This is a genomic window from Vibrio sp. VGrn 2 (genome assembly GCF_009361695.1).
Classification (GTDB): Bacteria; Pseudomonadota; Gammaproteobacteria; order Enterobacterales; family Vibrionaceae; genus Vibrio; species Vibrio diabolicus.
In genome coordinates this window covers 1-57,671 of the sequence record NZ_RBWD01000003.1, presented here as the reverse complement: position 1 = coordinate 57,671, position 57,671 = coordinate 1, and the positions used below count along the sequence as shown (strand labels likewise).

The window sequence follows — 57,671 nt, the reverse complement described above, 5'->3', positions numbered from 1 at the left end:
GAAATGCCATCAACTTCGTTGATAATACGGTTAGATACCTTACCTAGGAAGTCGTATGGTAGATGCGCCCAGTGTGCCGTCATAAAGTCGATGGTTTCTACTGCACGCAGTGATACAACCCAGTCGTATTTACGGCCATCACCCATTACACCTACAGAGCGAACAGGTAGGAATACCGTGAACGCTTGAGATACTTTGTCATAAAGGTCTGCAGCGTGAAGCTCTTCAATGAATATAGCATCAGCACGACGTAGCAAGTCACAGTATTCTTTCTTGATTTCACCAAGAACACGAACACCTAGACCTGGACCTGGGAATGGGTGGCGGTAAAGCATGTTATAAGGCAGGCCTAGCTCTAGACCAATCTTACGTACTTCATCTTTGAACAGCTCACGTAGTGGCTCAACAAGACCCATTTCCATTTCATCTGGTAGACCGCCCACATTGTGGTGTGATTTGATCACGTGCGCTTTACCAGTCTTAGATGCCGCAGACTCGATTACGTCTGGGTAGATGGTACCTTGCGCTAGCCATTTTGCATTTTTTAGCTTTTTCGACTCTTCATCGAATACATCTACGAATACGTGGCCGATTATCTTACGCTTCTCTTCTGGGTCAGACTTGCCTTTCAGTGCTTCAAGGAAACGATCTTCTGCATCAACTTTGATGATGTTTAGGCCGAACTTATCGCCAAACATATCCATCACTTGTTGACCTTCGTTTAAACGAAGTAGACCGTTATCGACAAATACACACGTTAGCTTGTCGCCAATTGCGCGGTGCACCAGCATCGCAACAACAGATGAATCCACACCACCAGATAAGCCTAGGATAACTTCGTCGTCACCCACTTGCTCTTTAATGCGAGCAACCGCGTCTTCGATGATAGATTCCGATGTCCATAGACGCTCACAGCCACATACGCCAAGAACAAAGTTCTCAAGCATTTGTAGGCCACCTTTTGTGTGTGTCACTTCTGGGTGGAACTGAACGCCGTAGTATTTCTTCTCTTCGTTCGCCATCGCAGCGTAAGGACAAGTGTCTGTCTCACCAACTTTTACGAAATCGGCTGGGATCTCTACTACTTTGTCGCCGTGGCTCATCCAAACGTCTTGAGTTGCTTCAAGATCTTTAAATAAGGCACATTCACCAGAAACTTTAACCTGAGCGTAGCCAAACTCACGTTCGTTAGAGCCTGCTACTTTGCCACCTAGTTGTTCCGCCATAGTTTGCATGCCGTAACATACGCCAAGTAAAGGAACACCAGAATCAAACACATATTGAGGCGCGCGTGGAGAGTTCTCTTCCGTTACGCTTTCTGGACCGCCAGATAGGATAATGCCATCTGGGTTGAATTCGCGAATATCCGCTTCTTCTACATCCCAGCTCCATAGTTCACAGTAAACGCCGATTTCACGTACGCGGCGTGCTACTAATTGAGTGTACTGAGAACCGAAGTCCAAGATCAGAATACGTTGGTCATGGATATTTTTAGTCATTTTGAGCAGTCTTTTTAAGGCTAAGTGATTAAAACCGAGGCGAGTGTACTCGCCTCTTCTTAATGCTTCAAGGAAAAAGCAAACGTTTCCGTTAGGTAATTAGTTCCCTAGACGGTAGTTCGGTGCTTCCTTAGTAATTTGAACATCGTGTACATGAGACTCTTGCATACCAGCACCAGAGATACGTACAAATTCAGCTTTCGTACGCATATCTTCGATAGTTGCAGAACCAGTTAGACCCATGCTTGAACGTAGACCACCCATTTGTTGGTGTACGATCTCTTTTAGACGGCCTTTGTATGCGATACGACCTTCGATACCTTCTGGTACTAGCTTGTCCGCTGCGTTGTCAGACTGGAAGTAACGGTCAGAAGAACCTTGAGACATTGCACCAAGAGAACCCATGCCACGGTAAGACTTGTAAGAACGGCCGTTGTATAGAATCACTTCACCCGGCGCTTCTTCAGTACCTGCAAACATAGAACCAACCATCACACATGATGCGCCCGCTACGATTGCTTTACAGATGTCACCTGAGAAACGGATACCACCGTCAGCGATAACTGGAATACCATAATCATTAGCCACTTCTGCCGCATCTGCGATTGCAGTGATTTGTGGAACCCCCACACCCGTTACAATACGAGTTGTACAGATAGAACCAGGGCCGATACCAACTTTCACTGCGCTTACGCCAGCTTCGATTAGTGCTTTAGCACCAGCACCTGTTGCTACGTTACCACCGATGATGTCTAGATCTGGGTAAGCTGCACGTGTTTCACGAATGCGGCTTAGAACACCTTCAGAATGACCGTGTGAAGAGTCGATAAGTAGAACGTCAACGCCAGCTTCAACTAGTGCAGCAACTCGCTCTTCGTTACCAGCACCAGCACCAACTGCTGCGCCAACACGTAGGCGACCACGCTCATCTTTACATGCGTTTGGTTTACGTTCTGCTTTGTGGAAGTCTTTCGCAGTAATCATACCGGTTAGTTGGAACTCATCATTCACAACCAATACTTTCTCTACGCGAGCTTCGTGCATTTTCTCTTGCACTTCTTCTCGTGTTGCACCTTCTTTAACTGCTGCCAACTTCTCTTTTGGCGTCATTACTGAAGATACTTTCTTAGAAAGGTCCGTCACAAAACGAACGTCACGACCAGTGATAATACCAACAAGCTCATTGCTCTCAGTGACAACAGGGAAACCTGCAAAACCATGCTTTTCAGTGAGCGCAACAACATCAGCGATGGTCGCGTCAGGGTTTACAGTAACCGCGTCAGTTACCATACCAGCTTCGAACTTCTTAACTTTACGAACTTCGGCTGCCTGCTGCTCAATAGACATGTTCTTGTGGATAAAGCCAATGCCACCCTCTTGCGCTAGCGCGATCGCTAGACGAGCTTCAGTAACAGTGTCCATAGACGCTGAAATCATTGGGATGTTTAGGGTGATGTTCTTAGTTAGCTGAGTGCGAAGATCAGCTGTGTTTGGGAGAACGGTGGAGTGTGCTGGCACAAGTAGTACGTCATCGAATGTCAGCGCTTCTTTGGCAATTCTTAGCATTTGCAATATCTCACAATTAGAGGAGTAAAAAGAACAATCCAATCTCATCGTTTCGCATAATGAGGGTAACCTGTGTTAGCAACAAGCTACATTTGGATTAGATATTGCGGAGGGATTATACGGTTAACGCAATCGCTTGACCACAAATTTTTTAATTTTTTTCTTGCAATTACCCCCTTGCTATGTATTATATTGCCGCTAATTTCCATACTCACGTCTAAGAGATTAGCTGTGCTCTCCAAGACCAATCAAAACATCTTTACTGTTTCTCGTCTCAACGCAGAAGTTCGTTTACTCCTTGAAAACGAAATGGGGATCGTTTGGCTCGTCGGAGAGATATCCAACTTTTCAGCTCCAGTCTCTGGTCACTGGTACCTCACTCTTAAAGACTCTCGCGCTCAAGTTAAATGTGCCATGTTTCGTGGTAACAATCGCCGCGTTACTTTCAAGCCCGCTAACGGTAATCAAGTCCTAGTAAAAGCTCGTCTTTCTCTTTATGAGCCTCGCGGTGACTACCAATTGATCATCGAAAGCATGCAACCGGAAGGTGACGGCCGTCTTCAGCAAGAGTTTGAAGAGCTGAAAATGAAGCTTGCCGCAGAAGGGTTGTTCGCTCAAACCAATAAGCAACCTTTGCCTGAACACCCAAAACGTGTTGGCGTCATCACATCGAAAACTGGTGCCGCGCTTTACGATATCTTAGACGTATTGAAACGTCGTGATCCTTCCCTACCCGTTGTGATTTATCCGACAGTGGTACAAGGTGAAGATGCAGCCATTCAAATCGCACAAGCCATTGGTCGCGCTAACAGCCGTGATGAATGTGATGTGCTAATTGTGGGCCGAGGTGGTGGTTCATTAGAAGACTTATGGTGCTTTAACAACGAGATATTAGCTCGCACGATTGCAGCAAGCCAAATTCCTATTATTAGCGCCGTTGGACATGAAGTCGACGTGACAATAGCAGATTTTGTCGCCGACGTACGCGCACCTACTCCATCAGCGGCCGCTGAGCTAGTAAGTCGTGATAACAGCCACAAAGATCAAGCTTTAGTTACCCGCCAGCATAAGTTAGCGAGCGCGATGCGTTACTACCTAGCACAGCAAAAGCAGCAATCTGCGCAATTAATGCACCGTCTAGAGAGACAGCACCCAAGCTATCGCTTGCAACGCCAGACTCAACAGTTAGATGATTTGGACATGCGCTTACAGCGAGCGATGAGTCGTTTTATTGCCTTGCGTCAACAGCGAATCGAGCGTCAACATTATCGGCTGCAATTGAACTCTCCTGTAACACGCCTTAGCGAGCAGAAGTCGAAGCTAGAACGTGTTGAGCAAAAGCTCATGGATGCAATGGATCGCAAGTTACTGACTATGCGCCATCAACTCGCGATTGCTGCAGAGAAGTTAGACACCGTCAGCCCGCTAGCGACATTGAAACGAGGTTACTCAATTACTCAAACTGAGCAAGGTAAAGTGATTACTCAATCTTCAGATGTAAAATCGGGAGATGTATTGATTACTCGATTAGCCGAAGGCGACGTTCGTTCTACCGTTAACTGAATACAAACTCTGGTTAAGTGACTTTCTGGAACTCAAATCGGACACGTGATTTTGATTTGAGTTCATTACACACATTACAAAAGTAACTCGCAGCACCGCATGCTTGCAGCTTCTCTAGCTCCGCCTCACAATCAGGGCAAAAACCTACTTTTTTAAAATCCGATTCACACTGTGCACAATGGTATTGTCCTGTCCATTCCAGTTCGACATTGCAAGTCGGGCAAATGTTCTGCTGCATATCCCGTTCCTCTCTCTAAACTAAGCAATTTCGATTAACGCATGCTACTCAAAATAACGAACAAGTATGTTGATCTTCATCACCGCCCCAACAAGTTTCACGAGGCGCTAACCATACTTGATAAGTAGGATCTTATACTGATCGTCTGATATTTACTCCTTGATCAGCGATCACCCCTTAAAAGAATATTTATATAACCACACACCGAAAGCATAAGTTACATATTCTGCATTCCGATTTAATACAGAATAAAAATCCTTAAGTTAATTTAATTAAACACAAAATCAGAATTTAATAAAAAGATCTTATTCAGAAAGCAGCATTTACATTGGTGTGCATTTCGATAGTTTGAGCGTCAAGCTCAACGAGTTTAACTTGGATAAAAGCAAACTCATTTAAATGGCTCGCATGCGTTCCACCACAAGGGATTACCGCTAATTGACCTTCCCCTAAATCGCACTTCCAATAGCGAGAATCAGTTAATCTATCGCCGTGGCATTCCATGGTGATCATCGCATCTCTTTGAAGCCATTCAACCAGTTGGCCATTCACTTTTTCTGCAATCGCCTGGAGGTCATTCAGCATATCTGCACTGTTTAATCCTCTTTTACGGAGTGTTTTGCCTAAACGGTACGTATCGAGGCACTTGTCTGGAGTAACATAACTCGTAACTTGTGCATAGCTATTAAAGTCATAATAACCATGTGGGTCTTTGCGGTCTGCGTCTTTTCGCCAATAGTCTTCCGCTAGTACTTTATTCAACGCCAAATACGCTAAGTGTCCTGCACTATGGCCTCGGCTCAAAGCGTGTTGGTAATCCTTATCTACCGCCAATATCACCAAATCATCAGTAACAAGTGATTCCGTACGCGCTAAAAAATGCACGACGACAAACACCCAACCTTCAGCATCACGCTTTACAGGGATGTCACTACCCACATACAGCGCACCACTTTTCTGCTCCACTGCTCCAACTTGGCAATCTACCACGTCATGCTCAGCCCCATTCACCTTCAACGTTCCTTTGTCTGCAGGGTGATCCGGCCATATGTGACTAACGGGATGGAACGGCGTGACATCTGTAATAACGTAGGTCACTTCTTCCGTAGATTGAACGAGCTGTATTTGTGCTTCTAATTGCCATGTTTGATGACAAAAACGAGTCTTTGTTGCTGTGATAGTCATTTTTACGATTACTTTTGATAAAAAAATACCCAAGTAGAAACTTGGGTATTCGAATTTCATTATTTATTGCGGTTTTTCACCATCGACATCATACGCTTACGTTTACGCTCTTGTGATAGCGTAAGCTTATTCGTACGGTTCTCGTATGGGTTATCACTGTTGTGGAAGTTAATGCGAATCGGTGTTCCCATAATTTCCAGAGACTTACGGAAGTAGTTCATTAGATAACGTTTATACGAATCTGGCAATTCACGAACCATGTTACCGTGGATAACAACGATCGGTGGGTTGTAACCACCTGCGTGTGCGTATTTGAGTTTGATACGACGACCACGAACCATTGGCGGTTGGTGATCATCCACTGCCATCTTCATGATACGCGTCAGTACTGACGTACCCACACGCGTTGTCGCCGAGTTATATGCTTCTTGGATAGATTCAAACAAGTGACCAACGCCAGTACCGTGCAGCGCAGAGATAAAGTGGATACGCGCGAAATCGACGAATCCTAGACGGCGGTCCAGTTCTTTCTTCACGCTTTCTTTCACGTCACTGTCTAGGCCATCCCACTTGTTAACGGCGATGACAATTGAGCGGCCAGCATTCAGTGCAAAACCAAGCAAGCTTAGGTCTTGGTCTGAAATATTTTCACGTGCATCAATCACCAGTAGAACGACGTTTGCATCTTCTACCGCTTTCAGCGTCTTAACAACAGAGAACTTTTCAACCGTTTCATTGATACGACCACGGCGACGAACACCTGCGGTATCAATTAGTACGTATTCGCGTCCATCACGCTCCATCGGGATGTAGATAGAATCACGCGTCGTACCAGGCATATCGTATACAACCACACGTTCTTCACCCAGAATACGGTTAGTCAGTGTCGATTTACCTACGTTAGGACGACCGATGATCGCCAACTTAATCGGCTGCTCTTGAAGGCGCTTGAATTCAGCTTCTGCGTCTTCTTCAGTGTAATCTTCAACAAGAGGCTCTTCGTCTTCGAATCCAGTCAGGTCTTCAATCTCACCTTCTTCAGATTCACTTGTTAGTAGATCATCAAAGAATGGAGATAAAGCACGCTCAAGCAGAGCGGTCACACCACGGCCATGAGCGGCCGCAATCTGGTACATATCATCCACGCCGAGCTGCCAAAAATCAGCACACGCCGCATCGGCATCAATACCATCTATTTTGTTTACCACCAGCATCGCTGGCTTTTCAATTTTACGCAGATGCGCAGCAATTGCTGCATCTGAAGGTGTCAGACCAGCACGACCGTCAACAAGGAACAATACAACATCAGCCTCATCAATCGCGGCTAATGACTGTTCTGCCATCTTTGTTTCCACGCCTTCTTCTGTGCCATCAATACCGCCGGTATCAATCACAATGAATTCGTGCTCTTCACCAAGTCTCGCCTGGCCATACTTACGGTCTCGCGTTAGGCCTGGAAAGTCCGCAACCAACGCGTCACGAGTGCGAGTCAATCGGTTAAATAGTGTAGATTTACCTACGTTCGGACGCCCTACTAGAGCTACAACAGGTACCATAACAACCTCTACAATAATCTTTCTTCTGTAGTTATAGGTAACGACTTGCTCGATGCCAAATCAAACCAGCTTTTTACCTATAACCACGTCAGGGTTAATAAATTCAAACAACAAAACGGCTCCTAGCTGTCACCAGCCAGGAGCCGAATGTGAATTATATCACGATATTATTCGTTAATGGTTAGTTTCTTTACATCGCCGTTGCGAGTTGTAATCACATAACCATCCGACAATAACGTCGGGCCAACGGCCAAGCCGCTATCATCGATAAACTGCTGCGCAACAAATTCGCCCGTTGAACGATCCATCCAGTGAAGGTAACCAAGCGTGTCACCGACAACGAGATAATTGCCGACAATAACTGGCGCTGTAAGTTGTCGGTGCTCAAGCAAGCTGTTTTCCCACAACTCAGTCCCACTTCGTGAATCAACGGCAACAACATGATCTTTTTCCGTTATCACAAAGATGCGGCTACCATCTGTAGAAATGTCTGTTGCAGATGAGTAATTGCGCTTCCAAATCGGGTTCGCTGAACGCAAATCAATGGCGATAAGTTGACCATTGTATCCAATGGTGAAAAGAGTACCGCCTAGCACAATTGGCGATGAATCAACATCAACCAAACGATCAATTTCTGTCGCGCCTTTTGGCGTACCAACAGGCTGTTGCCAAATCAGCTGACCACGCTCAACGATAGCAGCTGCGAGTCGGCCATTTGCCGTTCCCCAAAATACACCGCCGCCAATTGCAGTCGGAGTACTGTCACCACGTAAAGTTAGGTTCGGCACTTCTGTACTCAATGCCCAGCGTTGCTCACCTGTACTCTCATTAAGGGCAATCAACATGCCTCGGCTCGTATTGATGATAATAAGGCCTGAATCTGCAACTGGCTTCGCCAGTACCTCACCACCAACTTTTACACGCCAAACAATTTCACCTGTTTCTTGGTCAAGAGAGATGACTTCACCATTCTCAGAGCCAATGTAAAGGTTTCCGTATGCTGCTGTGATACCACCAGAGAGACGAGCAATGACATCTTCTTCTAGGTCCGTTTGCCAACGTTGTTTACCGTTTTCAGGATCCAGCGCTTTTACTAAGCCATCGCGACTTGCCACGAACAATGTATCATTCGCAAATACAGGGGATAGCTTTGAAAAGTAATGACCAACACCATCGCCAACCGATGTACTCCACTCACTACTGGTTGTAAACTCACTGTCTACCTGAGGTAGCGGCGCCATTACAATGGTATCTTTCTCACCAGCACAACCGGCAAGCACTCCCATTGTTAACACCCCTAACAAGGCTTTGTTAAAGACTCTTTTCATCCAATGCGGTCCTTATTTCGCCAGATCGTCCAATTTCATTTGTAGCGTCGGGCTTGCGTCTGCCGCTTGCTGAGCTTCAGTATACGCAGCGTATGCGGCATCTTTGTCACCTTGGCGAATCGCAATATCGCCACGAAGTTCAGCAATACGACCTGTCCATGCTGCATCAGTGACGTTACTTAGCTCTGCCGTTGCAGCGTCGAAGTTACCCATTTCCGTTTCAATGCGCGCAATGCGGTAACTAATCAATGGTAACAGCGCAGCATCTTGAGTGTTGCTTTGCGCCCACTTCAATTGCTCTAATGCAGCAGAAAGATCTTGAGCTTCAACTTGCGCTTTAGCAAGTTGAAGCGCAGCCAATACTGAATATTCTTTTACTTCATTTGACTCAATGAAAGCTTTCACGTCAGCTTGAGCATCAGTACCTTTATCTTGCAATGCATTCATTGCTGTCGTGTAGCTTTGAGAAGCTGCTTCACTCGCCTGAATCACAGAATCCTGGTAGTAACGCCAGCCAAATAGACCACCTAAGCCAACAACCGCACCGATGATGACGGCTTTGCCGTTTTCCTTCCACCAGTCTTTAATGGCTTCAACTTGTTGTTCTTCAGTATCGTAAAGTTCCACTTCCTGTCCTCTTAAAACATGTAAATGGCAGCTTAGCTGCCATTGTTCCTATTTCGTTTAAAGGCTCCACATTTGGGAGCCTTAGCTTACGAACTAGGATGTAATTTTGTTAGATTACTAAAAGACTTAAATCAGTGCTGCGATCTTTTCTGCAACTTCTGCTTGGTTGTAAGTCTCTTGCTCACCACCGGCCAAGTCTTTCAGCACTACGGTATTATCCGCAACTTCGTTTTCACCCAGAACTAATGCTATAACAGCACCAACTTTGTCTGCACGTTTAAACTGTTTCTTGAAGTTACTGCCACCGAAGTGATTCATCACACGAACGCCAGGGATAGATTCACGAAGCTGCTCTGCTAGCTTCATTCCTGCCATCATAGTGCCTTCGCCTGCTGTTACTACGTAAACATCCACACTGCGACGAACGTCTGTTAGTTCTAGTGTTTCTAGCATCAGAACAAGACGCTCTAGGCCCATTGCAAAGCCAACTGCTGGTGTTGGTTTACCACCTAATTGCTCTACAAGACCATCGTAACGACCACCGCCACAAACGGTGCCTTGAGCACCTAGGCTTTCAGTGATCCATTCAAATACCGTGCGGTTATAGTAATCCAGACCACGAACTAGACGTTCGTTAACTGTGTATTCGATACCTGCGGCGTCTAAAAGTTCACATAGACCTGCGAAGTGTGCTTTAGATTCTTCACCTAAGTAATCTGAAAGTCGAGGTGCATCACCTAAAATAGCTTGAACATCAGGGTTCTTCGTATCCAGAACACGCAGTGGGTTCGTGTGCATGCGACGCTTACAATCTTCGTCTAGCACATCAATATGTTGCTCAAGGAATGCAACCAGTGCAGTGCGGTAGTCTGCGCGATCTTCTTGAGAACCGATAGAGTTCAGCTCAAGACGAACATGTTCATTGATACCTAGCTCACGCCATAGTCGCGCCGTCATCATGATAAGCTCTGCATCAACATCTGGACCATTTAGACCAAACACCTCAACACCACACTGGTGGAATTGACGGTAACGACCTTTCTGCGGACGTTCATGGCGGAACATAGGCCCCATGTACCACAGACGCTGTTCATCACGGTTGATCAGGCTGTTTTGAATACATGAACGTACACAACCCGCCGTACCTTCTGGTCGAAGTGTTAGGCTGTCTCCGTTACGGTCATCAAAGGTGTACATTTCTTTTGAAACGACGTCTGTCTCTTCACCAACAGCGCGGCTGAATAGGTTTGTTTCTTCAACGATTGGCATGCGCACTTCGTTATAACCGTATGCGCTAATTACATTTTTCACTGTGTTTTCTAGTTTTTGCCACAGTGGCGACTGAGTTGGGAGGCAATCGTTCATGCCTCGAATTGCTTGAATTGTTTTTGCCACAATACTTACCGTAATTCTCGTTGAGATTAATCTTGTACTTTAACTTCGATGCGGTTTTCGCCATTCATCATGGCGGCTTTCGCACGGATCTTAGCTTCTAGCTGATTCACAAGGTCATCGTTATCAAAGCGTTCTTTCTGGCGTTTACCATCTTCGTAGAATGCGCTCTTCTTGTTACTGCCAGCTAGACCTAAGTGAGAAACTTCTGCTTCACCAGGGCCGTTTACCACACAACCGATGATAGACACATCCATTGGCGTGATGATGTCTTCTAAACGCTGCTCAAGTGCGTTCACTGTGCCAATCACATCAAACTCTTGACGCGAGCAACTTGGGCAAGCAATAAAGTTGATGCCTCGAGAGCGAATACGCAGAGATTTAAGAATGTCGAAACCGACTTTGATTTCTTCAACTGGATCGGCAGCCAAAGAGATACGCAGCGTATCGCCGATCCCTTCAGACAACAGCATACCTAAGCCAACAGATGACTTAACAGCGCCAGCGCGAGCACCGCCCGCTTCTGTAATCCCCAAGTGAAGAGGCTGATCGATTTTCTTCGCTAGCAGACGGTATGAATCCACCGCAAGGAATACGTCTGAAGCTTTCACGCTAACTTTAAATTGGTCAAAGTTAAGACGATCGAGATGATCTACGTGACGCATCGCCGATTCAACCAAAGCTTCTGGCGTTGGTTCACCGTATTTCATCTGTAAATCTTTTTCCAAAGATCCACCGTTGACACCAATACGGATTGGGATGTTTTTATCGCGAGCACAGTCAACAACAGCGCGAATGCGCTCTTCATTGCCAATGTTACCTGGGTTGATGCGTAAACAGTCAACACCGTACTCCGCTACTTTCAGCGCGATACGATAGTCGAAATGAATATCAGCCACTAATGGTACAGAAACTTGCTGTTTAATCAGTTTGAAAGCTTCTGCTGCGTCCATGGTAGGTACAGAAACTCGAACGATATCTGCACCGACTTTTTCTAGTGCTCGGATTTGAGCGACTGTCGCTTCTACGTCAGTCGTGCGAGTGTTAGTCATTGACTGTACGGCAATTGGCGCACCATCACCAATTGGCACATCACCCACATAAATACGCGTCGATTTACGACGAATAATTGGAGATTCGTGTTGCATAATTTTTTATAACGGTAGAGTGAATCTAGCTACTTTGCCTGAAGTATACCCAGAAAGGTCGACAGGTTCACTTGCAAATGTCATTGTAACCCCTTCCGGTGCGCCTAATATCACTTTAAACGGCGCTTTTCCGGTAAGTTCTACATCTTGTCCTGGTTTATGAGTACCACTTACCAGCGTTTTACCATTGGTGTCTTTTACTTGAATCCAACAGTCCGCTTTAAACTTCATAGTAAGAAGTGTCATGCCTTCAGGTACGACTGGCGCAGGCTGTTCCTCTTCCGCAGTTTCAATCACGGCAACAGGTTCTTCAGAATCTACGCTTGTTGTATTTTCAGTTTCAGCAAGCAGAGGATCGCTACCCTGCTCGACTGGTACTTCACTCGTTTCAACAACATCATTACTTGTTGAAACAACTTCTTCAGGAGTACTTGCGATTAACTCCTCAGCCGTCATTAAATCGATATCAGCTAACTCTTGCGCTGTGGGCTTCGGCGCTTCAACACTTGAATCCGTAACTTCCTTCGTTAGGCTATTCTCTTGCTGGTTTTGCCACCACCAAGCTGCAGAAATACCAATAATGACCAACCCGATAACCCAAGTCAGAAGCATAATACGGCTATTGTGCTTCTCATCTTTTGTTTTGCGAGAGAAGCTCTGCATTTCAATTTCTTGCTCTTGCGGCTGCACATCTGCTGTCTGCTCTAACGCAGTCAAAACCATCTTTTCATCAAGGCCCACGAACTTCGCGTAAGAACGCAAGTAACCACGCGTAAATGTCGCAACTTGTTGAGACTCAAATCGGTTATTTTCAATATCTTCAATAACAGAAACGCGAAGCCTCAGGCGATCAGCAACTTGCTTTTGACTCATCCCAAGAGATTCGCGTTTGTTTTTCAGTAATGTGCCAGCTTCAATAGAAAGTGGCACTTCATTCGTATTTTCGTGTTCTGTCATAATGGTGGTATTTAATCTGTTTTAGTGGCTAACGTGGTTATGTATTTTCGTTATTGTTCTTAAGCCTCTTTAAAAGATAGCTAGCCTAAACGCGTTAACCAAAATAATAATTTTAAGAAACTCTCAGCGATTTGAGTGTGAATACCCGTTTTGCAAAAATCAGCAAAGCGTATGTGAGAAAATGCTGAGAATTATCGGTGTCATCGTTAATGTCACATATCATGATAAGCGAATGTGTAACGAAGACAAAAACTCTTTACACTCAAACTAACAGATAGCTCAAGCTTTTGTCCAAACTTTGACAAAGGAATTCGAAATTATACCCAAATAACCTCGAGTTGGAGAGTTGTCGTCATAAATCTTGGCAGAAATGCTCTTATCGCTAAACAAAATAGCCAGAGCAAATGGCTCTGGCTATTTTTGAATTCCGGTCGTTTATACCGCTTTTACTTCAATGGTATCAGCACCGCGCGACGCTTTTAACATTGCAGTACGTTTAGTTCGGTCAATCACATCACCGACTAACTGACCACACGCTGCATCAATGTCATCGCCACGAGTCTTACGAACCGTTACTGTATGCTCATATTGCATCAATGTTTTTTGGAAGCGATCGATACGTGAGTTACTTGGTTTCTTGTAAGGTGAACCAGGATACGGGTTAAACGGAATCAAGTTAATCTTACATGGTGTGTCTTTCATCAGCTCAGCCAGTTCACGAGCATGGTCCATGTCATCATTCACATGATCAAGAAGTACGTACTCAACCGTTACCTTACCGCGGTTTGCATTCGATGAAGCGATGTAACGACGAACTGATGCTAGGAAATCTTGAATATCCCAACGATCGTTAATTGGCATGATTTCACTACGCAACTTATCGTTTGGCGCATGAAGGGAAATTGCCAACGCGACATCGATTTTGCCTGTCATCTGATCAAGACCAGAAACCACACCTGATGTAGATACAGTCACACGACGTTTTGACAAACCAAAGCCAAGATCGTCCAGCATTAGTTCTAATGCCGGGATCAAGTTCTTCATGTTTAGAAGCGGTTCACCCATCCCCATCATCACGACGTTAGTAATTGGGCGGCGACCTGTTTCTTTCTCAAGACCAATTTCACGTGCAGCACGCCACACCTGACCGATGATCTCTGAAACTTTCAAGTTACGGTTAAAGCCTTGCTGTGCGGTTGAGCAGAACTTACATTCCAACGCACAACCTACTTGAGAAGACACACAAAGCGTTGCACGATCATCTTCTGGAATGTAAACCGTCTCTACATCCTGATCACCAACGTTCATCGCCCACTTGATCGTACCATCAGAAGAGTGCTGAGCTTCTGCGACTGTTGGTGCCTTGATTTCGCACTTGTGTAAAAGCTTTTCGCGCAGCTTCTTGTTAATATTTGTCATTTTTTCGAAGTCATCTACACCGAAATGGTAGATCCACTTCATAACCTGATCGGCACGAAACGCTTTCTCGCCGAGTTCTTCTGCGAAAAACTGACGCATGCCTTTGCGATCAAAGTCGAGTAGATTGATTTTTTCAGTGGTCATGTTGCCTCTCAATGACTGAAACAAGAATAAGGGCGCGAATTGTACAGCCTTTATGCAGCTACAACAAGGGGTGTAAAACCCTGAGTTTGCTAAGGCATTAAAATCAAAATGATTAAATTTTAAGCACCTCTTGCGCTATAAGTGGCTATTACACTATCAAAAGTAAAAGCGTAGAAATCGTAAAGGGAAAAGACTAAAAATAACTCACGTTACTGGGCTTTAAAGCCCATTATATAGTCAGACTAGTTCGCATATAAGAGATCACTTATGCAGTCAACATTGCCACTCAACTTAGGTATATGAAATGAAAAAGCCTCGGAAAGTTCCGAGGCTTTTCTGTATCAGACCATCACTAACAAGTGAAGTATCACCCCCTAATTAGCGAGAGAAAACCTCTGACTCAGGGAAGAAAAACTCAATTTCACGCGCTGCAGATTCAGGGCTATCGGAACCATGAACTGAATTGTGACGCATGCTAAGTGCGTAATCGGCACGAAGCGTACCGCATGCCGCTTCCTCTGGGTTAGTTTTACCCATCAGTTCACGGTAACGTGCAATCGCATTTTCACCTTCCAGTACCTGAACCATAATAGGACCAGATGTCATGAACTCTTTTAGTGGAGGGAAAAACTCTTTGCCTTCATGCTCTGCATAAAAACCGCTTGCCTGATCTTCAGTCAGGAGAACCATTTTAGCAGCGACAATACGTAGGCCTGCCTTTTCAATACGGTTATAGATTTCACCAATTAGGTTTCGCTCTACCGCATCCGGCTTAATGATTGAAAATGTTCTTTCTAGAGCCATAAAATTTCCTTTCTGTACTTGTAATAATAGTTGTGTTTTTAAAGTGACTTACTGGGTAAGAGCAGCACTCAAACAAGGAGTGCTGCAATCAATCTTATTTACCAGCTTGCTCATTGAGGAAACGAGCAAGTGTACGAACGCCCATACCCGTAGCTCCCGCAGCCCATTTATCAGACGCGGCTTTACGGTATGTACCCGCACAGTCGAAGTGCAACCAGCCTTTTTTGTAGTCTTCTACGAAGTAAGACAAGAATGCTGCTGCTGTGCTTGCACCCGGAGAGTAGTCGCCAGAACTGATATTCGATAGGTCAGCAAAGTTTGACGGCAGCATTCCACGGTGGAAGTCAGCAAGTGGTAGCGGCCATAAACCTTCTTTTTCTTGGTTTGCCGCAGTGAGCGCTTGATGCGATAACTCGTCATCGAAACTCATTAGTGCGTGGTAATCATTACCCAACGCATTCTTCGCCGCACCTGTTAGTGTTGCACAATCAATGATTAACTCAGGTTTTTGTTCACTGGCGTAGATAAGGCCATCAGCAAGCACTAAACGACCTTCTGCATCGGTGTTCATGATTTCAACGGTTTTACCGTTTTTGTAGGTGATGATGTCGCCAAGCTTGAGTGCGCGACCAGAAACCATGTTCTCTGCACAACAAAGGATCAGTTTTACACGCTTGTTCAAACCACGAAGAATCGCCAGTGCAAGACCACCGGTGATGGTGCCTGAGCCACCCATGTCTGCTTTCATTGCGCTCATGAAGTTAGAAGGCTTCAAGCTGTAACCCCCCGAATCAAAGGTGATACCTTTACCGACAAGACACGCGAATATTGGTGCGTTCTCGTCACCTGTCGGGTTGTAGTCTAGCTGGAGCATCGCAGAAGTACGCTCCGAACCACGGCCTACGGCGTAAATGCCTTCCCAACCTTCTGCCAACAAGTCTTTGTCTTTGACGATACGAGCTGTCACTGTGCCTTTAGGCGCAACAGATTTGATGAATTCAGCGGCCATTGTCGCTAGCTGACGAGGGGCAACTTCTTCTGCGGTTTTATTGATGATATCGCGGGTAAAATCAGTCGCAGTAATACGCGCTTGAAGCTCTGCTTGATCTTCTTCAGACAATGCAGACCACTCAACCGAGCCATGTTTTTTTGGGTTACGATAACCTTGGTGGAAAGCCCAAACGCTCTCTAAATCCCAGTTATCACCGGAAAGAAAAATAGAACGAATTCCTTGGCCATCTAGCTGACGAGCTGCACGTTGAATTGCACCAAGATCGTGACCTTCACCTAAATGAATGGTTGCGCCGTTTTCAGCGAATGAAAGCAGTGCTTTTTCACCCCAATGTGGTGCTGCCGACTCTTGACTTAAAAATACAGACATCTGTGTAGACATGGTTTCTCCTTGTCTTATAGCAGCGTTGCCTACGCTGCTTCTTTTTAATAACTCACGGATGTTAGCATTATGTAGGGCAAAAATGTCAATTGGATAAAAAAACGGACCTAAAGGTCCGCTTTTTTTAGTAAGAATTGTTAACTAGGCTGTGTTTTACAGACTTAGTCTGCTTCATCCATCCAGCACATAATAACGGCTTCCAGAATCTTTTCGTTACAATGGTTTGGGTCATCTTCAAACTCATCTAACTCCATGATCCATTGATGAAGATCGGTAAAACGCACCGTTTGCGGATCAACATCTGGAAACTTGTCACAAAGTTCAATCGCGATATCGCGAGAATCTGTCCATTTCATTGCTCATCTTCCTTTTGCTTCTTCCCTATATTGGGAAGATAGTTTTAGTGATCTTCTGAAGCGTGGTTTAGCGTGTACTTAGGAATTTCTACCACTAAGTCTTCATCAGCAATTTTCGCCTGACACCCTAGACGTGATTCAGGCTCTAGACCCCACGCTTTATCCAGCATGTCGTCTTCCAGCTCTTCACTTTCTTCTAGCGAATCAAAACCTTCACGGATGATCACGTGGCAGGTGGTACAAGCACATGATTTTTCACACGCATGTTCAATACCGATACCATTTTTTAGCGCTACGTCCAGAACGGTTTCACCAGTGTTTGCTTCCAACACTGCGCCTTCTGGGCACAAATCGTCGTGTGGTAATACAATAATCTTAGGCATAACTACTTATCTCTTATATATCGTCTACTGATTGACCTGACAGCGCAGCTCGAATCGATTTATCCATACGGCGCGATGCGAAATCTTGGCTCGCTTTATCGGTATCTTTAATGCCTTGCTCAATCGCATCTGCATCATCACCATTACGCAGCTCAATCAAGGCTTCGATGGCTTTTATCAGGTCTTGTTTCTCTTGTTCTGATAGTAGTTCGTCACCATCAGCTTGCATGGCTGCAATCAAGCCTTCTATCACACGGTCGGCCTCAACACGCTGCTCAGCTAGCGCACGAGCTTGCATGTCTTCTTTAGCGTGAGTCATTGAATCACGCAGCATAGCCGCCACTTCATTATCGCTTAACCCGTAAGAAGGTTTTACTTGAATCTCTGACTGAACACCGGTGCTCTTTTCCATTGCCGTAACAGAAAGAAGACCGTCAGCGTCAACTTGGTAAGTCACACGAATATGTGCCGCACCCGCCGCCATCGGTGGAATGCCTTTCAATGAGAAACGAGCCAGTGAACGACAATCATCAACCATTTCACGCTCACCTTGTACCACATGGACACTCATGGCCGTTTGGCCATCTTTGAATGTGGTAAATTCTTGCGCACGCGCAACAGGAATTGTGGTATTGCGAGGAATGATCTTCTCAACCAAACCACCCATGGTTTCAATACCAAGCGACAGTGGGATCACGTCAAGAAGTAACATTTCTGAATCAGGCTTGTTACCCGCTAGAATGTCGGCTTGGATACCCGCGCCGATTGCGACAACTTCATCAGGATTAATGCTTGTTAGCGGTGTGCGGCCAAAAAACTCGCCTACCATTTCACGAACCAGCAATGTGCGTGTTGAACCACCAACCATGACAACTTCGAGTACTTCGTCTGCGTTAACATCAGCATCTTTTAATGCACGACGACAAGACATTAGTGTTTTCTTCACTAATGGGCGAATCAGATCTTCGAACTGCTCACGAGTAACGGTGCCCTTCCAGCCAAACACGTCAACGTCAACGCTGTCTTGCTCAGAGAAAGCAATCTTAGTCGCAGTAGCAATGTTCAGTAGCGTACGGTTTTTTTCAGCAGAAAGTGGGGCTTCGAGACCCGCTTGCTCCATTAGGTAATCCGCTAACAGATGGTCAAAGTCATCACCGCCTAACGCAGAGTCACCACCTGTTGCTAATACTTCAAATACGCCTTTCGACAAACGTAGGATAGAGATATCAAATGTACCGCCACCTAGGTCATAAACCGCAATCACCCCTTCTTGGCCTGAGTCTAGACCATAAGCAATTGCCGCGGCAGTTGGTTCGTTCAGAAGACGGAGCACATGAAGGCCAGCTAATTTCGCGGCATCTTTCGTACCTGCACGCTGAGCATCATCAAAGTAAGCAGGAACAGTGATCACAACACCCGCTAACTCACCACCTAACGTTTCTTCTGCTCGCTTACCTAGCGCTTTTAGAATGTCCGCAGATACTTCAATCGGGTTTTTGTCACCTTGAGGCGTTTGCAGGATCGGAAGACCATTTTCACTCTCTCTAAAACGATAAGGAAGTGAAGAGTAACGGGACTGAATGTCCTTTAATGAACGACCGATCAAACGTTTTACAGAGATAATAGTGTTCTCTGGTTCAAGCTCTGCTTTGGCTTTGGCTTCGTGGCCAACCGTTAACGTTTCCTCAGTGTAATTAACGACTGAAGGTAAAATAGTACGGCCCTGCTCGTCCGCAAGTGGAGTTGCATCGCCGCTACGTACAGAAGCAACCAAAGAGTTGGTAGTACCTAAGTCGATACCCGCTGCTAACTTATGCTCATGAGGTGCCGAGCTTTGGCCCGGTTCTGCGATTTGAAGTAGTGCCATGATAGGTCCTTGTCACGCTAACTAGCCGAGGAGTTTGTCTTCGACTAGTTCAATTTCGTTCTTTAGTTTGGCAATGAATTTTAGCTTACGAACTCGGTCTGCGGCTTCAGCCCAAAGACCATCATCAAGCTCTTGCTCGACGCTTGCCAGATGCTGTTTGTACATTTTGCTGACCTTAGAATCGAAGTCAAAAAGCGCCGATTCAGGATCGGTGCTGTCAGCAATTTCTTCCAGTTCTTCGCGCAGCTCCATTTGCTCCATTAAGAACATTGGATCTTGCATTGTCTGCTGTTCACCTCGGATCTCAACTCCCTGCTCTGCGAGAATGTACTCGGCACGGGAGATAGGATTTTTCAGAACTTGATAGGCATCGTTGATTTGCGCTGCCTTTTGCACCGCCATCAAACGGTCACGTTCAGATCCCGTTGCAAAGTTATCCGGGTGGAAGCGTTTTTGTAGTTCTCGGAACTGAGAAGAAAGAAGGCTACCATCCAGCTTAAACTGACTTGGTAGCCCAAATAATTCAAAGTGATTCATTAAGTTCGGGTCCTAGTAAAGCCTTCCGGACTCGCTTGCCCAGAAGGACAATCAATTAGACGTTGAAGCTTTCACCACAACCACATTCACTTTTCGCGTTAGGGTTGTTGAATTCAAAACCTTCATTCAACCCTTCTTTCACGTAATCCAATTCGGTACCGTCTAGGTACACTAAGCTTTTTTTGTCGATGATGATTTTCACTCCAGAGAGTTCAAAAACTTCATCTTCTTCGTTAAGCTCATCAACAAACTCAAGTACATATGCCATGCCTGAACAACCAGTCGTCTTCACTCCAAGACGTAAACCGATACCTTTGCCTCGGTTATCTAGGAATGCTCTTACGCGACTTGCCGCTGATTCTGTCATTGTGATGGCCATACTGCACCTTAGTCTGTCTAAATTTCGATTGGAATGGGAGCGTCAAAGCTCCCATTATATTACGGAATAATTATTCTTGGTGTTTTTTCTTGTAGTCTGCAACCGCTGCTTTGATTGCATCTTCAGCAAGAATTGAACAGTGAACTTTCACTGGTGGAAGCTCTAGCTCTTCAGCAATTTCAGAGTTTTTAATTGCTGCTGCTTCATCAACTGACTTGCCTTTTACCCACTCAGTTACTAGTGAGCTTGATGCGATTGCACTACCACAACCGTATGTTTTGAACTTCGCATCTTCGATGATACCTTCAGGTGTCACTTTGATTTGAAGCTTCATTACGTCACCACAAGCTGGAGCGCCAACCATGCCGCTACCTACTGATGGGTCTTCTTTATCGAATGAACCAACGTTACGTGGGTTCTCGTAGTGATCAATTACTTTTTCGCTGTATGCCATGATAAATTACCTCGAATCCTCTATTTCAATCCCTGAGATTAATGGTGAGCCCATTCAACAGTGCTCAAATCAATCCCTTCTTTGTACATATCCCATAGAGGAGACATGTCGCGTAGCTTAGTCACTGCAACGCGGATTTGTTCAATTGCGTAATCAATTTCTTCTTCAGTCGTGAAACGACCAAACGAGAAACGAACCGAGCTGTGAGCCAATTCATCATCCATGCCTAGGGCACGAAGAACGTAAGAAGGCTCAAGACTTGCAGACGTACAAGCACTACCAGAAGATACCGCTAGATCTTTAAGCGACATTAGTAGTGATTCACCTTCTACGAATGCGAAGCTGATGTTTAGGTTGTGTGGTACACGTTGCTCAAGGTCACCGTTTACCGTCACTGCTTCTAAGTCTTTCACGCCATCAAAAAGACGGTTACGAAGCGCTAAAGCGTGATCGTAATCTTTTTGCATGTCTTCTTTTGCAATGCGGAATGCTTCACCCATACCAACGATTTGGTGGGTAGGAAGTGTACCAGAGCGGAAACCACGCTCATGGCCGCCACCGTGCATTTGCGCTTCAAGACGAATACGAGGCTTACGACGAACGTAAAGTGCACCGATGCCTTTAGGGCCATAAACTTTGTGAGCAGAAAGCGAAATTAGGTCAACTTTCATCTCTTGAACGTCGATTGGTAATTTACCTGCAGATTGCGCTGCATCCACGTGGAAAACAATTTTACGCTCACGACACAATTCGCCGATCGCAGTAATGTCTTGAACCACACCAATCTCGTTGTTTACGTGCATAATAGACACAAGCACTGTGTCATCACGCATTGCCGCTTTAAGCTTCTCTAGATCGATCAAGCCATTTGATTCTGGCTCAAGGTAAGTCACTTCAAAGCCTTCACGCTCAAGTTGACGACATGGGTCAAGAACGGCTTTGTGCTCTGTTTTACAAGTGATTACGTGCTTGCCTTTCTTCGAGTAAAAGTGCGCTGCACCTTTAATAGCAAGGTTGTCTGATTCTGTCGCACCAGATGTAAATACGATTTCGCGAGGATCTGCATTTAGAAGGTCAGCAATTTGCTCACGAGCAGTATCGACCGCTTCTTCTGCCTGCCAGCCGTAACGGTGCGAACGCGACGCTGGGTTGCCAAATGTGCCATCCATTGTCATGTACTGAACCATTTTTTCAGCAACACGTGGATCAACTGGACATGTAGCGGAATAATCAAGATAAATCGGCAGTTTCATTCTCTACTCCAATGTAAAAAGCTGACCGCTAAGAGCGGACGTTTACACCGATGGGCGCGGCGGTTGTATTTTTGTTTGATAGCCCATGGGTTACCGCCAGATCAATGTCCTGACGATCAGAAATTTCGAGGACTTCATTGTCTGTCATCAACTCACCAAGAGTGATGTTATTCAAGAAGTCACTAATGCGAGAGCTTAAGTCGCGCCATAGCGTGTGAGTAAGGCAACGTGTTCCGCCTTGGCAATCTCCTTTGCCCTGGCATTTGGTTGCATCGACTGACTCATCAACGGCTGCAATCACGGTACCAATAGCGATACTGTGTGCGTCGGCACCAAGTCGGTAACCACCACCAGGACCACGAACGCTGGCAACGAGACCTGCTTTACGCAATTTTGAAAATAGCTGCTCTAAGTAAGAGAGCGAGATCCCCTGACGCTCTGAGATGTCAGCAAGAGGTACAGGGTTTTGTTGCGAATGCAGTGCCACATCCAGCATGGCTGTCACCGCATATCTTCCTTTAGATGTAAGTTTCATACCACACCGTATCCACATGGTTTGTAATGGTTAAGATTTTTCCATACCTGAGTAATTTGGTCAAGTATTTATTTGACCATTTTACTCAGGTATTCATCCTTACACCTAAAGTGGTTATTCTTTACTCAGAGCTTCTTTTCTATCGAGGTCAAAATGCCGCGTAGAATATTGAGCTCCTGGGTTTCAGGCCGAGCACGAGAGAACAAGCGACGCAATTTATTCATCACCTGCCCTGGTTGCTCTTTATTGATAAACTGGGTCTCAACCATCACCTTTTCAAGATGCTCGAAGAACATTTCGAGCTCTCTATGACGTGGGTACTCTTCCGGCTCATTTGGGGCAAACTGGCTTTGCTCTAAGTTCAAATGCGCAACTCGTACTTCGTAACTCAGAGTTTGTACAGCCATCGCTAGGTTAAGCGAGCTATATTCAGGGTTAGCAGGAATGCAAACATGGTAGTGACACCTTTGCAGCTCTTCGTTTGTTAGACCAGTTCTTTCACGACCAAACACGAGCGCGACAGGATGTTTTCTACCCTCAACCGCAAATTTCTCACCACATTCACGTGGCTCAAGCATTGGCCATTCTAATGTACGAGAGCGAGCACTGGAGCCCACCACAAGGCTGCAATCTTCAACCGCTTCTTCTAGTGTACTGACAACCTTTGCATTTTGAGCAATATCACCAGCACCCGCAGCCAAAGCAAGAGTTTGTTCATCCACTTCACATTGTGGATCGACTAATACTAGTTGGCTTAAACCCATCACTTTCATAGCTCGAGCTGCTGAGCCAATATTGCCTGAATGAGAGGTACCTACGAGTACAATTTTTACTTGATCCAACATCTGTGTTTGCTACCTAAATTAAAACCGCAGAATGTTACCATAGTTTTTTAACACACCCTAGGGCGAAGCAGGCCTCTCTTCTCATTCTTGGTCGTTGTTCTCGTTCGCCTCAAGCTAAATACAATAAAACCACTGACTTTAGAACAAAAAATAACCACTTCCCTTTTTACTGATCTCTGGTATACTCGCCGCCGCTTTCATTTGTTCTTTAACATCCGTTGGGAAATTCGTATGCATCCAATGCTAAACATTGCTATTCGCGCTGCGCGAAAGGCAGGCAATCATATTGCTAAATCATTAGAAAACACTGATAAAGTAGAATCTACTCTTAAAGGCACTAATGACTTTGTCACTAATGTAGATAAAGAAGCAGAATACATCATCATCGATACTATCAAGCAGTCTTACCCTGAGCACTGTATCGTTGCTGAAGAACAAGGTCTTATCGAAGGTAAAGATAAAGACGTACAATGGATCATCGACCCACTGGATGGCACCACTAACTTTGTAAAAGGTTACCCAACTTTCGCGGTTTCTATCGCAGTTCGTATCAAAGGCAAAACTGAAGTTGCTTGTGTTTACGATCCAATGCAAAACGAGCTATTCACTGCACAACGTGGTGCAGGCGCTCAACTAAACAGTGCGCGTATCCGTGTTGCTCAACTAAAAGACCTTCAAGGTACTGTTCTAGCTACTGGTTTCCCATTCAAACAGAAACAACACGCTGAGTCTTACATCAAGATCGTTGGTGCGCTATTCACTGAATGTGCTGATTTCCGTCGTAGCGGCTCTGCTGCTCTTGACCTATGTTACGTGGCTGCTGGCCGTGTTGATGGTTACTTCGAGCTAGGTCTAAAACCTTGGGATATGGCAGCAGGTGAGCTTATTGCTCGTGAAGCTGGCGCAATCCTAACTGACTTTGCTGGCGGCACTGAGTACATGAAGTCTGGTAACATTGTTGCTTCAAGCGCTCGTGGCGTAAAATCTATCCTTAAGCACATCCGCGAAAACGGTAACAGCGCGATCCTTAAGTAAGATTTGAAAGTCGTATTTAGCCCGTCACGCTGATGACTTTAGAAAGCCCCACTCAATGAGCGGGGCTTTCTTGTATCTACTGAACCGTATCTACTTAGCGGCAATGTAAGGCTCTTCATACCGTGGGGTTCTGCAAGCACACAACTCGATTCAGATACAAAAAAAACCGCTGATTGCTCAGCGGTTTTTGTTTTCGATTCTCAACCTGCCTTATGGCATTTCGTCGAACTCTGCGCCTTCTTTTTCTACTTGAGGTGGCATCAAGTGCTCTTTCTGGATACCCAGTTTTAGAGCCAGTGCTGATGCTACGTAGATAGAAGAGTAAGTACCTACAGTGATACCGAGTAAAAGTGCGGTTGCAAAGCCGTGAATCATCGCACCCCCCTGCATGAACAGTGCAATTACCACGAACAACGTCGTACCAGATGTAATCAGTGTACGGCTCAACGTTTGGGTGATTGAAGCGTCCATGATATCGGCTGGCTCACCTTTACGCATCTTGCGGAAGTTTTCACGGATACGGTCAAACACAACGATGGTATCGTTGAGCGAGTAACCGACTACCGTTAATAGTGCTGCGACGATGGTTAGGTCAACTTCTATTTGTAGGAATGAGAAAACACCTAACGTGATAATGATATCGTGAGCCAATGCCATAACCGCACCAGCCGCTAGACGCCATTCAAATCGCATCGAGACATAAAGCAGGATACAGATCAGCGACACGAGGATCGCTAGACCGCCAGCTTCTGTTAGCTCATCACCAACGTTAGGACCTACGAATTCAATACGACGCATTTCTACGCTTTCGCCAGTACCATCTTTGATAGCACCAATGATTTGGTTGCCCAGCGTTTCACCAGAAACGTCATCACGTGGACGAAGACGAACCATTACTTCACGAGCACTACCGAAGTTTTGTACTGTCGCATCACCAAAACCTTTCGCATCTAGAGCGGTTCGGATTTTTTCAAGGTTCGCAGGTTTTTCAAAGCCAACTTCAATTAGCGTACCGCCAGTGAAGTCTAGGCCCCAATTTAGCCACTTAGTTGACAAAGTGAAGATAGAAGCAGCAATCATAAAGATTGAAAAAACGAATGCTACTTTCGACCAACGCATAAAGCCGATCGTCTTCTCTGCTTTTAGAATTTGAAACATATTAATTCCCAGCCTTAGATCGACAATTTATCAACGCGTTTGCCACCGTAAATCAGGTTCACGATACAACGTGTACCAATAATGGCGGTGAACATTGAAGTTAAGATACCGATAGATAGAGTAACCGCGAAACCTTTCACTGCACCAGTACCGACTGCAAATAGGATAATTGCAGTAATCAGTGTCGTGATGTTCGCATCGGCAATCGTACTGAATGCATTCGCGTAACCTTGGTGAATAGCTTGTTGTGGACTACGCCCATCACGAAGCTCTTCACGGATACGCTCGAAGATCAGTACGTTCGCATCAACCGCCATACCGACCGTTAACACGATACCGGCAATCCCCGGAAGCGTCATGGTAGCGCCTGGAATCATCGACATAACACCAATGATCAACACTAAGTTAGCCATTAGAGCGATGTTGGCAATCAAGCCAAAGCCACGGTAGTAAAGCAGCGTAAACAGCATTACGGCAACCATACCCCAGATACACGCTTGGATACCCATATCGATGTTTTGCTGGCCCATTGATGGACCAATAGTACGCTCTTCAACGATAGAGATAGGTGCGATCAGTGCACCAGCACGTAATAGAAGTGCAAGGTTGTGCGCTTCAGCTGCGGAGTCTATACCCGTGATACGGAAGTTACGTCCAAGAGCCGATTGAATCGTCGCTTGGTTGATGACTTCTTCATGCTTATCTAGGATGACTTTGCCTTCAGGCGTACGACGACCACTGTCTTTGTACTCAGCAAACACGGTAGCCATTAGCTTACCGATGTTCTTCTTAGAGAACGCTGACATCTTGTTACCACCTTCGCTGTCTAGCGAGATGTTAACTTGTGGACGACCGTATTCATCGACACTTGAGCTTGCATCCGTAATGCTTTGACCACCAAGAATAACACGCTTCTTAAGCACAACCGGACGACCGTCTCGGTCCATTTTGATTTCACTGCCTGCTGGCGCACGACCATTTGCCGCCGCTGATAGGTCAGCTTTATCGTCAACTTCACGGAATTCTAGCGTTGCAGTCGCACCTAGAATCTCTTTTGCACGAGCAGTATCTTGAACACCAGGAAGCTCAACAACAATTCGACTTGCACCTTGACGTTGAACGAGAGGCTCTGCAACACCTAGCTCGTTTACACGGTTACGTAAAATCGTAATGTTTTGCTCAACAGCGTAGTTACGGATCTCTTGTAAACGTTGCTCGGTAAAGGTCGCAGTAAGAGCGTAACGGCCATTTGAATCAGATTCGACAAAGAGCATGTCCGGGTGATTCTTTTCTAGCATTGCTTTCGCTTCTGCTAATTGCTCTTCGTTACGTAGCAGAACCTCTACCGCTTCTTTGCCAGAAGGGCGGATAGCACGATAACGAATTTTTGCCTCACGAAGTTCGCTACGGAAAGCTTCTTCTTGCTGACCAACGAGCTTTTCCATCGCAGCGTCCATGTCTACTTCCATTAAGAAGTGGACACCACCACGAAGGTCAAGACCCAGCTTTAATGGTGACGCGCCAATCGCTTCTAGCCAATCGGGTGTAGAAGGAGCAAGGTTAAGTGCAACAATTGTGTCTTTGCCAAGCGCTTCGCTGATGACATCACGAGCACTGATTTGCGTGTCAGTGTCGTTAAAACGAACAAGAATTGATCCATTTTCGAGAGCAATGGATTTATGAGAGAGTTGCTCTTTATCAAGAGCAGTAGTGACAGCATCCAGCGTTGACATATCTACAGAGGCGCCACGCGCCCCTGTAACTTGAATAGCCGGATCTTCACCGTAGATATTTGGAAGTGCGTATAACGCAGCGGTGATGATGGCAAAAAATACCATCAAGTACTTCCATAATGGATAACGGTTTAGCACAGCGAGGATCCTTTAGCTGTTTTATAGAGACTTAAGCGTACCTTTTGGCAACACTGCAGTGATGAAGTCTTTCTTGATTACCACTTCATTGTTCGCGTTAAGCTCGATTGAAATGTAGTCATTGTCTTCAGCAATCTTAGTGATTTTACCCACTAGGCCACCGCTAGTTAGAACTTCGTCGCCTTTGCCCATAGAAGCCATTAGGTTCTTGTGCTCTTTTACACGTTTCGCTTGTGGGCGGTAAATCATGAAGTAAAAGATCACTGCGAACATGCCAAGCATGATTAGCATTTCAAAACCACCGCCTGCTGGCGCGCCTTCTGCTGCTGCGTGAGCCTGAGAAATAAACATTAAAACATCCTCATTATATTTTATTGATAATCCAACAAGTTGGGCTTTCGCATTTTAGATTCAAGTCTGAGAGTAACTAATAGCGATCACTCTCTCAAAAATAACGTGCGTTAGCCTACTTTATTAGCAAAAGCCTCTGGCGACATGCCAAAGGCTTTAATTCTTTTTAGTCCGTCAATGACTGTTCTTTTGCTAGTGGTGGCACTTCACGGCCACGACGCTCATAGAACTCAGTAACAAACTCATCAAAACGATCTTCATCAATCGCTTTACGAATACTTTCCATCAGACGCTGGTAGTAGCGTAGGTTGTGGATCGTATTCAGACGAGCACCTAGAATTTCATTACAACGCTCTAAGTGATGAAGGTACGATTTACTGTAGTTTTGACAAGTGTAACAGTCACAGTGCGGATCCAACGGGGTTGTATCCGTTTTATGTTTCGCATTACGGATCTTGATCACACCACCAGTCACAAACAGGTGACCATTACGCGCGTTACGCGTTGGCATTACACAGTCAAACATGTCGATACCGCGGCGAACACCTTCAACCAAGTCTTCTGGTTTACCCACGCCCATTAGGTAGCGAGGCTTGTCTTCTGGAAGCTGCGGACAAGTGTGCTCAAGAATACGGTGCATGTCTTCTTTAGGCTCGCCTACTGCCAAGCCACCAACCGCGTAACCGTCAAAACCGATTTCCGTTAGACCTTTTACCGACACATCACGTAGATCTTCGTAAACACCACCTTGAACAATACCAAACAGGTTGTTCGGGTTTTCTAGCTTCTCGAAGTGATCACGTGAGCGCTGTGCCCAACGTAGTGACATTTCCATCGATTTCTTCGCTTCATCGTGTGTCGCTGGGTATGGCGTACACTCATCAAAAATCATGACGATGTCAGAACCTAGGTCTTTTTGAATTTCCATCGACTTTTCTGCGTCCATGAAAATCTTGTCACCATTAACTGGGTTACGGAAGTGCACACCCTCTTCGGTAATAGTACGCATCTTGCCAAGGCTGAATACTTGGAAGCCGCCTGAATCAGTAAGAATAGGACCGTGCCAGTTCATAAAATCATGCAAGTCGCCGTGCATTTTCATGACTTCTTGACCTGGACGCAGCCAAAGGTGGAACGTGTTACCTAGTAAGATTTCTGCGCCCGTACCTTTCACTTCTTCTGGCGTCATGCCTTTAACCGTACCGTAAGTACCAACTGGCATAAACGCTGGGGTTTGAACAGTGCCACGTTCGAAAGTCAGTTGACCACGACGCGCATTGCCGTTTTTCTTCTTAAGATCGAATTTTAATTTCACGATGCCTCCGGGTGTCAGAGAAACAGTCTGACTGAGTGTTTAGGGCTCTACCCTACTTTAAGGAGCGGTCGCTTTTCCTTGCGAGAGATAAAGCAGAGGTTCTGCTCTATTTCCTAGCTTACTGCTAGCACTCGTAAATCTTATTTTTTACTAAATCGTTTTCTTCTTGATGAACATTGAATCACCATATGAGAAAAAGCGATATTTGTTTTCTACCGCATGCTTGTAAGCATTCATGGTGTTCTCATAACCTGCAAATGCACTCACCAACATGATCAGTGTGGATTCTGGCAGGTGGAAATTGGTAATCAAGCAATCCACAAGCTGATATTCGTAGCCAGGGAAAATAAAGATTTCTGTATCACCAAAGAATGGGACCAACTCAGTCCCTTTTTTCAATGCGTCTTGCGCTGCGCTTTCAAGTGAGCGTACCGATGTAGTACCAACAGCAATAATTCGTCCACCTCGCGCTTTCGTCGCTTTAATTGCTTCGACGACTTCTTGCGGTACTTCTACGTACTCAGCGTGCATATGGTGATCGTTGATGTTTTCTACTTTTACTGGCTGGAATGTACCTGCCCCAACGTGCAAAGTGACGTAAGCAAACTCTGCGCCTTTCGCTTTGATTTTCTCTAGTAGAACATCATCAAAATGAAGACCCGCTGTCGGCGCCGCTACTGCGCCTGGCTTCTGGTTATATACGGTTTGGTAACGCTCTTTATCTGCATCTTCATCTGGGCGGTCAATGTAAGGAGGAAGTGGCATGTGGCCGATTTCTTCCAAAATTTCTAATACCGTCTTATCAGCGTTAAATTTCAGTTCAAATAGAGCGTCATGACGCGCCACCATTTCTGCTGAGTATTCATCATTCTCGCCAACAATGATGGTTGTACCTGGTTTTGGAGATTTAGAGCAGCGAACGTGTGCGAGGATGCTTTTCTCGTCAAGCATGCGCTCCACCAGCACCTCTAGCTTACCACCCGACTCTTTACGACCAAAAAGACGAGCAGGTATAACACGAGTATTATTAAACACCACGAGATCACCGGGTTTAACTTGGCCCAATACATCAGTAAATGTGCCATCAATTAGCTCTCCGGTATTGCCGTCCATTTGTAATAGTCGGCTAGCGGTACGCTCTGGCTGAGGGTAACGAGCGATAAGTTCATCTGGAAGGTCGAAATGGAAATCTGATACTTGCATGTTACTTGTCTTATATATTGGTCAAATCACGTCTAGGACGACGATAAAATTGCGACGAGTTTTTCGCAGCAGACTAGTATATGTTTACATGCTGCAATAGCAAGCAAATCCCCAGAATATCACTGTAAAAGCCATGATGAAGAGTGTAATAAAACGTGAAAAACCGCGATCACTTGGCATTATTTTTCAGTTTAAGTCGAAAGAAATGGAACATTAAAAAGCAAAGCAGCGCATAACGCTGCTTACTCGTTTGGTATTCAAATAGCCCTATCAAACCTCACGCCTTCGCCACCACGCCAAGGGTACGAATAGACCCAATAGCCACAGACCCAAACTGCCACCATCATCATCTGACCCTTTGAAATCACAGTTATTAGTTGCGATACCGTCGTGACACTCTTTATCTCCGCCGACTTCGTTATTAGCCTCTTTAATAAAGTTCGGTGCAATGATGTAGCTACTTGGTGGCACATCGGCAGTAATGTAAGACTGTACCCAGTCGTAATATTGGCTCACCTTGGTGTAGAAACTTGGAATCGTCAAAGAGCCACAAGTCGGAAGAATGAGAGGTCCACCGCTAACAATACCAATCTGTTTTCCCGTCGCCACATCGACCAGCGGCCCCCCACTGTCACCTTTACATGCAGAGTTGCCATATTGGGTGTGGCTATCCGGCTCTAATACTCGGTTTTTCGTTGGTAGCGTACAAATTTTGGTTTGGTTTTCTCTTGAGTCGATGATCCCCGGAAAACTGCTGCCAGTTTCTAAACGCTCATAACATTTGTCGATGGGTAAAAATGTACTAATGGTGGTTTTGAGCGTATTGGAAGGTTCAGAAGCATCCGGCTGAGTGGTCCCCCACCCAAACACTTGCACATTTTCGACACGTTGATTGGTCAGGTAATTATCGTTCCAATCCGCAGCCAACCGCGCTTCGATACTCTCCATGTCGGCTTTGTTTGCTAAATCAGCAAAGCTTGCGTTTGCCACTGGGCGCGTGAGATACAGCAACGCGATGTCTGAGTCTAAACCGGTTTGGATAGGTTTCACGTTACCATTACTGTCGGTCTCAGCTTTTGAAATCCGCGTGTAATCAGGGTGAACCACAACGTGAGACACCGGATAGAAGTTATCAAGCCCTGCTGAATTAAGTTCATGCACATTCGCATTCACCGACAACTCGCCCGGCGGGGTCACATAGTAGCTTGCTTCGTTCGTTCCCTGCCCCATTACCACGCAGTGTGCCGCAGTCAACACCCACTGCTCCGTCAGCATGGTGCCGCCACACAGTGGGAACTCTGCCATATTACTTGCTCGTAAAGTAACGCGGTCAACAGAGTCGGTTAGTTCATCTCCTAACACAATCGCCTGTGCTGATTGCACACTGAATGCCGCCACTGCCAGCGCAATGAGTTTGTTACACGTTGTTCTTTTCATTTAGGTTGCTGTCTTCAATTTGGTAAGCCTGAGCGTATCTTCTTCGAGAGACGAATCTTGGAAAATCCAGCGAATAAAAATGTGCGATTCAATTCATTGGATTACCTTGGCGGTCCATTCAATATCAACCCAAAATGCCAACTGACTCGCACACAAACCGACTTATTCAAATTAATAAAAACGTCGATAAGACACAGATTACGCAGACAAAAAGAAGCGCAAGTGTATTGTGCTATTTAATTGATGAAAAACGAGTTAGCTCCCAGATATACAGAAAAATATTCTCTATATTTAAGAGAAGGACAATGCCGCTGGAGGTCTCTATGATCAAGGTTGAAGACATGATGACTCGTAATCCTCATACCTTACTGCGCACGCACACCTTGCGTGATGCAAAAAGCATGATGGATGCGCTTGATATTCGACATATTCCGGTTGTTGATGCCAATAACCACTTACAAGGCTTGGTGACTCAACGCGACATTCTTGCTGCTCAAGAATCGAGCTTGCACCCAGATGAGGCTGAACAATCTTTTACTCTAGATACACCGCTCTACGAAATGATGCACACCAACATCATGACGGCCGAACCCATCGCGGGGCTTAAAGAGAGCGCTATCTATATGCAAAAGCACAAAGTTGGCTGTTTACCTGTTGTCACCAAGGGTCGATTGGTAGGCATCATTACTGACAGTGACTTTGTGACCATTGCGATTAACTTACTGGAACTGCAAGAAGAAGTGGAACCCGAAGAAATCGAGCCAGAAGAATAATACGCAAACGCGTTATCTTGGGTGTAAATTTCGTTTCTTAAACGTTTTAAACGAAAAAAGAGCGGCAGGGTTGCCGCTCAAAATGCCATTACTGACGCTGATTAAGGAAGTGTTTCTCTGCCAATTAGAATTGGTCTTCTTCGGTCGAACCTGTCAATGCGGTCACTGAAGAGTTACCACCTTGGATAGTATTGGTCATTCTATCGAAGTAACCTGTACCTACTTCTTGTTGGTGTGCAACAAATGTATAGCCTTTTTCTGCCGCCTGGAATTCAGGACGCTGAACTTTCTCAACATAATGACGCATACCTTCACCTTGAGCATAAGCGTGTGCCAGTTCGAACATGTTGAACCACATATTGTGAATGCCTGCTAGCGTGATGAATTGGTACTTGTAGCCCATGTCTGCAAGCTCTTGTTGGAACTTAGCAATGGTTTCTGCATCTAGGTTTTTCTCCCAGTTGAATGAAGGCGAGCAGTTGTACGCCAACAATTGATCTGGGTATTCAGCGTGAATTGCTTCTGCAAACTTACGTGCTTCTTCCAAACATGGCGTAGCCGTTTCACACCAAATCAAATCTGCATATGGTGCGTAAGCCAGGCCACGAGAAATCGCTTGGTCGATACCAGCGCGAACGCGGTAGAAACCTTCTTGAGTGCGCTCACCTTCGATAAAATCTTTATCATATGGGTCGCAATCTGAAGTAATGAGATCCGCCGCATTCGCATCAGTACGAGCAATAACTAATGTTGTTGTTCCCGCTACGTCAGCAGCCAAACGAGCTGCAACGAGCTTTTGTACCGCTTCTTGCGTAGGAACTAATACCTTACCACCCATATGGCCACACTTTTTCACCGATGCTAACTGGTCTTCAAAGTGAACGCCCGCGGCACCGGCTTCGATCATCGATTTCATTAGTTCGTAAGCGTTAAGCACACCACCAAAGCCCGCTTCAGCATCCGCTACGATAGGTAGGAAGTAATCAATACCACCTTCATCTTCAGGCGTCTTACCAGCAGCCCACTGAATTTGGTCTGCACGACGGAATGAGTTGTTGATACGCTTTACTACTGACGGTACAGAATCTACTGGGTAAAGAGATTGGTCAGGATACATCGTCGAAGCGGTGTTGTTGTCCGCCGCTACCTGCCAACCAGATAGGTAAATCGCTTCAATACCAGCTTTAGCTTGTTGAACAGCTTGGCCGCCAGTTAACGCACCAAGACAGTTTACGTAACCTTTTTTCGCGCTACCGTTGACCAGTGACCAAAGTTTGTCTGCACCACGTTGTGCAATTGTGTTAGCTGGTACCATAGAGCCACGCAGTTCCACCACTTCCTCAGCAGTGTATGTACGCTTTACATTTTTCCAGCGTGGGTTAGTTGCCCAGTCTTTTTCCAGAGCTTCAATTTGTTGGCGGCGAGTTAAGTTAGTCATTGGTCTATCCCTCTTTATAATTTGCACTTTATGCGTGTGCGTTGAGTTTCCGTTCTCAGGCAGTACTTCCCTATCTGCCTTGAAAATCCTTCACGTTATTGGTGTTACAGTTATTCTTTATTAATCCAGGTAGTCATAACCAGGAACTGTTAAAAAGTTGGTCAGCTCATCGCTCGTAGTGAGCCTTGCCATCAAGTCTGCCGCTTCTTCAAATCGACCCGCTTGGTAGCGCTGCTCGCCAATTTCGTGTTTCACGACTTCAATCTCTTCTTTTAGATAGAGCTCGAACAGCTCTTTAGTGACCTTTAACCCGTTGTCTAGCGACTTGCCGTGTTGAATCCATTGCCAGATCGAAGCTCGGGAGATTTCTGCCGTTGCTGCGTCTTCCATCAGTCCGTAAATCGGCACACAACCGTTGCCAGAGATCCAAGCTTCGATGTATTGCAGCGCAACGCGAATATTGTGGCGCATTCCGCCTTCAGTGCGCTCGCCTTCACAAGGCTCAAGCAGTTCAGCTGCTGTAATAGGCGCATCCCCTGCACGGCTCACATCCAACTGGTTGGTGCGTTCACCCAGCACAGCACTAAAGACTTCCATAGCAGTGTCAGCCAAACCTGGATGAGCCACCCAAGTACCGTCATGACCGTTGTTAGCTTCTAACGATTTGTCAGTCTGAATCTTGTCTAATACTTTTTGATTCTCTTTCGGGTCTTTAGCTGGGATAAATGCGGCCATTCCTCCCATCGCGAAAGCACCTCGTTTATGACAAGTACGCACCAATAATCGCGAGTAAGCGTTCAAGAATGGCTTGTCCATAGTGACCACTTGGCGATCTGGCAGTACGCGTTCAGGGTGCTTCTTCAAGGTTTTGATGTAGCTAAAGATGTAATCCCAGCGACCACAGTTCAAACCAACGATGTGTTCTTTAAGCGAGAACAGAATCTCATCCATTTCGAATACGGCTGGTAAAGTTTCAATCAGCACAGTCGCTTTGATGGTGCCTGTATCAAGACCGAAATAGTCTTCCGTGAAATGGAACACTTCGCTCCACCACTTCGCTTCGTGATGCGATTGCAGTTTTGGAATGTAGAAATAAGGGCCGCTGCCTTTTTGAAGTAACGCTTTGTAGTTGTTATAGAAATACAGAGCGAAATCGAATAGCGCACCTGGAATGATCTGACCGTGCCACGTAACGTGTTTTTCTTTTAAATGAAGGCCGCGAACACGGCAGATCAACACCGCTGGGTCATCTTCCAGCTGATAATGCTTGCCATTGCCAGGGTTGGTGTAACTGATGGTGCCATTCACGGCATCGCGTAAATTCACTTGCCCATCCAGCACTTTACTCCATGCTGGAGACATTGAATCTTCGAAGTCTGCCATAAACACTTTTACATTCGCATTCAGTGCGTTAATCACCATCTTGCGATCAGTTGGTCCGGTAATCTCCACACGGCGATCTTGCAGATCTTGTGGGATTCCTAAGATCTTCCAGCTTCCTTCACGGATGTCTTGTGTCTCTGGTAAAAAGTCTGGCAGCTCACCTGCATCAATACGCGCTTGCTTCTCTTCTCGTGCTTCCAGCAACTGCTCAACACGTCCGGCAAATTTTTCACACAGCAGAGATAAAAAGGTTTGGGCTTCAACAGGGAAAATTGCTTGATGTTCTGGAGCAACGACTCCATTCACCTCAAGCATGCCTTGGGTTTGCTTTAGTTGTTGTGTTTTTTGTTCTGTCTGAGCAAGCATAATCATTCATCCTTAACGTGCTTTATCCATCTTGGGCAGTCAGCGTAAAGCTACATTTGTAAGTTATGAACAACAAATTACATCCTTTAACTTTGTGTTCAACTCGTCTAGCCATGTCGATAGATTGCGTAATGTTATGTGTATTTTCAATCTAGACATAAGTCTTATCGGCCTTTAAATAAGCTATCTCAACAAAGGGTTTAACGAAACCCCCAAGATAAACAAAACAGAAAATTCGAAGTTTTATTCGGCAGGGTAAAAACCGCCTATCGAACACCTGTTTTTGTAAGTTATTACGTAATTAAATTACATTAATTTTAAGGTCGATTTATCATTTCAAACGAGTGTATGAATATAGACTGGTAAACAAACACCTTGTATTCACAAGGACTGGCAAGGTGGATTCAAACAAGGGTCAAACAAGACATACAAGGTTTTGTGTAAAATTAACATTGTGAAATTTCACTATTTTATGAAAGCTTCATCAAAGAAGAGCTGTAAAATTTTACAAGTCAAAGTTCACCAACAGAATAAAATACTAGAAAGCGCACTGTTTTCAGTGCGCTTTTAGATAAATAATGGAGATGTAGAGGCTAATACTAATAGCTAAAGCAGTTCGGAAACGACTTCTGCAAGCTGATTAAATGTTTTCGTTCTTGATGAACTCGGACGCCAAACTAAGCCAATTTCGCGATAGGCTTGCTTTCCTGGGGGATCGATCACGACTAAATTCTGGTTATGCAGCAGGCCGTGGTCGATAGCCATTTGAGGAATGAACGTTGTTCCCAAACCATTCGCAACCATTTGCACCAAAGTATGAAGGCTGGTTGCTGTAAACGGATTAATTTTTTCTTTATCTGTTAATTTACACGCTGATACCGCGTGTTCCGTTAAGCAATGCTCTTTCTCTAATAAAAAGACGGATTCGTCAGGTAAATCTGCGTAACGAATAGGTACAGGCACCGATTGGGCTTGATTCGCACTAATAACCATTCGAAACGGATCCTTACCCACCACTCGGCTTTCCATACCGTCAATTTCCACTGGCAACGCTAAAATGAGTACATCCAACTCACCGTGTCTAAGCGCTTGAAGTAAGTTTGTTGTCGTGTCTTCTCTCAATAAAAGATTCAGTTGTGGGAAACGGTAGTTAACCTCTTGCACCAAATCACACAGTAAAAACGGAGCAATTGTTGGTATGCATCCCACTTTTAGCTGGCCTTGCATATCGTCGCCTTGGCACATACGTCCAAGCTCGACCAAATCTTGCCCTTTTGCTAACAGCTCTCGCCCCTGCTTTACTACCATTTCTCCTGTTTGGGTAAAAACCAGTGGACTTTTCTTGTCTTTCTTTTCATATAATGGACAACCAATCAATTCCTCTAAGTTTTGAATACCTTTACTTAAAGTCGACTGACTGACAAAACAACGCTCTGCAGCGTCACTAAAATGTCTTGTTTCATGCAGTGTGACTAAGTAGTGCAACTGCTTCAAACTGGGCCATTTATTCATAATTGTATTTGTATCTACCGCCGTTCCAGTGATCGAGTTAAGAGTTTTGCTATTATCGTTTTTTTCGATTAACTCAATCTATTTATTTCGCTTTTTTCAATACTACAATCTGTACTATAGTTTGTCTCGTACAAACACGGACCAAACCGACACAACTGAATTCGGTTTGGAACTAACCATACTTTTTAGGAGCAAAAAAATGGTACTAGTAGGTCGTCAAGCCCCTGATTTTACTGCAGCAGCTGTTCTAGGTAACGGTGAAATCGTTGAAAACTTCAACTTTGCAGAGTTCACTAAAGGTAAGAAAGCAGTAGTATTCTTCTACCCACTAGATTTCACTTTCGTTTGCCCATCTGAGCTAATCGCATTCGACAACCGTCTAGCTGATTTCCAAGCTAAAGGTGTTGAAGTAATCGGTGTTTCTATCGATTCTCAGTTCTCTCACAACGCATGGCGTAACACTGCTATCGAAGATGGCGGTATCGGTCAAGTTAAGTACCCACTAGTTGCTGACGTTAAGCACGAAATCTGTAAAGCTTACGACGTTGAGCACCCAGAAGCAGGCGTTGCTTTCCGTGGTTCTTTCCTAATCGACGAAGAAGGCGTTGTACGTCACCAAGTAGTTAACGACCTACCTCTAGGCCGTAACATCGACGAAATGCTACGCATGGTTGACGCTCTTAACTTCCACCAGAAGCACGGCGAAGTATGTCCTGCACAATGGGAAGAAGGTAAAGCAGGTATGGACGCATCTCCAAAAGGTGTTGCAGCGTTCCTATCTGAGCACGCAGCTGACCTAGGCAAAAAATAATAGACCTTCACCCTAGCTCAACGGGTGTGATGGTTGGATGTATATAAAGCAAAAAGCTAATGCGGAAAACCGCAAACGCCAATCAGTCTAAGTAAAGTCCTATCAAAGCCCAGAGCAAATGCTCTGGGCTTTCTTTTACCTTCAGATAAACCGCCAAAATGAGGTAACGCTGCAGCGTAAACTTTACCTCTATTTCTCATGCCCTCCATACAGATTCTGCTTACTGGCCCTGTTAATATCTTAGCCACAACACTTATTTGTAACGTTAGCAGGATAAATGAACGTGGTTACTCACCTAGAAGTCTGTATCGATAATATTGAATCTCTGCACTACGCCATTGCTGGCGGCGCCACTCGGATTGAGCTTTGCTCCTCTTTGGCTTTAGGCGGACTAACACCCAGTTATGGCTTTATGCAGCAAGCGGCTAAGCTTTCTAGTGTTCCAGTTTATGCCATGATCCGCCCACGCCAAGGTGACTTCTTCTACAATGAAGAAGAGATCGAAATGATGCGGTGGGATATTGAAGCTGCTCACCAATCGGGCTTGGATGGTGTGGTTTTAGGTGTACTCACTCAAGAGGGGGATATTCACATGCCCTTTGCAACAGCACTGTGCGAATTCGCACAGGAATTAGGGCTGGGCATAACGTTCCATCGTGCTTTTGATCAATGTAGAAACGCTCAATCAGCATTGGAAGAGGTCATCAGTTTGGGCTGCGAACGCATTCTCACTTCAGGGCTCGCACCTTCTGCGCCAGCAGGCCAGAAAGTACTTAAATCTCTTGTTGAACAAGCCCAAGGACGCATTGCAATCATGGCGGGTGCTGGCGTTAATGCGAGTAACGTACGTGCATTAGTAGAAGACACTCAGGTTCCTGAAATCCATTTGTCAGGGAAAACGACTCGACCTAGTAAAATGAACTTTGTTGCTGAACAAAGCAAAATGGGCGCAACTGATGTCGATGATTTCTTAATCCCCATCACAAGTACACAAGCCATTACCGATGTCGTAGCAGCTCTCAAATAGACGACCGTAACCTCACACGCATAGCTTTTGAGTGCTAACATATTGTTTATCAAGGAGTGAGGAAAGGTGTATGTCTAAATTGAAGAAAAAGGAATACGAAAAGGAGCTCAAAAACCTTCAAGTTGAGCTCGTAAAACTTCAAGAGTGGGTCAAACACAAAGGGTTAAAAGTGGTGATTCTGTTTGAAGGCCGTGATGCTGCGGGCAAAGGCGGGGTGATTAAACGCATCACAGAAAAGCTAAACCCGCGTGTTTGTCGCGTGGTCGCTCTGCCTGCACCGACAGAAAAAGAAAAAACGCAATGGTACTTCCAACGTTACGTCGCTCATTTGCCATCTGCTGGTGAAATCGTTTTATTTGACCGAAGTTGGTATAACCGAGCAGGTGTCGAAAAAGTCATGGGGTTCTGTACTCCAGAGGAATACGAGGAGTTTTTACGCTCTTGCCCTGAATTCGAGAGAATGTTGCAACGCTCTGGGATTATTCTGATTAAGTATTGGTTTTCGGTTTCAGACGAAGAGCAGGAAAAACGTTTTCTAGGTCGAATTAATACGCCGATCAAACGTTGGAAATTCAGCCCAATGGATTTGGAGTCACGTCATCGCTGGGTCGAGTATTCTGAGGCAAAAGATAAAATGTTCGCTTACACAGATACGAAGAGCTGTCCTTGGTGGGTCGTGCCCTCTGACTCGAAAAAGAAAGCGCGCTTGAACTGTATCAGCCATTTACTTAGCCAGATTGATTACAAAGCGCTTGAGTACCCACCGATTGAATTACCTGATCTCAATAAAGAAGGTTATGTCAGAGCGCCCATTGATGATCAGACCTTCGTGCCCGATAAATATTGATGTACTTTCCCTCTCCCTAATAAATAGACCAGCCTAAAAGCTGGTCTATTTATTGAAATCAGTTACTTCAGTACGTCATCAATGCTTTGATCACCTAGATGGCGTACATCTTTCCCTTTCACGAAGTAAATAATGTATTCACAGATGTTCTGGCAACGGTCCCCCACGCGTTCAATCGCGCGTGCCGACCACATCACTTGCAGAATGTTGGGGATATTTTTTGGATCTTCCATCATGTAGGTCATCAACTGACGAATCACCGCTTCATACTCTGCGTCTAGTTTGTCATCTTGCTTGTGCACCTCTGCTGCCGCTTCTACATCCATGCGGGCAAACGCATCCAAAACCTGATGCAGCATATTAATTGCCTGACGGCAGAGAGGCTCTAACGACACTTGGAACTGTCGTTCTTTTGATGATGGGCTTTCAATGGCAACGTAAGCAATGCGTGTCGCCACGTCACCGATACGTTCTAAATCAGTGATCGTTTTGATGATAGCCATGATTAAGCGCAAGTCTTTTGCCGTTGGCTGACGCTTAGCAATAATGCGTGTGCAGGCGTCATCAATCGAGACTTCCATCGCATTCACTTTATGATCGTCACGCACAACCTTACGCGCCAGCTCGATATCTTCTTTATGCAAGGCTTGAATAGCATACGAAAGCTGCTGTTCTACCAAGCCACCCATGGTTAATACATGAGTACGAATCGATTCTAGCTCTACGTTAAATTGTCCTGAAATATGACGTCCAAAGTGCATGATGTTCCTTATTCCGTATAGAGTCGCGACTTAACCGTATCGACCCGTAATGTAATCTTCGGTCTGTTTCTTCATTGGCGAGGTGAAGATCGAGTCCGCGTCAGAGTATTCAATTAACTTACCCATATGAATGAATGCGGTGTGATCACTCACTCGCGCCGCTTGCTGCATGTTATGGGTAACGATAACGACAGTATATTGAGTCTTCAGCTCATTGATAAGCTCTTCAATAGTTAAAGTTGAGATTGGATCCAACGCTGATGTCGGCTCATCCAATAACAGGACTTCCGGCTCAATCGCCACCGCGCGCGCAATGACCAAGCGCTGTTGCTGACCACCAGATAAACCAAATGCGTTCTCATGCAAGCGGTCTTTTACCTCATCCCACAACGCCGCCGAGCGCAAGGATCGCTCCACTGCGTCATCTAAACTACGGCTGTTTTTTACACCTTGTAAGCGTAAGCCATAAACTACATTTTCATAAATAGACTTAGGAAATGGATTGGGTCTTTGAAACACCATCCCCACTCGGCGTCGAAGTGTCGCAACATCGACATTAGGATGATAAACATTTTTGCCATGTAGACGGACTTTACCTGTGACTCGACACCCTTCTACTAAGTCGTTCATGCGATTGATGCAACGTAATAACGTCGACTTTCCACACCCTGAAGGACCGATAAAAGCGGTGACTCGCCCTTTGGGAATTCGCATCGAAATATCATGCAGCGCCTGAGTTTGACCATAGAACAGATTAAGGTTCTCGATTGAGATTGCTGTTTGTTCATCCGTTAAATTATGAACGTCCAATGGTGGCTCATAACCTAATGTACTATCAAAATTAAACATACTTAATCTTGTCCTAACGTTCTGTATTTTTCTCGTAAATTATTGCGAATACTGATTGCTGTTAAGTTTAGCCCGACAATCACTGTCACGAGTAAGAAAGAGGTAGCATAAACTAATGGTCGCGCAGCTTCGATGTTGGAGGTTTGAAAGCCAACATCGTAAATGTGAAAACCTAAATGCATGAACTTTCTATCCAAATGCACATAAGGGAATTGCCCGTCAACCGGTAAACTGGATGCCAATTTCACGACCCCCACCAGCATCAGTGGCGCTACTTCGCCAGCTGCCCGCGCAATCGCAAGGATCAACCCTGTGATAATAGCTGGCGTCGCCATAGGCAAAACCACACGCCATAGTGTTTCGAACTGAGTTGCACCAAGTGCCAGAGAACCATGTCGTACTGAACTCGGAATACGAGTTAAACCTTCTTCTGTCGTCACAATCACAACCGGAAGCGTCAGCACGGCAAGAGTTAGTGCAGACCACAACAAACCCGGAGTACCAAAGGTTGGTGCCGGTAGCTTCTCCGCATAGAATACGTTGTCGATAGAGGCACCAATCGTATATACGAAGAAGCCTAAACCAAACACGCCATAAACAATCGATGGAACACCCGCTAGGTTTATAACCGCAATACGAATAACTCTGGTTAGAGCGTTATTCTTAGCATATTCATGCAGATAGATAGCTGCGATCACCCCAAGTGGCATCACAATGATCGACATGATAAGTACTAAGAAAACCGTACCAAATATCGCAGGGAACACGCCTCCCTCGGAGTTAGACTCTCTTGGATCTTCAGATAAAAACTTCCAAACCTGCTTCCCCCAGTGCATGACTTTATCAGGCAGTGACATTTGGTTTGGGTACCAGTAGTCCAAAATGTCTTCGAGCGGAATCGATACTTGTGAGCCCGTCATATCCTCGACAATCAGGGCATAGCCAGAAAGCTGTAATCGTAAGCCATCAAGCTGTAAATCTAACGTCGCCAGAGCTTTCTCTATCCGCTCTTTTTTCGTCTGGTTTTCCTTTAAGAAGCTTTCTGTCAGCGTATCATTCAACTCATGCTTGCGCTTTTCTAATCGCAACTGCTCTAGCTTCCAACCAAGCTCTTTAAGCTGATCGACCACCAAAGAATCAATCTCATGGCGCAGAGTTTCTGCATCATCCAGTTTTTTGTTCAAGACGGATTGAATATCGTTGGTGTATAAGTTGTCTCCATCCTGAAACGCCACCAGCTTACCAAAAAAGTAACCGCCACTACTGCGCTCGATCACTGCCCACTCTTTTGGCGTCGTGGGCTCATCCAACTGCATTTGCAATACGGAGATAAAATCGGCGGGATACAACTCTCGGTTGGCGATTTTGATACTGAGTCGCGTAGCAAAGTCTTCATCGTCTTCTAATTGCTGCGCCGCGCTTTCAGGCAGATAACTCTTCGGTACAAAGCTGCGTTCATACACTTGACCAATCAGAATAGTATTTTCATGTAGCACTTCGCCTTGTACAGGCGTCAATGCTGCAACATTCCAATGATACAAGGGAGCTGGCCAAAAGTAAGTCAGGCCTTTCCAGCCGATAAGGAGTAACAACCCTAATACCGACAACAAACTGATGCTGACTGCTCCGCCTGTTAGCCATATCCACGGTGCGCCAGAACGAATCCAATTTAACACGTCATTACTCGCTCTTTATTCAAACCATTATTACAACGCACGGTACTTGTCTCTCAGTCTCTGACGAACCCACTCCGCAAGCGCGTTTACTGCAAACGTAAACACAAACAAAATCAATGCAGCTAGGAACAGCAGGCGATAATGCGAACTTCCAACTTCCGACTCTGGCAACTCAACGGCGATGGTCGCCGACAGGCTGCGCAATCCTTCCAAAATATTCCAATCCATTAATGGCGTATTGCCCGTTGCCATTAACACAATCATGGTTTCACCAACAGCGCGTCCCAGGCCCATCATAATGGCAGAAAAAATACCTGGGCTTGCGGTAAGCAAGACAACATAGATTAAAGTTTGCCAAGGCGTGGCCCCTAATGCCAAAGAGCCATCCGATAAATGCTTCGGTACAGAGAAAATGGCATCTTCGGCGATGGTAAAAATCGTCGGGATAACAGCAAACCCCATCGCTAACCCCACCACCAATGCATTGCGTTGATCGTAGCCAATACCATGCTCGGTTAAGAATAAGCGCATATCGCCACCAAAGAACGTCTGCTCAATCGTAGGCGAAATCCACACGCCAAGCCCAATCAGTACCAATATGACAGGCATGAGCACTAAAGCATGCCAACCATTAGGCAGACGATTCCGCAAAGGTTGCGGTATTAATGCCCATAGCCCGCCCATAATCATGGTGCTCAAGGGCAAAACAAACAGCATGATGACGATCGTAATCAGGTGATCTTCGACAATAGGCGCGAACCACAATCCCGCTAGAAAACCTATGATCACCGTCGGCAGTGCTTCCATTAGCTCAATCGACGGTTTTACGACACGACGCATACGTGGCGACATAAAGTAAGCCGTATAAATAGCACCTAGCACTGCGAGCGGTACTGAAAACAGCATCGCAAACATCGCCGCTTTTATCGTCCCGAACGCAATAGGTACTAGGCTGAACTTAGCCTCAAAGTTATCGCTCGCCGAAGTCGATTGCCACACAAATTCAGGCTCAGGATACCCTTCGTACCACACTTCTTGCCATAATGAAGACAATGAAATTTCCGGATAGGCATTGTCCACTTCCGCAACATTTAACGCATTATTTTGCCAAGTGATTAAGTAGCGTTCATTGTTAGACATTGCTGCGATTGCGGGCGCTTGATTGTACGCACGCTTAAACAACACCAGTTTTTCACTGGTTGTATAATGGCTTTGCAACGTGCCGTTGGTGTAAAAGCTATAAAATCCTTTGCGATGAGAATACGGCAACAAATACTTAAGCTCTGATGCCAATTTAAAATCACGAATATGCGTTAACGTGCGTCTCTCTTCTTGCAGCGTGTCAAACCATTGCGACACCCGACCATCGTTGTGTGTCACCAAAAGCGAGTAAGCACCAGCCAGTAGGTCCATTGTACGAACGGAGTGCTTCTTATCACCTTGAGTGAGGTCGACCACCTCTCGCACAGCAAATTTACGTGCGGTTTTCTTTAACACGATCAACTCAGAGCCATCGCGCAAATAAAGCGTTTCACCATCAGGTGTCAATAACATTTGCTGAGGTGCATCAAAGCCTGAAGAGAACGTAAAATCGATCGTTGTCGGAGGCGTACCCAAAGACGAAGCCACTTGCCAACGAGCCTTCACTTCACCGCTTTGTGTCTGCCAAACAATTGTTGGTAACGGCGTTGAAGCTGCAAACACAAACTGAGTCACAGGATCTTGAGGCGTACTCAGCGTCAGATCCATGCTGGTGTCTAGCTCAATCACTTCCGGAGGACGTGTATTTTCTCTCAACGTGGCATTAAATTCAGGCTTGAAAAGGTGCGCTTTACCCTGTCCATCAACAAACCCATACCAACCTAGTCCAGGAGCCGATTGAGAGAAAGCGACGGGTTCCTGGACGATTTGCTGTTTATACACCGCAGGTTTCGTAGGATCGTCCATCGACAAATATTGAATCTCACCACTTTGGGTTAGAACGAACGCGAGCTGAGCGTAATCATCCACCGAAATCGCCAGTGGTGTTTCAATATGGGAGGCTCGAATGGCTTGGTTGGTTTTGATCTCCGCATCAGAAAAAAGCGGAATGATCACCATGGCGAGGTAGACAAAGATCAAAATAAGCGCCGCGAGTACGCCGACACCACCGGATGTCACTGCAAGTCGAACTAAACGATCTTTTATCAGTCGTTTCTTATCTTTTTCCTGCAATGAAAACTCGGCTTGTGCCATTTAAATCTCTACCTTTTTTGACTTAGTACTAGAATATGTCGTTAAGATGACAATTATATTACAGATCACATTAAACACCTGAAAAGAATACAACTCTTATGCAATGCGTGGTATGAAATAAATCTGTAATGAAAATCTCATAATGTTCTCACTCATCCATTTTTCCAAGATGAGTACGTATTACTTCACTTTTGGCTAGGTAAGGTTATGAGCGCAGAAAAACTATATATAGAAAAAGAACTTAGTTGGTTGTCTTTCAACGAACGAGTATTACAAGAAGCTGCCGATAAAACCGTCCCTTTGATCGAACGTATTCGCTTTCTTGGGATCTTTTCCAACAATTTAGATGAATTTTACAAAGTACGCTTTGCGGACGTGAAGCGCAGAATCCTAATCAGCCAAGAGCGCGGTGGCAGTGATAGCCCTAAACGACTGTTAACCAAAATGCAGTCGAAAGCACTCAAGCTTAACGAACAATTTGATGAGCTTTACAGCGAATTGATTCGAGAAATGGCGCGACGTCGCATTTTCTTGGTCAACGAGCAACAACTGGATGAATCGCAACAAAAGTGGATCGCGAAATACTTCCGTAGAGAGGTCATGCCGCATATCACTCCTCTGCTAATGAAAGATGAGATCGATGTTCTGCAATTTCTCAAAGACGAGTACGCTTACATCGCCGTAGAGCTACGTAAAGAAGAACATTACCAATACGCTCTGATCGAAATTCCGACCGATCACCTTCCCCGCTTTGTGATGGTACCAGAACAGAAAGGAAAGCGTCGAAAAACCATCATCTTACTTGATAATATTATCCGCCATTGTTTGGACGAGCTGTTCAAAGGCTTTTTTGATTATGATGAGCTTAGCGGCTATGCGATGAAAATGACGCGTGACGCCGAATACGATTTACGCAATGAAATCGAGTACAGCTTGCTTGAACAAATGTCAGAGGGTGTCAATCAGCGACTGACAGCAAAGCCCGTTCGCTTCGTCTACGAACGTGATATGCCGCCCCAAATGCTAGAGTTTCTTTGTAACAAGCTCAATATCTCTAATTACGATAACCTTATTCCCGGCGGCCGCTATCACAATTTTAAAGACTTCATTGCGTTTCCAAATGTTGGGCGAGAGTACCTTGAAAATAAACCGCTTCCGCCAATGAAATGCGCCGATTTCGAAGGTTACGCTAACAGCTTTGATGCGATTAAAGCGAAAGATATTCTACTCTATTACCCCTACCACACTTTTGACCACATTAGTGAGTTGGTACGCCAAGCCTCCTTCGATCCGAAAGTGCTTAGTATCAAGATTAACATTTACCGTGTCGCGAAAGATTCTCGCTTGATGAACTCGTTAATTGATGCCGTGCACAACGGCAAAAACGTCACCGTGGTCGTGGAGCTGCAGGCTCGCTTTGATGAAGAAGCCAATATCGAATGGTCAAAAGTGTTGACCGAAGCTGGTGTGCACGTCATCTTCGGAGCGCCTGGCCTTAAGATTCACTCAAAGCTACTGATGATCAGTCGCCGTGAAGGTGAAGAAATTATTCGCTACGCGCACATCGGCACAGGCAACTTCCATGAGAAGACGGCACGAATTTATACCGACTTCTCTCTCCTTACCGCAGATCAAGAAATCACTAACGAAGTTCGTAATGTCTTCGGTTATATTGAGAATCCATACCGCCCAGTGAAGTTCAACCACCTCATGGTATCTCCACGTAATTCTCGTACCCAAATCTACCGCCTGATCGATAATGAAATTGCGAATGCCAAGCTAGGAAAGAAAGCCGCCCTTACGATCAAGGTCAATAACCTAGTCGATAAAGGCATCGTCAATAAGCTATATGGAGCAAGTACGGCGGGAGTGAAGATAAATATGATCATTCGCGGCATGTGCTCATTAGTACCGGGCATTGAGGGGATCAGCGACAATATTCGCATCATCAGTATTGTTGACCGCTTTTTGGAACACCCACGCGTGGTGATTACCCATAACGATGGCGATCCGCAAGTCTATATCTCTTCTGCTGACTGGATGACAAGAAATATCGATCACCGCATTGAGGTGGCGGCGCCAGTCCGTGATCCACGTTTGAAACAGAGAATTATTGATATAACGAATATCCATTTTACCGATACAGTAAAGGCTCGTTTTATAGATAAGGAAATGAGCAACGCTTACGTACCACGAGGTAATCGCAAAAAAGTTCGTTCTCAAATCGCTATCTATGACTATCTTAAAAATATAGAAAAGCAAACTAGAAAACAAAATTCAGATGCCTCAAATACTTGAACAAGATACTCGCTACATTGCCGCGATAGACCTCGGCTCAAACAGTTTCCACATGGTAGTGGCCAAGGTTGTAGGCAGTGACTTACAACTGGTTAGCCGTCATAAACAGCGTGTTCGCTTAGCATCAGGACTCGACAGTGAATTGAACTTAAGTCATTCCGCGATGGAACGTGCGTTAGAGTGCTTAGCCATGTTCGCAGAGAGACTGCAAGGGCTTGATGAGTCGAATGTGCGTATCGCCGCGACACACACACTAAGACGCGCTAAAAATGCTCATCTATTCATTGAGCGTGCGAAAGAAGTGATGCCCTTCCCAATAGAAATCATCCCAGGGGAAGAAGAAGCCCGCTTGATTTACTTAGGTGTCGCTCACACTCAAGTAGAGTCAAACTCCAAGTTGGTCGTTGATATTGGCGGCGGCAGTACCGAAATGATCATTGGACAAGAGTTTGAACCTGAGCTTCTCAACAGTAAACAGATGGGATGCGTCAGCTTTACAGAGCAATATTTTAAAAACGGCAAACTGTCTGGGAAAAACTTTAATAAAGCGATGTTAGCCGCCGAGCAAAAACTCGAGTCCATCGCTTCAGCATACCGTAAAAAAGGCTGGGATATCGCTCTCGGCTCATCAGGAACCATCAAAGCGATTCAAGAAGTGCTAGTAGGATTAGGTTTTGAAGATGGCCTGATCACCGCGAAGAGACTGGACACGCTTATTGAAACTCTGTGTAATTTTGATTCAATTGAAGAGATTGAACTGACAGGTTTAACAGAAGAACGTAAGCCCGTATTCGCGGCAGGCGTGGCGATTTTGTCCGCAATTTTCAAAGCACTTCGCATTGAGCAGATGTTTTTCTCCGATGGTGCTCTGCGCGAAGGTCTGTTGTACGAAATGGAAGAGCGTTTTGCGCGCTCCGATATACGTATGCGCACAACTGAAAATTTAGCCAACAAACACCGGGTTGACTTAGAGCATGCTGCTCGTGTTAAAGGCCATGCACGTGAGATGTTATGTCAGGTGCGCTCTGAGCTAGGCATTAAGAAAAAGAGTGAGTTATTTGACTTACTAGAATGGGCAGCATTGCTTCATGAAGTCGGATTAAGTATCAACTTACGTAGCTTCCATCGCCACTCTTTCTATATTCTGTTGCATTCCACTCTACAAGGCTTCAACCGTGAACAGCAATTAGTGCTCGCAACATTAGCCCGCTTCCAACGCAAAGCACTTAAACTGCAAGAACTGCCAGATTTCAACCTCTACAAACAAAGTGACGTGATAAGCCTCATCAAAATATTACGACTTTCTATCGTATTAAATGGACAGCGTAACGAAGATCCATTGCCTGACATCACTTTATCCATCAAAAATGATGAATGGATTCTTACGTGCACAGATAAAGCATGGCTAGAAAACAACAAATTGCTTCATGCTGATTTGCAGGAAGAACAAGAACGTTGGGACAGCGCGAAGTGGACACTCACTTTCTGATCTCGTGCTGTTCATACCTAAACAAAAAGTCGGCTTACAGGCCGACTTTTTTTAACTCTTCTTCTGCAAAGTCTGCTGTAATGGGCACATAACCATCTTTCTCAACCAACGCTTGCCCCTGAGCGGAGAAAATAAAGCGAATAAACTCGGCTTCTATTGGTGTTAATGGGTAATCCGGGTGCTTATTCACATATACATATAAGTAACGTGATAGTGGGTACTTACCACTAACAATATGTTCTCGCGTTGGCGTCACATAGTCATTCCCCGTTTTTGCCACCGGAACTAAGCGTACGCCTGCTACTCGATAACCAACACCAGAATAGCCAACTCCACTGATAGTAGAGGCAACAGCTTGCACAACTGACGCTGAGCCTGGCTGCTCGTTAACTCGTGTTTTAAAATCGCCGCCACATAAGGCATTGCTTTTGAAGTAACCATAAGTTCCAGAAACAGAGTTACGACCAAACAACTGGACGTTGCGCTTTGCCCACTGTGATTCAAGACCGAGTTGCTGCCAGCTCGTGATAAATTGACTTTCACCGCAGCGCAGAGTTGCAGAAAACAAAGCATCTAACTGACTAAAGTTGAGCCCTTGAATTGGATTGTCTTGATGGACAAAAATACCGATTGCATCGATGGCTACCCTAAGCGCCGTTGGCTTATAGCCATGTTCACGTTCAAACGCTTCAACCTCTCTTAAACGCATAGGACGGCTCATGGGACCAAACTGAGCCGTTTGTTCGGTCAATGCTGGGGGGGCAGTGGAAGAGCCAGACGCTTGGACTTGCGCATTAATATTCGGGTAAATGGATTTAAACTCTTCCACCCAAAGTGTTGTCATGCCTGCAAGTGTATCGGATCCAACAGAAAGCAAGTTCCCGACAATCCCAGTCGTTTTATGATAATTCGGCAATGGTTTATCTTGAGCGACAGCCATACCGGAACAAGCGAGAGCCAGTAGACTGAACACTTTTGCGACTCTTAATGCCATTATTTCACCACCAAACGTTCAGGCAATACAAAAGAAAACTTACTGCCCACGCCCACTTCACTGTGAATTTCCAAATGAGAATCATGGTGGCTCAGCGCATGTTTCACAATAGCCAACCCTAACCCACTCCCTCCGGTATCGCGTGATCTTGCTTTATCGACGCGATAAAAACGCTCAGTAAGTCGATGGAGGTGCTGAGGTTCTATACCATCACCACTGTCCTCCACCTCTAAGCATGCGCCTTGAGATGTCTGGAACCAACGAACATTAATGTTCGCGCCAGGCGGTGTGTATTTGACAGCATTATAAACGAGGTTAGAGATAGCACTACGTAACTGGTCATCATCGCCCAGTACGCGTAGGCTAGCATCAACATCAAATTTCAATTTATGTTGGTTGTCCCCGCTAAGGCTAACCGCCTCTTTTTCTAGTACTTCGAGCATCGCAGGTACATTCACGACTTCTTCAAGCTCATGCATAGGTGCCGCTTCAATTTTAGATAGCGTCAGTAGTTGGTTCACCAAACTGTTCATGCGGTTGAGCTGCTCCGTCATGACGCCATGCGCTTTGCTCCACATTGGGCCCACAACCATGTCAGGATCTTCTGTCATCTCCAAGTAACCTTGCAGCACCGTCATTGGTGTACGAAGTTCATGAGAAACGTTAGCAAAGAAGTTGCGGCGCATTCCCTCAAGTTGTTTTAACTGGCTAACATCACGCACCACCATCAAATGTTCACCTTCGGTATACGGTACGATACGTAGTTCTAGCATGCGTTCGACATTGAGTGGTGAGCGCATTTCCAATGGCTCAGAGAAGTCTTTCTTGTTGAGGTACTTGATAAAATCAGGCGTACGAATGAGGTTGGAGATAGGTTGACCAGAGTCTTCCGGCCAATGGAAACCCAATAAGTGTTGAGCCAGTTTGTTACACCAAACGATATTGCCTTCAGCACGGAACACCACGACGGCATCGGGTAACGATTCCGCACCATTTCTGAATCGGCGAATGAGATTAGTAAGCTCTTTGCGTTTACGGCGTTGGCGCTGCTGTAAGCGATACAAGCCATTGAACAAAGATTCCCAGTTACCGCTACCAGACGGTGGCGTAAGGCGCTTTTCATCCCATAACCAAGAAGATAAACGTACTTGGTTATGCAAATGCCACACAAGCTGCAATGCCGTAGCTGCCAAAAGCAACCACGGCATATAACCGAATATCCAACCTACTATCACCCATGGGGTGTAAAAAAAAGCCAGCTCCCAGGCCAGCTTTTTCCACGTTAATCTTTCAACCACTCATAACTCCAGAAATGGTACCGATAAGCTGCGTGTTAATTTATGCCTTTGTCGAGAAGCGGTATCCAGCACCACGAACAGTTTGGATCAGCTTATCATGACCTGCGGCTTCCAATGCTTTACGCAGGCGGCGAATATGAACATCGACCGTACGATCTTCAACATACACGTTAGTACCCCAAACATTGTTTAATAGCTGCTCACGGCTGTACACACGCTCTTGATGAGTCATGAAAAAATGCAGCATTTTAAACTCTGTTGGGCCCATATCTAATGGTGCATCATTAGCCGTGACACGGTGTGATACAGGATCAAGCTTCAATCCCTGCACATCAATTACGTCTTCCAGTGCGGTCGGGGTTACGCGACGAATCACCGCTTTTAAGCGGGCAACCAACTCTTTAGGAGAGAATGGCTTAGTAATGTAGTCATCCGCACCGACTTCTAAACCGCGCACTTTATCTTCTTCTTCACCACGAGCGGTAAGCATCACAACTGGAATGTTGCGCGTTAATTCCTCTCGCTTCATATGCTTGATGAAGTTAATGCCGCTGCCGCCTGGTAACATCCAATCCAGTAAAACTAAATCAGGGAAGGGTTCAGCCAGTTTGGTTACTGCAGTATCGTAATCTTCCGCTTCTACCGCTTGGTAACCTTTCTGCTCAAGTACGAAGCACAGCATTTCGCGAATAGGAGCTTCGTCTTCAACAACCAGAATCCTTCTAGACATAATTGAGTAACCTTATGTTCGTTGAGCTAATGAATTTAAGAGACAAAGCGCCCCTCTATGCATAAGCATTATCACTACCAATTATGACACTTTTGTGACCTTTGAAAACAAATTTTCATATAACTTTCTTTTGAGGTTCATTCGGATATTTTTCATTTCTATTAAGACATCAGCACAAAAATTCCCTATGATTAGTCCCTTGTCATCAAGCCTAGAGAAGATTTATGTGGTTTAAAAACTGTCTGGTATACCGCGTTAACCGCGAGGTTACTTTCAACGCCGAACAACTAGAAACTCAACTGTCTGAATTCCGATTCACCCCATGTGGCAGTCAAGATAAACAGAAATTTGGCTGGGTCAGTGCAATGGGTAGACATGGCGACATGATGACTCACGTGTCAGAAAACCGCATTCTGATTTGCGCCAAGAAAGAAGAGAAAATGCTACCTGCCTCAGTGATCAAAGAGTCATTGAATGCAAAAGTAGAAGCAATGGAAGCGCAAGAAGGTCGTCCTCTGAAGAAGAAAGAGAAAGACAACCTGAAAGATGACATCGTAATGGATTTACTGCCTCGCGCATTTAGCCGCAGCAGCCACACTCACGTGCTCATCATGCCAAAAGAAGGGTTCATCCTTGTTGACGCAAGCAGCTACAAAAAAGCGGAAGACGTATTAGCACTACTTCGTAAAACCATGGGTAGTTTACCTGTTGTTCCTGCCATTCCAGAAGTAGCGATTGAAACAACGCTAACCGAGTGGGTGAAAACGGGCGACACACCTCAAGGTATCACCATGATGGACGAAGCTGAGCTAAAATCCGTGCTTGAAGAAGGTGGCGTGATTCGTTGTAAGAAGCAAGAGCTGACCACAGATGAAATCCGCAACCACATCGCAGCAGATAAAGTCGTAACGAAGCTTGCACTTAATTGGCAAGATCGTATTGAATTCATCATGACAGAAGATGCGGGTATTAAGCGTCTAAAATTCTCTGATGAATTGAAAGATCAAAATGACGATATTCCACGTGAAGATCAAGCAGCTCGATTTGATGCAGACTTCTCTCTGATGTGTGGGGAGTTCAGTGCTTTCCTACCCAACCTATACGATGCGCTAGGCGGCTTACCAAATCCCAACGCTTAATACTGTATAAAGGTTAACCATAACGCCCTCACTTTTTTTGAGGGCGTTTTTCTATCTGAAGCACAATTATCCTAGTCACAGTTCACATTTTGACGTAAAATTTGCGCCCCATTTCCATTAGGTGGAATTGGCCTGACTTGTGATCAGATAAAAGAGAATTGAGCAATGACAACTGAGAAAGCATTCGTACCTGAGCTACTGTCTCCTGCGGGAAGCCTGAAAAACATGCGTTACGCATTCGCCTACGGCGCAGATGCAGTTTACGCTGGCCAACCTCGCTACAGCCTCCGCGTACGTAACAATGAGTTTAACCACGAAAACCTAAAAATCGGTATCGATGAAGCGCATGCTCTAGGCAAAAAGCTTTATGTGGTATGTAACATTCAACCACACAACTCGAAGCTAAAAACCTTCATCCGTGATCTTAAACCAATCGTAGAAATGGGTCCTGACGCATTGATCATGTCAGATCCAGGCCTAATCATGATGGTTCGTGAAGCTTTCCCAGAAATGCCAATTCACCTTTCTGTACAAGCAAACGCTGTAAACTGGGCGACTGTTAAGTTCTGGGCAGCGAATGGCGTGGAACGAGTGATCGTTTCTCGCGAACTATCTTTAGAAGAAATCGAAGAAATTCGTGAGCATTGTCCTGAAACTGAACTTGAAGTATTCGTTCACGGTGCATTATGCATGGCTTATTCTGGTCGTTGCCTACTTTCTGGTTACATAAACAAACGTGATCCTAACCAAGGCACTTGCACCAACGCGTGCCGTTGGGAATACAAAGTGGAAGAAGGCAAAGAAAACGACGCTGGTGATATTGTAGAGAAGTTTGACCCATCTGAAGCACAGCCTGTCGAAGTACAAGACGAACGCCCTGAAACCACAATTGGTCGTGGTAAACCAACGGATGAAGTCGTTCTACTTTCTGAAGCGCACCGTCCAGAAGAAAAAATGGCAGCGTACGAAGATGAACATGGTACTTACATCATGAACTCTAAAGACCTACGTGCGGTACAGCATGTTGAGCGCTTAACTAAGATGGGTGTGCACTCGCTGAAAATCGAAGGTCGTACTAAATCATTCTATTACTGTGCTCGTACTGCACAGGTTTACCGCAAAGCAATTGATGACGCTGTAGCAGGCCGACCATTTGATGAAAGCCTAATGGGTACACTAGAGAGCCTAGCTCACCGTGGCTATACCGAAGGCTTCCTACGTCGACATACTCACGACACCTACCAGAATTACGATTACGGCTACTCAGTCTCTGATGCTCAACAGTTTGTCGGTGAGTTCACTGGTAAACGTCGTGGCGATATGGCTGAAGTAGAAGTGAAAAACAAATTCCTTGTCGGTGATAGTCTTGAGTTAATGACGCCAAAAGGTAATGTTGTTTTCACGCTAGAAGCGATGGAAAACCGTAAGTCAGAGTCTATTGAGGATGCCAAAGGGAATGGTCACTTCGTCTTCATTCCAGTACCAGCAGATCTAGATTTAGAATACGGTCTATTGATGCGTAACTTAAACTCAGGGCAGGACACCCGTAACCCGACTGGTAAGTAATCATGGCCTTGCTCATTACTGACAAATGCATCAACTGCGACATGTGCGATCCCGAATGCCCCAATGGGGCAATCAGCATGGGAGAAAGCATTTTCGAGATTGACCCAGCTCTATGTACAGAGTGTAAGGGACATTACGAAAAGCCGACCTGTCAGTCAGTGTGCCCGATTACAAAATGCATTATCACAGACCCGGATCATGTAGAAACAGAAGAGCAGTTACTGGAGAAGTTCGTGATTATTCAAGGGTTAGCATAAGAACAAGTAGGTTCAACTTTGGAGACAAAGTTGAACCTTTTTTTAACCCGACTTTTCAATAGGATAGATATTACAAAACAACTCTTTTTCAAAATGAGACTCTAACCTATCTCGCCAATTTTCAGCTTGGGAAACCGGCACAAGATAAAAGTTTTCTCGGCTCGTATCCGTAACGAAAGCCATTCCATATTGCATCAGCTCGTAATGCACATCATTAACAAACCCGGGATCAAGACGCTGACGTCCTGTCAGGTGATTTACATCAACCCGAGTCAATAAGACCCCTTTCGTTTCACTGCTAAATCTGTGTCTTAACCACTCTGCAAATTCTTTTGCACAAATCATAGTCATGGTTTTATCCTTGATTTACTCTTCTAGCAGGAGAAGTATCCATTCCCGCCTCACACACTTGTCTGCCTTGTTATTGCTTCGCTAGCCAACTGACAGACATATTGCTAAGAAACCAAAGTATCGTGACGAAAGATCTTTCTAAACAGAGAAGTTACGACTTATCTATACTACAACTCTTTGTTTAATTTAGATTTCTATATTATGTCACCAAAACTAATTAGGTTAGTTTTTGTATTGGTATTATTCACTGTAGACAAAAGTATGATGTTTCTCCAGTTTCATAAAAGAGATACGTAAGGGAATATAAACCTGTAGAGCCACTCTAGTTAGTAGAGATAAGTGATTGGCATTGCGGTGGAATCGCTTTTTTTCGCTTGGGCTTAGCAATAACTTTCGCAGACGGCGGCTTATCGATAGGCTTAACTTTCGGTCCCCAACTAGCGAGCTCTACCCCACAACCATCACCAGCGGGAGGCAGAGCTTGTTCAACACAGTAGCCACTCGACTCAGGACAAGATAACCTGACGTGGAAGTGGTAATGATGCCCCCACCAAGGGCGAACTTTACGTAACCAAGAACGTTCTTTGCCTTCTTCTTGCGAGCAAAGCTGCTCCTTAATGACAGGATGTACAAAAATTCGTGCAACATCCTCACTCTGTGCAGCATATCGAATCAGCCTAAAGTGCCTATCTTCCCAGCGATGGTTAAGTATGGAATAACCTTTTAAGTCCACCACACTCATTGGCTTAGGGAGTTGTAATTCGTTATAAGAAAGCGGTTGGTCAGCGAGTCTTAACCAGATATCAATATCTAACCCAGTTTGGTGACTAGAATGGCCAGAAGAAAACCTTCCTCCTCTTGGTAAAGACAGGTCACCTATAAGCAGCGTTGTGTCGAGATTTTGATGAGCTTTAAGCGCTAGGTTTTCAATAAACTCTATCGTTTTAGGGTGCCCATAGTAACGTTTCGTTTTACTGCGTAAAACTTGATAACCAACGCCATCAAGAGGCAAAGGTAATGCACCATCCAAACAACCGTTAGCATAGCTACCAATAGAGGAAGAAGAGTTTTGGGTAGGGTTAGCAACAGACTCCCAAGGAGTAGAGTATACAGAAGCTGAGAAACATAAACCCAAAGATACAATGAAACCCAGCTTCATAGCTTTTAGCCTTTAGTAGTGTTCGCCATTATCGTAATAAGCTTTAGGGGATAAAGCTGAAAAGATAACTGCAACATCAATATCCGCACCAGCAATACCACGAACTTGCTGTGTAATAAGCTTAGCAACTTTATCTTGTACTTCCTGACCACGATCAAACCAAAGCACTTCGACAAAAGGATATGCAGCACTCACCTCGCCCTCATTGAAAAACGTAGTGTAGATATACTCAAAAGTAAAATCCTCACGCGGACAGTCCATCAGAGGCTGAAGTTCATCCGTCAGAGGCTTTGATAGTGCCTGAACAGCTTGCGGCTCTACAGCACGGAATCGAAAATGTGGCATAAACTTACTTCCTAATTATTAGCATTAACTCATGATAATAACAGGAACCAAGTCAGTAATCATCCAAGCCAATGTAACCACTAACCTTTTCTATACACGTCATATAGATCAAGTAGTAAATCAACTAGCTCACTAACGAAGAATAATGGGAGTATGAACAGAGGTAAGAAGGGGTAAAATGATACACCGAAGCTTAGTGACGCAATCTATTGCAAGGGAAATAGAATGGCTTAAGTCACCGATGTAATATGTTCTTAAGATCAATATGTATCAGATATCGACAACTATTCGTTAGAAACGAAAAAGGCTCCGACCTAAGTCAGAGCCTTGATATATGGCAGGGGTGGAGAGATTCGAACTCCCAACACGCGGATTTGGAATCCGCTGCTCTGCCAATTGGAGCTACACCCCTGCAGTTCGTGTTTAATGAGACGACTCTCAAATAAGTGGCGGAGTGGACGGGACTCGAACCCGCGACCCCCGGCGTGACAGGCCGGTATTCTAACCAACTGAACTACCACTCCGCAGTGGTATCACTCGCTTGTAATCAGCAAGTGTCCAAAATTTAA

Annotated in this window: 51 protein-coding genes, 2 tRNA genes and 2 pseudogenes (1 of these 55 running past the window's edge); 11 read left to right on the top strand and 44 right to left on the bottom strand. The window is 45.2% G+C overall.

Annotated features, from left to right (window positions below; all coding sequences use genetic code 11):
- Both guaA and guaB read right to left on the bottom strand, forming a co-directional pair.
- Positions 1–1,499, bottom strand: the 5' portion of a protein-coding gene (guaA, locus tag D8S93_RS06725) for a glutamine-hydrolyzing GMP synthase (RefSeq protein WP_152812566.1). The gene continues 55 nt to the left of window position 1, outside the view; the window shows 1,499 of its 1,554 coding nt (coding positions 1–1,499); it begins with the start codon at positions 1,497–1,499; its stop codon lies beyond the left edge, outside the window.
- 99 nt (positions 1,500–1,598) lie between these two features.
- The gene (gene guaB, locus D8S93_RS06720) at positions 1,599–3,065 is read right to left on the bottom strand and encodes an IMP dehydrogenase (RefSeq protein ID WP_005391524.1); all 1,467 of its coding nucleotides are present in this window, start codon (positions 3,063–3,065) and stop codon (positions 1,599–1,601) included.
- A 231-nt stretch (positions 3,066–3,296) separates the two neighbouring features.
- Here guaB and xseA point away from each other — a divergent pair, with 231 nt between their 5' ends.
- Positions 3,297–4,628: an exodeoxyribonuclease VII large subunit gene (xseA, locus tag D8S93_RS06715; protein WP_104974451.1), complete on the top strand. Its 1,332-nt coding sequence runs from the start codon at positions 3,297–3,299 to the stop codon at positions 4,626–4,628.
- A 13-nt stretch (positions 4,629–4,641) separates the two neighbouring features.
- Here the strand turns inward: xseA and D8S93_RS06710 are convergent, their stop codons facing one another.
- The 20 genes from D8S93_RS06710 to trmJ form a co-directional block, all read right to left on the bottom strand.
- Positions 4,642–4,866 (bottom strand): zinc ribbon domain-containing protein, encoded by a 225-nt coding sequence (locus D8S93_RS06710; RefSeq protein WP_047010185.1) that lies wholly within the window; start codon positions 4,864–4,866, stop codon positions 4,642–4,644.
- 309 nt (positions 4,867–5,175) lie between these two features.
- Complete coding sequence (locus tag D8S93_RS06705) at positions 5,176–6,051, bottom strand: alanyl-tRNA editing protein (protein ID WP_152812561.1); 876 nt, start codon at positions 6,049–6,051, stop codon at positions 5,176–5,178.
- Between the two features lie 59 nt (positions 6,052–6,110).
- Positions 6,111–7,607: a ribosome biogenesis GTPase Der gene (gene der, locus D8S93_RS06700; RefSeq protein ID WP_005391527.1), complete on the bottom strand. Its 1,497-nt coding sequence runs from the start codon at positions 7,605–7,607 to the stop codon at positions 6,111–6,113.
- 167 nt (positions 7,608–7,774) lie between these two features.
- Positions 7,775–8,935 carry an outer membrane protein assembly factor BamB gene (gene bamB / locus D8S93_RS06695; RefSeq protein WP_152812559.1) on the bottom strand — a complete coding sequence of 387 codons (1,161 nt, stop codon included), beginning with the start codon at positions 8,933–8,935 and terminating at the stop codon, positions 7,775–7,777.
- A gap of 12 nt (positions 8,936–8,947) precedes the next feature.
- On the bottom strand, positions 8,948–9,562 hold the full coding sequence (locus tag D8S93_RS06690) for a YfgM family protein (protein WP_005391529.1): 615 nt from the start codon (positions 9,560–9,562) through the stop codon (positions 8,948–8,950).
- Positions 9,563–9,688: 126 nt separating this feature from the next.
- On the bottom strand, positions 9,689–10,957 hold the full coding sequence (hisS, locus tag D8S93_RS06685; RefSeq protein ID WP_319802969.1) for a histidine--tRNA ligase: 1,269 nt from the start codon (positions 10,955–10,957) through the stop codon (positions 9,689–9,691).
- Between the two features lie 26 nt (positions 10,958–10,983).
- Positions 10,984–12,102 (bottom strand): flavodoxin-dependent (E)-4-hydroxy-3-methylbut-2-enyl-diphosphate synthase, encoded by a 1,119-nt coding sequence (gene ispG / locus D8S93_RS06680; protein WP_005391537.1) that lies wholly within the window; start codon positions 12,100–12,102, stop codon positions 10,984–10,986.
- 6 nt (positions 12,103–12,108) lie between these two features.
- Entirely contained in the window at positions 12,109–13,059 is a 951-nt protein-coding gene (rodZ, locus tag D8S93_RS06675) for a cytoskeleton protein RodZ (protein WP_046874337.1), read from the bottom strand.
- A 435-nt stretch (positions 13,060–13,494) separates the two neighbouring features.
- Positions 13,495–14,622 carry a bifunctional tRNA (adenosine(37)-C2)-methyltransferase TrmG/ribosomal RNA large subunit methyltransferase RlmN gene (locus D8S93_RS06670; RefSeq protein WP_005391540.1) on the bottom strand — a complete coding sequence of 376 codons (1,128 nt, stop codon included), beginning with the start codon at positions 14,620–14,622 and terminating at the stop codon, positions 13,495–13,497.
- Positions 14,623–15,000: 378 nt separating this feature from the next.
- Complete coding sequence (ndk, locus tag D8S93_RS06665) at positions 15,001–15,426, bottom strand: nucleoside-diphosphate kinase (protein WP_104971308.1); 426 nt, start codon at positions 15,424–15,426, stop codon at positions 15,001–15,003.
- 94 nt (positions 15,427–15,520) lie between these two features.
- Positions 15,521–16,819, bottom strand: coding sequence for an aminopeptidase PepB (gene pepB, locus D8S93_RS06660; RefSeq protein WP_005391544.1), 1,299 nt, complete (start codon positions 16,817–16,819; stop codon positions 15,521–15,523).
- 161 nt (positions 16,820–16,980) lie between these two features.
- Complete coding sequence (gene iscX, locus D8S93_RS06655; RefSeq protein ID WP_005391546.1) at positions 16,981–17,175, bottom strand: Fe-S cluster assembly protein IscX; 195 nt, start codon at positions 17,173–17,175, stop codon at positions 16,981–16,983.
- A 44-nt stretch (positions 17,176–17,219) separates the two neighbouring features.
- Positions 17,220–17,558 (bottom strand): ISC system 2Fe-2S type ferredoxin, encoded by a 339-nt coding sequence (fdx, locus tag D8S93_RS06650; protein WP_005391548.1) that lies wholly within the window; start codon positions 17,556–17,558, stop codon positions 17,220–17,222.
- A 13-nt stretch (positions 17,559–17,571) separates the two neighbouring features.
- Positions 17,572–19,425: a Fe-S protein assembly chaperone HscA gene (gene hscA, locus D8S93_RS06645; RefSeq protein WP_152812557.1), complete on the bottom strand. Its 1,854-nt coding sequence runs from the start codon at positions 19,423–19,425 to the stop codon at positions 17,572–17,574.
- 21 nt (positions 19,426–19,446) lie between these two features.
- Complete coding sequence (gene hscB, locus D8S93_RS06640; RefSeq protein WP_012842113.1) at positions 19,447–19,962, bottom strand: co-chaperone HscB; 516 nt, start codon at positions 19,960–19,962, stop codon at positions 19,447–19,449.
- Positions 19,963–20,017: 55 nt separating this feature from the next.
- A complete protein-coding gene (iscA, locus tag D8S93_RS06635) occupies positions 20,018–20,341 on the bottom strand; it encodes an iron-sulfur cluster assembly protein IscA (RefSeq protein ID WP_005391554.1) in 324 nt (107 codons plus the stop codon).
- A gap of 70 nt (positions 20,342–20,411) precedes the next feature.
- Positions 20,412–20,795 carry a Fe-S cluster assembly scaffold IscU gene (gene iscU, locus D8S93_RS06630; RefSeq protein WP_005381718.1) on the bottom strand — a complete coding sequence of 128 codons (384 nt, stop codon included), beginning with the start codon at positions 20,793–20,795 and terminating at the stop codon, positions 20,412–20,414.
- Positions 20,796–20,833: 38 nt separating this feature from the next.
- Positions 20,834–22,048 carry an IscS subfamily cysteine desulfurase gene (locus D8S93_RS06625; protein ID WP_005391556.1) on the bottom strand — a complete coding sequence of 405 codons (1,215 nt, stop codon included), beginning with the start codon at positions 22,046–22,048 and terminating at the stop codon, positions 20,834–20,836.
- 28 nt (positions 22,049–22,076) lie between these two features.
- Complete coding sequence (gene iscR / locus D8S93_RS06620) at positions 22,077–22,583, bottom strand: Fe-S cluster assembly transcriptional regulator IscR (protein ID WP_005381720.1); 507 nt, start codon at positions 22,581–22,583, stop codon at positions 22,077–22,079.
- Between the two features lie 125 nt (positions 22,584–22,708).
- Complete coding sequence (gene trmJ, locus D8S93_RS06615; RefSeq protein WP_124008553.1) at positions 22,709–23,428, bottom strand: tRNA (cytosine(32)/uridine(32)-2'-O)-methyltransferase TrmJ; 720 nt, start codon at positions 23,426–23,428, stop codon at positions 22,709–22,711.
- Positions 23,429–23,659: 231 nt separating this feature from the next.
- Between trmJ and suhB the strand changes: the two genes are divergently transcribed.
- A complete protein-coding gene (gene suhB, locus D8S93_RS06610; protein ID WP_047010191.1) occupies positions 23,660–24,463 on the top strand; it encodes an inositol-1-monophosphatase in 804 nt (267 codons plus the stop codon).
- A gap of 210 nt (positions 24,464–24,673) precedes the next feature.
- Here suhB and secF read toward each other — a convergent pair whose 3' ends face one another.
- The 6 genes from secF to D8S93_RS06580 all read right to left on the bottom strand — a co-directional run bounded on the left by secF (position 24,674) and on the right by D8S93_RS06580 (position 31,798).
- Positions 24,674–25,621 carry a protein translocase subunit SecF gene (gene secF, locus D8S93_RS06605; protein WP_005391572.1) on the bottom strand — a complete coding sequence of 316 codons (948 nt, stop codon included), beginning with the start codon at positions 25,619–25,621 and terminating at the stop codon, positions 24,674–24,676.
- 14 nt (positions 25,622–25,635) lie between these two features.
- Positions 25,636–27,492: a protein translocase subunit SecD gene (gene secD, locus D8S93_RS06600; protein ID WP_006741889.1), complete on the bottom strand. Its 1,857-nt coding sequence runs from the start codon at positions 27,490–27,492 to the stop codon at positions 25,636–25,638.
- A gap of 21 nt (positions 27,493–27,513) precedes the next feature.
- Positions 27,514–27,843: a preprotein translocase subunit YajC gene (gene yajC, locus D8S93_RS06595; protein WP_005381725.1), complete on the bottom strand. Its 330-nt coding sequence runs from the start codon at positions 27,841–27,843 to the stop codon at positions 27,514–27,516.
- Between the two features lie 166 nt (positions 27,844–28,009).
- Positions 28,010–29,158 carry a tRNA guanosine(34) transglycosylase Tgt gene (gene tgt / locus D8S93_RS06590; RefSeq protein WP_005391577.1) on the bottom strand — a complete coding sequence of 383 codons (1,149 nt, stop codon included), beginning with the start codon at positions 29,156–29,158 and terminating at the stop codon, positions 28,010–28,012.
- A 150-nt stretch (positions 29,159–29,308) separates the two neighbouring features.
- A complete protein-coding gene (queA, locus tag D8S93_RS06585; protein WP_152812553.1) occupies positions 29,309–30,361 on the bottom strand; it encodes a tRNA preQ1(34) S-adenosylmethionine ribosyltransferase-isomerase QueA in 1,053 nt (350 codons plus the stop codon).
- A gap of 270 nt (positions 30,362–30,631) precedes the next feature.
- Positions 30,632–31,798 carry a S1 family peptidase gene (locus D8S93_RS06580; RefSeq protein ID WP_152812550.1) on the bottom strand — a complete coding sequence of 389 codons (1,167 nt, stop codon included), beginning with the start codon at positions 31,796–31,798 and terminating at the stop codon, positions 30,632–30,634.
- 323 nt (positions 31,799–32,121) lie between these two features.
- Here D8S93_RS06580 and D8S93_RS06570 point away from each other — a divergent pair, with 323 nt between their 5' ends.
- Positions 32,122–32,571 carry a CBS domain-containing protein gene (locus D8S93_RS06570; RefSeq protein WP_005391583.1) on the top strand — a complete coding sequence of 150 codons (450 nt, stop codon included), beginning with the start codon at positions 32,122–32,124 and terminating at the stop codon, positions 32,569–32,571.
- A gap of 124 nt (positions 32,572–32,695) precedes the next feature.
- Here the strand turns inward: D8S93_RS06570 and aceA are convergent, their stop codons facing one another.
- The 3 genes from aceA to D8S93_RS06555 form a co-directional block, all read right to left on the bottom strand.
- Complete coding sequence (aceA, locus tag D8S93_RS06565) at positions 32,696–34,009, bottom strand: isocitrate lyase (RefSeq protein WP_005381733.1); 1,314 nt, start codon at positions 34,007–34,009, stop codon at positions 32,696–32,698.
- A 120-nt stretch (positions 34,010–34,129) separates the two neighbouring features.
- Entirely contained in the window at positions 34,130–35,758 is a 1,629-nt protein-coding gene (aceB, locus tag D8S93_RS06560) for a malate synthase A (protein ID WP_193621587.1), read from the bottom strand.
- Positions 35,759–36,364: 606 nt separating this feature from the next.
- The gene (locus D8S93_RS06555) at positions 36,365–37,270 is read right to left on the bottom strand and encodes a hydrogen peroxide-inducible genes activator (protein ID WP_005383681.1); all 906 of its coding nucleotides are present in this window, start codon (positions 37,268–37,270) and stop codon (positions 36,365–36,367) included.
- Between the two features lie 199 nt (positions 37,271–37,469).
- Between D8S93_RS06555 and D8S93_RS06550 the strand changes: the two genes are divergently transcribed.
- The 3 genes from D8S93_RS06550 (at position 37,470) to ppk2 (ending at position 39,955) form a co-directional block, all read left to right on the top strand.
- Complete coding sequence (locus tag D8S93_RS06550) at positions 37,470–38,081, top strand: peroxiredoxin C (RefSeq protein ID WP_005381738.1); 612 nt, start codon at positions 37,470–37,472, stop codon at positions 38,079–38,081.
- Positions 38,082–38,364: 283 nt separating this feature from the next.
- The gene (locus D8S93_RS06545) at positions 38,365–39,108 is read left to right on the top strand and encodes a copper homeostasis protein CutC (RefSeq protein WP_413743273.1); all 744 of its coding nucleotides are present in this window, start codon (positions 38,365–38,367) and stop codon (positions 39,106–39,108) included.
- 70 nt (positions 39,109–39,178) lie between these two features.
- On the top strand, positions 39,179–39,955 hold the full coding sequence (gene ppk2 / locus D8S93_RS06540) for a polyphosphate kinase 2 (RefSeq protein WP_152812544.1): 777 nt from the start codon (positions 39,179–39,181) through the stop codon (positions 39,953–39,955).
- Positions 39,956–40,017: 62 nt separating this feature from the next.
- Here the strand turns inward: ppk2 and phoU are convergent, their stop codons facing one another.
- The 5 genes and pseudogenes from phoU to D8S93_RS06520 all read right to left on the bottom strand — a co-directional run bounded on the left by phoU (position 40,018) and on the right by D8S93_RS06520 (position 45,476).
- Positions 40,018–40,716, bottom strand: coding sequence for a phosphate signaling complex protein PhoU (gene phoU, locus D8S93_RS06535; protein ID WP_005381744.1), 699 nt, complete (start codon positions 40,714–40,716; stop codon positions 40,018–40,020).
- A gap of 30 nt (positions 40,717–40,746) precedes the next feature.
- The gene (gene pstB / locus D8S93_RS06530; protein ID WP_005381745.1) at positions 40,747–41,565 is read right to left on the bottom strand and encodes a phosphate ABC transporter ATP-binding protein PstB; all 819 of its coding nucleotides are present in this window, start codon (positions 41,563–41,565) and stop codon (positions 40,747–40,749) included.
- Between the two features lie 2 nt (positions 41,566–41,567).
- Positions 41,568–42,944 (bottom strand): annotated as a pseudogene (pstA, locus tag D8S93_RS06525) (phosphate ABC transporter permease PstA); the annotation flags it as partial.
- Between the two features lie 65 nt (positions 42,945–43,009).
- Positions 43,010–43,241, bottom strand: a pseudogene (locus D8S93_RS25410) (phosphate ABC transporter, permease protein PstA); the annotation flags it as partial.
- Between the two features lie 30 nt (positions 43,242–43,271).
- Positions 43,272–45,476 carry an ABC transporter permease subunit gene (locus tag D8S93_RS06520; RefSeq protein WP_152812541.1) on the bottom strand — a complete coding sequence of 735 codons (2,205 nt, stop codon included), beginning with the start codon at positions 45,474–45,476 and terminating at the stop codon, positions 43,272–43,274.
- Positions 45,477–45,683: 207 nt separating this feature from the next.
- Between D8S93_RS06520 and ppk1 the strand changes: the two genes are divergently transcribed.
- Both ppk1 and ppx read left to right on the top strand, forming a co-directional pair.
- On the top strand, positions 45,684–47,774 hold the full coding sequence (ppk1, locus tag D8S93_RS06515) for a polyphosphate kinase 1 (protein WP_005391598.1): 2,091 nt from the start codon (positions 45,684–45,686) through the stop codon (positions 47,772–47,774).
- Positions 47,758–49,263, top strand: a complete 1,506-nt coding sequence (gene ppx / locus D8S93_RS06510; protein WP_047010200.1) for an exopolyphosphatase — start codon at positions 47,758–47,760, stop codon at positions 49,261–49,263. The genes ppk1 and ppx overlap by 17 nt, the downstream gene beginning before the upstream one ends.
- A gap of 34 nt (positions 49,264–49,297) precedes the next feature.
- On the opposite strand, the gene D8S93_RS06505 is transcribed toward ppx, so the two are convergent.
- From D8S93_RS06505 to phoB, 3 genes are read right to left on the bottom strand one after another with little or no spacing between them, the layout of a single operon-like run.
- Positions 49,298–50,257 (bottom strand): PstS family phosphate ABC transporter substrate-binding protein, encoded by a 960-nt coding sequence (locus D8S93_RS06505; protein ID WP_152812539.1) that lies wholly within the window; start codon positions 50,255–50,257, stop codon positions 49,298–49,300.
- Positions 50,257–51,555, bottom strand: a complete 1,299-nt coding sequence (gene phoR / locus D8S93_RS06500) for a phosphate regulon sensor histidine kinase PhoR (RefSeq protein WP_005383667.1) — start codon at positions 51,553–51,555, stop codon at positions 50,257–50,259. The genes D8S93_RS06505 and phoR overlap by 1 nt, the downstream gene beginning before the upstream one ends.
- Positions 51,556–51,595: 40 nt before the next feature.
- Positions 51,596–52,285, bottom strand: a complete 690-nt coding sequence (phoB, locus tag D8S93_RS06495; protein WP_005381752.1) for a phosphate regulon transcriptional regulator PhoB — start codon at positions 52,283–52,285, stop codon at positions 51,596–51,598.
- A gap of 224 nt (positions 52,286–52,509) precedes the next feature.
- Between phoB and rdgC the strand changes: the two genes are divergently transcribed.
- From rdgC to D8S93_RS06475, 3 genes are all read left to right on the top strand, one after another.
- Positions 52,510–53,424 carry a recombination-associated protein RdgC gene (gene rdgC, locus D8S93_RS06485; RefSeq protein WP_005391604.1) on the top strand — a complete coding sequence of 305 codons (915 nt, stop codon included), beginning with the start codon at positions 52,510–52,512 and terminating at the stop codon, positions 53,422–53,424.
- 165 nt (positions 53,425–53,589) lie between these two features.
- The gene (gene yegQ, locus D8S93_RS06480; protein ID WP_006741904.1) at positions 53,590–54,990 is read left to right on the top strand and encodes a tRNA 5-hydroxyuridine modification protein YegQ; all 1,401 of its coding nucleotides are present in this window, start codon (positions 53,590–53,592) and stop codon (positions 54,988–54,990) included.
- 2 nt (positions 54,991–54,992) lie between these two features.
- Positions 54,993–55,247, top strand: coding sequence for a YfhL family 4Fe-4S dicluster ferredoxin (locus D8S93_RS06475; protein ID WP_031780214.1), 255 nt, complete (start codon positions 54,993–54,995; stop codon positions 55,245–55,247).
- Between the two features lie 42 nt (positions 55,248–55,289).
- On the opposite strand, the gene D8S93_RS06470 is transcribed toward D8S93_RS06475, so the two are convergent.
- From D8S93_RS06470 to D8S93_RS06450, 5 genes are all read right to left on the bottom strand, one after another.
- Positions 55,290–55,598, bottom strand: coding sequence for a hypothetical protein (locus D8S93_RS06470; RefSeq protein ID WP_005391608.1), 309 nt, complete (start codon positions 55,596–55,598; stop codon positions 55,290–55,292).
- A gap of 322 nt (positions 55,599–55,920) precedes the next feature.
- Positions 55,921–56,757: a penicillin-insensitive murein endopeptidase gene (gene mepA / locus D8S93_RS06465; RefSeq protein WP_005391611.1), complete on the bottom strand. Its 837-nt coding sequence runs from the start codon at positions 56,755–56,757 to the stop codon at positions 55,921–55,923.
- A 12-nt stretch (positions 56,758–56,769) separates the two neighbouring features.
- Complete coding sequence (locus tag D8S93_RS06460) at positions 56,770–57,102, bottom strand: DUF1904 domain-containing protein (RefSeq protein WP_005391613.1); 333 nt, start codon at positions 57,100–57,102, stop codon at positions 56,770–56,772.
- Between the two features lie 335 nt (positions 57,103–57,437).
- A tRNA-Trp gene (locus D8S93_RS06455) sits at positions 57,438–57,514 on the bottom strand.
- A gap of 35 nt (positions 57,515–57,549) precedes the next feature.
- Positions 57,550–57,626, bottom strand: a tRNA-Asp gene (locus tag D8S93_RS06450).
- Between the last annotated feature and the right edge of the window lie 45 nt (positions 57,627–57,671).

Excerpts from the sequence above, each read along its gene's own strand:
- hscB (WP_012842113.1), bottom strand. The coding sequence starts at position 19,962 with ATGAATCACTTTGAATTATTTGGGCTACCAAGTCAGTTTAAGCTGGAT.
- guaB (WP_005391524.1), bottom strand. The coding sequence starts at position 3,065 with ATGCTAAGAATTGCCAAAGAAGCGCTGACATTCGATGACGTACTACTT.
- iscU (WP_005381718.1), bottom strand. The coding sequence starts at position 20,795 with ATGGCATACAGCGAAAAAGTAATTGATCACTACGAGAACCCACGTAAC.
- ispG (WP_005391537.1), bottom strand. The coding sequence starts at position 12,102 with ATGCAACACGAATCTCCAATTATTCGTCGTAAATCGACGCGTATTTAT.
- bamB (WP_152812559.1), bottom strand. The coding sequence starts at position 8,935 with ATGAAAAGAGTCTTTAACAAAGCCTTGTTAGGGGTGTTAACAATGGGA.
- ppx (WP_047010200.1), top strand. The coding sequence starts at position 47,758 with ATGCCTCAAATACTTGAACAAGATACTCGCTACATTGCCGCGATAGAC.
- iscA (WP_005391554.1), bottom strand. The coding sequence starts at position 20,341 with ATGGCCATCACAATGACAGAATCAGCGGCAAGTCGCGTAAGAGCATTC.
- yegQ (WP_006741904.1), top strand. The coding sequence starts at position 53,590 with ATGACAACTGAGAAAGCATTCGTACCTGAGCTACTGTCTCCTGCGGGA.
- D8S93_RS06550 (WP_005381738.1), top strand. The coding sequence starts at position 37,470 with ATGGTACTAGTAGGTCGTCAAGCCCCTGATTTTACTGCAGCAGCTGTT.
- D8S93_RS06625 (WP_005391556.1), bottom strand. The coding sequence starts at position 22,048 with ATGAAACTGCCGATTTATCTTGATTATTCCGCTACATGTCCAGTTGAT.
- suhB (WP_047010191.1), top strand. The coding sequence starts at position 23,660 with ATGCATCCAATGCTAAACATTGCTATTCGCGCTGCGCGAAAGGCAGGC.
- ndk (WP_104971308.1), bottom strand. The coding sequence starts at position 15,426 with ATGGCTCTAGAAAGAACATTTTCAATCATTAAGCCGGATGCGGTAGAG.
- ppk2 (WP_152812544.1), top strand. The coding sequence starts at position 39,179 with ATGTCTAAATTGAAGAAAAAGGAATACGAAAAGGAGCTCAAAAACCTT.
- rodZ (WP_046874337.1), bottom strand. The coding sequence starts at position 13,059 with ATGACAGAACACGAAAATACGAATGAAGTGCCACTTTCTATTGAAGCT.
- D8S93_RS06710 (WP_047010185.1), bottom strand. The coding sequence starts at position 4,866 with ATGCAGCAGAACATTTGCCCGACTTGCAATGTCGAACTGGAATGGACA.
- aceA (WP_005381733.1), bottom strand. The coding sequence starts at position 34,009 with ATGACTAACTTAACTCGCCGCCAACAAATTGAAGCTCTGGAAAAAGAC.
- D8S93_RS06570 (WP_005391583.1), top strand. The coding sequence starts at position 32,122 with ATGATCAAGGTTGAAGACATGATGACTCGTAATCCTCATACCTTACTG.
- ppk1 (WP_005391598.1), top strand. The coding sequence starts at position 45,684 with ATGAGCGCAGAAAAACTATATATAGAAAAAGAACTTAGTTGGTTGTCT.
- D8S93_RS06460 (WP_005391613.1), bottom strand. The coding sequence starts at position 57,102 with ATGCCACATTTTCGATTCCGTGCTGTAGAGCCGCAAGCTGTTCAGGCA.
- D8S93_RS06580 (WP_152812550.1), bottom strand. The coding sequence starts at position 31,798 with ATGAAAAGAACAACGTGTAACAAACTCATTGCGCTGGCAGTGGCGGCA.
- pstB (WP_005381745.1), bottom strand. The coding sequence starts at position 41,565 with ATGTTTAATTTTGATAGTACATTAGGTTATGAGCCACCATTGGACGTT.
- yajC (WP_005381725.1), bottom strand. The coding sequence starts at position 27,843 with ATGTTTATTTCTCAGGCTCACGCAGCAGCAGAAGGCGCGCCAGCAGGC.
- trmJ (WP_124008553.1), bottom strand. The coding sequence starts at position 23,428 with ATGTTGGATCAAGTAAAAATTGTACTCGTAGGTACCTCTCATTCAGGC.
- mepA (WP_005391611.1), bottom strand. The coding sequence starts at position 56,757 with ATGAAGCTGGGTTTCATTGTATCTTTGGGTTTATGTTTCTCAGCTTCT.
- D8S93_RS06470 (WP_005391608.1), bottom strand. The coding sequence starts at position 55,598 with ATGACTATGATTTGTGCAAAAGAATTTGCAGAGTGGTTAAGACACAGA.
- phoU (WP_005381744.1), bottom strand. The coding sequence starts at position 40,716 with ATGCACTTTGGACGTCATATTTCAGGACAATTTAACGTAGAGCTAGAA.
- D8S93_RS06705 (WP_152812561.1), bottom strand. The coding sequence starts at position 6,051 with ATGACTATCACAGCAACAAAGACTCGTTTTTGTCATCAAACATGGCAA.
- rdgC (WP_005391604.1), top strand. The coding sequence starts at position 52,510 with ATGTGGTTTAAAAACTGTCTGGTATACCGCGTTAACCGCGAGGTTACT.
- aceB (WP_193621587.1), bottom strand. The coding sequence starts at position 35,758 with ATGCTTGCTCAGACAGAACAAAAAACACAACAACTAAAGCAAACCCAA.
- hscA (WP_152812557.1), bottom strand. The coding sequence starts at position 19,425 with ATGGCACTACTTCAAATCGCAGAACCGGGCCAAAGCTCGGCACCTCAT.
- D8S93_RS06505 (WP_152812539.1), bottom strand. The coding sequence starts at position 50,257 with ATGGCATTAAGAGTCGCAAAAGTGTTCAGTCTACTGGCTCTCGCTTGT.
- D8S93_RS06670 (WP_005391540.1), bottom strand. The coding sequence starts at position 14,622 with ATGACCACTGAAAAAATCAATCTACTCGACTTTGATCGCAAAGGCATG.
- secF (WP_005391572.1), bottom strand. The coding sequence starts at position 25,621 with ATGTTTCAAATTCTAAAAGCAGAGAAGACGATCGGCTTTATGCGTTGG.
- D8S93_RS06555 (WP_005383681.1), bottom strand. The coding sequence starts at position 37,270 with ATGAATAAATGGCCCAGTTTGAAGCAGTTGCACTACTTAGTCACACTG.
- queA (WP_152812553.1), bottom strand. The coding sequence starts at position 30,361 with ATGCAAGTATCAGATTTCCATTTCGACCTTCCAGATGAACTTATCGCT.
- iscR (WP_005381720.1), bottom strand. The coding sequence starts at position 22,583 with ATGAAACTTACATCTAAAGGAAGATATGCGGTGACAGCCATGCTGGAT.
- fdx (WP_005391548.1), bottom strand. The coding sequence starts at position 17,558 with ATGCCTAAGATTATTGTATTACCACACGACGATTTGTGCCCAGAAGGC.
- D8S93_RS06475 (WP_031780214.1), top strand. The coding sequence starts at position 54,993 with ATGGCCTTGCTCATTACTGACAAATGCATCAACTGCGACATGTGCGAT.
- iscX (WP_005391546.1), bottom strand. The coding sequence starts at position 17,175 with ATGAAATGGACAGATTCTCGCGATATCGCGATTGAACTTTGTGACAAG.
- D8S93_RS06520 (WP_152812541.1), bottom strand. The coding sequence starts at position 45,476 with ATGGCACAAGCCGAGTTTTCATTGCAGGAAAAAGATAAGAAACGACTG.
- der (WP_005391527.1), bottom strand. The coding sequence starts at position 7,607 with ATGGTACCTGTTGTAGCTCTAGTAGGGCGTCCGAACGTAGGTAAATCT.
- phoB (WP_005381752.1), bottom strand. The coding sequence starts at position 52,285 with ATGTCTAGAAGGATTCTGGTTGTTGAAGACGAAGCTCCTATTCGCGAA.
- pepB (WP_005391544.1), bottom strand. The coding sequence starts at position 16,819 with ATGTCTACACAGATGTCTGTATTTTTAAGTCAAGAGTCGGCAGCACCA.